The 43718-nt window shown below is 67.6% G+C and carries 41 protein-coding genes and 2 pseudogenes; 21 read left to right on the top strand and 22 right to left on the bottom strand.

The window, feature by feature from the left end; translation table 11 throughout:
* The 4 genes from Q0672_RS09665 to Q0672_RS09650 form a co-directional block, all read left to right on the top strand.
* A partial coding sequence (locus Q0672_RS09665) for a hypothetical protein (protein ID WP_298621776.1) occupies positions 1-1071 on the top strand: 1071 nt, incomplete at its 5' end.
* Between the two features lie 154 nt (positions 1072-1225).
* On the top strand, positions 1226-1813 hold the full coding sequence (locus Q0672_RS09660) for a hypothetical protein (protein ID WP_298621775.1): 588 nt from the start codon (positions 1226-1228) through the stop codon (positions 1811-1813).
* A 176-nt stretch (positions 1814-1989) separates the two neighbouring features.
* On the top strand, positions 1990-3279 hold the full coding sequence (locus Q0672_RS09655) for a sensor histidine kinase (protein ID WP_298621774.1): 1290 nt from the start codon (positions 1990-1992) through the stop codon (positions 3277-3279).
* Between the two features lie 210 nt (positions 3280-3489).
* On the top strand, positions 3490-3870 hold the full coding sequence (locus tag Q0672_RS09650; RefSeq protein ID WP_298621773.1) for a c-type cytochrome: 381 nt from the start codon (positions 3490-3492) through the stop codon (positions 3868-3870).
* Positions 3871-3943: 73 nt separating this feature from the next.
* On the opposite strand, the gene Q0672_RS09645 is transcribed toward Q0672_RS09650, so the two are convergent.
* The 10 genes from Q0672_RS09645 to Q0672_RS09600 form a co-directional block, all read right to left on the bottom strand.
* Positions 3944-4882, bottom strand: coding sequence for a DMT family transporter (locus tag Q0672_RS09645; protein ID WP_298621772.1), 939 nt, complete (start codon positions 4880-4882; stop codon positions 3944-3946).
* 169 nt (positions 4883-5051) lie between these two features.
* The gene (locus Q0672_RS09640) at positions 5052-5600 is read right to left on the bottom strand and encodes a rhodanese-like domain-containing protein (protein ID WP_153159785.1); all 549 of its coding nucleotides are present in this window, start codon (positions 5598-5600) and stop codon (positions 5052-5054) included.
* Between the two features lie 63 nt (positions 5601-5663).
* Entirely contained in the window at positions 5664-5987 is a 324-nt protein-coding gene (locus Q0672_RS09635; RefSeq protein ID WP_298621771.1) for a cyd operon YbgE family protein, read from the bottom strand.
* A gap of 11 nt (positions 5988-5998) precedes the next feature.
* On the bottom strand, positions 5999-6424 hold the full coding sequence (locus Q0672_RS09630; RefSeq protein WP_153159783.1) for a group II truncated hemoglobin: 426 nt from the start codon (positions 6422-6424) through the stop codon (positions 5999-6001).
* A complete protein-coding gene (gene cydX, locus Q0672_RS09625) occupies positions 6414-6539 on the bottom strand; it encodes a cytochrome bd-I oxidase subunit CydX (RefSeq protein ID WP_153159782.1) in 126 nt (41 codons plus the stop codon). The genes Q0672_RS09630 and cydX overlap by 11 nt, the downstream gene beginning before the upstream one ends.
* A gap of 12 nt (positions 6540-6551) precedes the next feature.
* A complete protein-coding gene (gene cydB, locus Q0672_RS09620) occupies positions 6552-7691 on the bottom strand; it encodes a cytochrome d ubiquinol oxidase subunit II (protein ID WP_298621770.1) in 1140 nt (379 codons plus the stop codon).
* Between the two features lie 17 nt (positions 7692-7708).
* Positions 7709-9262 carry a cytochrome ubiquinol oxidase subunit I gene (locus Q0672_RS09615; protein WP_298621769.1) on the bottom strand — a complete coding sequence of 518 codons (1554 nt, stop codon included), beginning with the start codon at positions 9260-9262 and terminating at the stop codon, positions 7709-7711.
* The gene (cydP, locus tag Q0672_RS09610; RefSeq protein ID WP_194271107.1) at positions 9252-9428 is read right to left on the bottom strand and encodes a cytochrome oxidase putative small subunit CydP; all 177 of its coding nucleotides are present in this window, start codon (positions 9426-9428) and stop codon (positions 9252-9254) included. Before cydP ends, Q0672_RS09615 begins: the two co-directional genes overlap by 11 nt.
* A 396-nt stretch (positions 9429-9824) precedes the next feature.
* Positions 9825-10211, bottom strand: coding sequence for a hypothetical protein (locus Q0672_RS09605; protein WP_298621768.1), 387 nt, complete (start codon positions 10209-10211; stop codon positions 9825-9827).
* A 72-nt stretch (positions 10212-10283) separates the two neighbouring features.
* The gene (locus tag Q0672_RS09600; RefSeq protein WP_298621767.1) at positions 10284-12125 is read right to left on the bottom strand and encodes a sigma-54-dependent Fis family transcriptional regulator; all 1842 of its coding nucleotides are present in this window, start codon (positions 12123-12125) and stop codon (positions 10284-10286) included.
* A 298-nt stretch (positions 12126-12423) separates the two neighbouring features.
* Here Q0672_RS09600 and Q0672_RS09595 point away from each other — a divergent pair, with 298 nt between their 5' ends.
* A complete protein-coding gene (locus Q0672_RS09595; protein ID WP_153159777.1) occupies positions 12424-12738 on the top strand; it encodes a c-type cytochrome in 315 nt (104 codons plus the stop codon).
* A gap of 75 nt (positions 12739-12813) precedes the next feature.
* Here the strand turns inward: Q0672_RS09595 and Q0672_RS09590 are convergent, their stop codons facing one another.
* From Q0672_RS09590 to pedF, 3 genes are read right to left on the bottom strand one after another with little or no spacing between them, the layout of a single operon-like run.
* Complete coding sequence (locus tag Q0672_RS09590) at positions 12814-13770, bottom strand: beta-propeller fold lactonase family protein (RefSeq protein ID WP_298621766.1); 957 nt, start codon at positions 13768-13770, stop codon at positions 12814-12816.
* Positions 13751-14596: an ABC transporter substrate-binding protein gene (locus tag Q0672_RS09585; protein WP_298621765.1), complete on the bottom strand. Its 846-nt coding sequence runs from the start codon at positions 14594-14596 to the stop codon at positions 13751-13753. Before Q0672_RS09585 ends, Q0672_RS09590 begins: the two co-directional genes overlap by 20 nt.
* Complete coding sequence (gene pedF, locus Q0672_RS09580; RefSeq protein ID WP_228111754.1) at positions 14586-14966, bottom strand: cytochrome c-550 PedF; 381 nt, start codon at positions 14964-14966, stop codon at positions 14586-14588. The genes Q0672_RS09585 and pedF overlap by 11 nt, the downstream gene beginning before the upstream one ends.
* Positions 14967-15341: 375 nt before the next feature.
* On the opposite strand from pedF, the gene Q0672_RS09575 reads away from it, so the two are divergent.
* The gene (locus Q0672_RS09575; RefSeq protein WP_298621764.1) at positions 15342-17375 is read left to right on the top strand and encodes a sigma-54-dependent Fis family transcriptional regulator; all 2034 of its coding nucleotides are present in this window, start codon (positions 15342-15344) and stop codon (positions 17373-17375) included.
* 109 nt (positions 17376-17484) lie between these two features.
* Here the strand turns inward: Q0672_RS09575 and Q0672_RS09570 are convergent, their stop codons facing one another.
* Positions 17485-18507 (bottom strand): helix-turn-helix domain-containing protein, encoded by a 1023-nt coding sequence (locus Q0672_RS09570; protein ID WP_298621763.1) that lies wholly within the window; start codon positions 18505-18507, stop codon positions 17485-17487.
* A gap of 353 nt (positions 18508-18860) precedes the next feature.
* Here Q0672_RS09570 and Q0672_RS09565 point away from each other — a divergent pair, with 353 nt between their 5' ends.
* The 12 genes from Q0672_RS09565 (at position 18861) to Q0672_RS09510 (ending at position 31468) form a co-directional block, all read left to right on the top strand.
* Positions 18861-20003, top strand: coding sequence for an amine dehydrogenase large subunit (locus Q0672_RS09565; RefSeq protein WP_298621762.1), 1143 nt, complete (start codon positions 18861-18863; stop codon positions 20001-20003).
* Positions 20003-20629, top strand: coding sequence for a MauE/DoxX family redox-associated membrane protein (locus Q0672_RS09560; RefSeq protein ID WP_153159772.1), 627 nt, complete (start codon positions 20003-20005; stop codon positions 20627-20629). The genes Q0672_RS09565 and Q0672_RS09560 overlap by 1 nt, the downstream gene beginning before the upstream one ends.
* A gap of 2 nt (positions 20630-20631) precedes the next feature.
* On the top strand, positions 20632-21228 hold the full coding sequence (gene mauD, locus Q0672_RS09555; protein WP_153159771.1) for a methylamine dehydrogenase accessory protein MauD: 597 nt from the start codon (positions 20632-20634) through the stop codon (positions 21226-21228).
* A 28-nt stretch (positions 21229-21256) separates the two neighbouring features.
* Positions 21257-21784 carry a methylamine dehydrogenase light chain gene (locus Q0672_RS09550; RefSeq protein WP_298621761.1) on the top strand — a complete coding sequence of 176 codons (528 nt, stop codon included), beginning with the start codon at positions 21257-21259 and terminating at the stop codon, positions 21782-21784.
* Positions 21785-21797: 13 nt separating this feature from the next.
* Positions 21798-22274, top strand: a complete 477-nt coding sequence (locus Q0672_RS09545; protein WP_298621760.1) for a cytochrome c — start codon at positions 21798-21800, stop codon at positions 22272-22274.
* The gene (locus Q0672_RS09540) at positions 22271-22717 is read left to right on the top strand and encodes a cytochrome c (RefSeq protein ID WP_298621759.1); all 447 of its coding nucleotides are present in this window, start codon (positions 22271-22273) and stop codon (positions 22715-22717) included. Before Q0672_RS09545 ends, Q0672_RS09540 begins: the two co-directional genes overlap by 4 nt.
* A gap of 35 nt (positions 22718-22752) precedes the next feature.
* Positions 22753-24141 (top strand): DUF1329 domain-containing protein, encoded by a 1389-nt coding sequence (locus Q0672_RS09535; protein WP_298621758.1) that lies wholly within the window; start codon positions 22753-22755, stop codon positions 24139-24141.
* A gap of 30 nt (positions 24142-24171) precedes the next feature.
* Positions 24172-25950: a DUF1302 domain-containing protein gene (locus Q0672_RS09530; RefSeq protein ID WP_298621757.1), complete on the top strand. Its 1779-nt coding sequence runs from the start codon at positions 24172-24174 to the stop codon at positions 25948-25950.
* Between the two features lie 58 nt (positions 25951-26008).
* The gene (locus tag Q0672_RS09525) at positions 26009-28372 is read left to right on the top strand and encodes an efflux RND transporter permease subunit (RefSeq protein WP_298621756.1); all 2364 of its coding nucleotides are present in this window, start codon (positions 26009-26011) and stop codon (positions 28370-28372) included.
* An 11-nt stretch (positions 28373-28383) separates the two neighbouring features.
* A complete protein-coding gene (locus Q0672_RS09520) occupies positions 28384-29346 on the top strand; it encodes a YCF48-related protein (RefSeq protein ID WP_298621755.1) in 963 nt (320 codons plus the stop codon).
* A 16-nt stretch (positions 29347-29362) separates the two neighbouring features.
* Positions 29363-29842 carry a TerB family tellurite resistance protein gene (locus Q0672_RS09515; RefSeq protein ID WP_298621754.1) on the top strand — a complete coding sequence of 160 codons (480 nt, stop codon included), beginning with the start codon at positions 29363-29365 and terminating at the stop codon, positions 29840-29842.
* Between the two features lie 123 nt (positions 29843-29965).
* The gene (locus Q0672_RS09510) at positions 29966-31468 is read left to right on the top strand and encodes an aldehyde dehydrogenase family protein (protein WP_298621753.1); all 1503 of its coding nucleotides are present in this window, start codon (positions 29966-29968) and stop codon (positions 31466-31468) included.
* A gap of 61 nt (positions 31469-31529) precedes the next feature.
* On the opposite strand, the pseudogene Q0672_RS09505 reads toward Q0672_RS09510, so the two are convergent.
* Positions 31530-32414: pseudogene (locus Q0672_RS09505) on the bottom strand (sorbosone dehydrogenase family protein); the annotation flags it as partial.
* Between the two features lie 265 nt (positions 32415-32679).
* Positions 32680-34143: an aminoacyl-histidine dipeptidase gene (locus Q0672_RS09500; protein WP_298621752.1), complete on the bottom strand. Its 1464-nt coding sequence runs from the start codon at positions 34141-34143 to the stop codon at positions 32680-32682.
* Between the two features lie 151 nt (positions 34144-34294).
* Between Q0672_RS09500 and Q0672_RS09495 the strand changes: the two genes are divergently transcribed.
* From Q0672_RS09495 to Q0672_RS09485, 3 genes are all read left to right on the top strand, one after another.
* Positions 34295-34873 carry a transglutaminase family protein gene (locus Q0672_RS09495; protein ID WP_298621751.1) on the top strand — a complete coding sequence of 193 codons (579 nt, stop codon included), beginning with the start codon at positions 34295-34297 and terminating at the stop codon, positions 34871-34873.
* Positions 34874-34943: 70 nt separating this feature from the next.
* Positions 34944-36908 (top strand): helicase-related protein, encoded by a 1965-nt coding sequence (locus Q0672_RS09490; RefSeq protein WP_298621750.1) that lies wholly within the window; start codon positions 34944-34946, stop codon positions 36906-36908.
* A gap of 14 nt (positions 36909-36922) precedes the next feature.
* The gene (locus tag Q0672_RS09485; RefSeq protein WP_298621749.1) at positions 36923-37138 is read left to right on the top strand and encodes a DUF3820 family protein; all 216 of its coding nucleotides are present in this window, start codon (positions 36923-36925) and stop codon (positions 37136-37138) included.
* 15 nt (positions 37139-37153) lie between these two features.
* Here the strand turns inward: Q0672_RS09485 and Q0672_RS09480 are convergent, their stop codons facing one another.
* From Q0672_RS09480 to Q0672_RS09455, 6 genes and pseudogenes are all read right to left on the bottom strand, one after another.
* Positions 37154-40264: a DEAD/DEAH box helicase family protein gene (locus tag Q0672_RS09480; RefSeq protein ID WP_298621748.1), complete on the bottom strand. Its 3111-nt coding sequence runs from the start codon at positions 40262-40264 to the stop codon at positions 37154-37156.
* A complete protein-coding gene (locus tag Q0672_RS09475) occupies positions 40261-40944 on the bottom strand; it encodes a hypothetical protein (RefSeq protein WP_298621747.1) in 684 nt (227 codons plus the stop codon). Before Q0672_RS09475 ends, Q0672_RS09480 begins: the two co-directional genes overlap by 4 nt.
* Positions 40931-41479 (bottom strand): hypothetical protein, encoded by a 549-nt coding sequence (locus Q0672_RS09470; RefSeq protein WP_298621746.1) that lies wholly within the window; start codon positions 41477-41479, stop codon positions 40931-40933. The genes Q0672_RS09475 and Q0672_RS09470 overlap by 14 nt, the downstream gene beginning before the upstream one ends.
* A 329-nt stretch (positions 41480-41808) precedes the next feature.
* Positions 41809-42072, bottom strand: coding sequence for a hypothetical protein (locus Q0672_RS09465; protein WP_298621745.1), 264 nt, complete (start codon positions 42070-42072; stop codon positions 41809-41811).
* 14 nt (positions 42073-42086) lie between these two features.
* Complete coding sequence (locus Q0672_RS09460; RefSeq protein ID WP_298621744.1) at positions 42087-43424, bottom strand: restriction endonuclease subunit S; 1338 nt, start codon at positions 43422-43424, stop codon at positions 42087-42089.
* Positions 43421-43718: pseudogene (locus tag Q0672_RS09455) on the bottom strand (SAM-dependent DNA methyltransferase); the annotation flags it as partial. The gene Q0672_RS09460 and the pseudogene Q0672_RS09455, both read right to left, overlap by 4 nt.

Raw genomic sequence — 43718 nt, 5'->3', positions numbered from 1 at the left:
GGGACATGGCAGCAAAACACCCTATCGGGGTGTCCGAAAATACTTGACCACTACACTCAGGCAGCGGTGTTCGTGGATATGGACTACGCGCAGTCGGTGCTTTGGCGGCACGTGCTTTACAACGTGGATGAAGAGGCGCACCACGTTTACCTCAAGCGCTATGCCCAGATTGATCCGCGCCTGCCGGTGATGATGAAATCCCCCGAGATGCAGTGGATTTCCGATCGGGAGGCGCTGTCGGACGAGATCCGGCTGGGGAGCCCCGTCTATCGGGAATACCTGCTGCCCTGCGGCCTGCAGGAATGCCTGATGGCCAAGCTGGCCGTGGAGAACGCCCGGCATGGCAACGTGGTGCTGCTGCGGGTGGGCGTGGAGGAGGCTTTCAGCCAGGAACAGCGAGCGATCCTGGCCCTGCTGTTGCCACACCTCGATCGGGCCATCCGAATCTCGCGGCGGCTGGCGGCGTTTGCCCGGGCGCTGGCCTTCGGCAGCCGGGGTGTCGAGGCAAGCCCCGAGCCGGTGGCGGCGATTGCCGGGAATGGCCGCCTGAGCGAGGCCAATCCGGCCTTCGACGCCTTGCTTGCGGCGGGCGGCGTCTTTCGCCTGGGAGCGGATCAGGTGCTGCGCTGCGTGTCCTCCGAGGCCCAGTCGCGATTCAAGCGCGCCTTTTCGGATGCCCTGGAACTCGCCAAGGGCAACCTGCACCGGCCGGGGGCGAGCCCGCCCGTCCTGGCGCTGGATCGCGAGCACGGCCCGCCGCTGCTGGTGACGGTCGCGCCGTTGATGCAGGTGGGCGGGCGGCCGTGGTTCGAGCAGCTGGGTGTGCTCGTCAAGGTGACCGATCCCCTCGCGCCGCCCAGCGAGGCGGTGCTGCAGCAGGGCTTCGGGCTCACCGTGGCCGAGGCGCGGCTGGCCTGCGCGCTGCTGGGTGGGGGCGCGCTGGCAAATGTCGCCTCCCGGGTCGGCGTGTCCACCAACACCGCCAAGACGCAGCTTCAGGGCATCTTCCAGAAGACCCGCACGACCCGTCAGGCCGAACTGGTGGCCCTGCTGCGAAGCATCCAGCATTGATGGGCCCGGTCGCCGATGTGCCCGCCGGTGTGCGGAAAGTCACGTTTCCGTTGAGATGCGCCGCCACCCAATTTGGGTTGTTCTTCGTGAATCGCTACGACAGCTCCGGTACGCTTTCGTCTTCCCCTCATCCGACACCGGAGTTCATCTCATCATGAGCATTCGCATGACCCCGAAATTCGCCCTTCCCCTGCTGCTCACCTTTGCCTCCAGCGTTGCCGGCGCCGTCTGCGTGCCGGTGATCGGCACGGCCAGGCTGCTGCCCGACGCGGCCTGCACGATCCGGACGGTGGCCCAGCCGGGAACGCCGGCGTCGCTGTTCGGTGGTGACTGCTTCAGCGTCCAGCTGTCCCTGGCCGGCTTCCCGGCGGCGACGGGCTATGCGGGCAATACCATCGAGCCGATGGCCAGCCTGGTGCCCGGTGCGCCGGTCACGGTGGCGCCGGTGGCGGTGCCGGCCGCGGGTTCGCCGCTGCCGCGCCAGATCGTCCAGACCGCCCGCACCACCATGTGGCTGGGCCACGGGGCCCGCCGTACCGCGATCTACACCACCGACGTGGTGGTGATCCAGCCCCAGCTGTCGGCCACCGGCCAGGTCGTGCCCAAGCTGATGACCGAGCAGATCCTGATCTCCGGCTCCGACGGCAAGGGCGCCTTTGCCAATGTCAGCGGCCACCTCAACGTGATGGGCACCACCGTTGGCGCACCGTCCGCCGTCACCGGCCAGATCTGCATGCCGTGATTGCCGCCGTGGCTGCCCGTTGACGGGCCGCACGGGTTTCGCCGGAACCGCCGTCTTCCAGCCGGAAGCGGCGGTTTCTTCATTCTGGCCGCGCGGACGGCGTTGTGCGCTCATGCCGGCGGGCTGGCACATGCCTTGCTCTGATTACTCCCAAAGGAATATAAGGGGAGACACCCATGGATCTACGCTGGCGACTGTTCGGCTATGTGCTCGGATTCGCCCTCGCGCTGCTGCTGGCAGCGGCGGCGTGGGTTGGACTGGCGCTGCGCGAGGATGTGGCCGAGGAAATGGCTGCCTCGACGCGCCTGGTGAACACCATGCTGGCGGTGAGTGCCGCGCCGGAATCCCGCGCGGGCGACCTGGAAGCCCTGCTGGCAGGTGGTCAGTTACGACACGTTGCGCTCCATGTGGAGCGTTCAAATTTGGAGCAGGGTCTGGCGCCCGCCCGTGGCGGGTTGATGGAACCGCTGGTGGACTACCTGCTCGACGGCCGCGAGATCCATGAGCGGCGCATTCCCTTGGGCGACGGCACGCTGGTGATCCGCGCCGATGCCCGGGCCGAAATCCACGAAATCCTGCGTGACGGCGCCCGCATCATGGCGACCTTGCTGGTGTTCTCCCTGGCGATGGCGGTGGTGGCCTGGCTGGCAGCCCATCGGGCGCTCAAGCCGGTGCGTGAGCTGGAAGACGGCCTCGCCCGGGTGGGCCGCGACGAAGGCCGGGTGAGCCTGCCGGCCTTCCGGCTGAAGGAGTTTGCCAGCATCGCCAGCGCCATCGAGCGCATGTCCGGCGAGCTTTCCGAAACCCGCCAGGCCCGCCAGCAGCTTGCCCGCCAGCTGCTTGAGCTGCAGGAAAACGAGCGCCGCGAGCTGGCCCGGGAACTCCACGACGAGCTCGGCCAGTCTCTCACGGCAGTCAATGTCTCCGCCGCCTACATTGAACGCCACGCCGGCCGGGCGTCGCCGGATGATCTGGCCGACAGCGCGCGGGACATCCGCAACGAATCCACCCGCATGCTCGCCCAGGTGCGCAACCTGCTGTCCCAGCTGCGCCCCCATGGCCTCGAAGGCCTGCAGATGATGGACGCCCTGAACGATCTGGTGAGCGGCTGGCGCGGCCGGGCGCCGCAGATCGGTATCGAGGCGGCCTTCCCCGAATCGCTCCCGGCGCTGCCGCCGGCGGCCGGGCTGGCCCTGTATCGCACGGTGCAGGAGGCGCTCACCAACGTGCTGCGCCACAGCGTGGCCAGCCAGGTGCGGCTGACCCTGCGCGAGGTGGGCAAGGCGGTGGAGCTGACGGTGGCCGACAATGGCGTGGGCAAGGCCAGCGAGATCGTCCGGCGCTCCCGCGGCGGGCTGCTCGGCATGCGCGAGCGGGCCGAGATGGCGGGGGGCTCGTGCTGGTTCGACGAGGCCCCGGGCGGCGGGCTGCAGGTGCGCCTGTGCCTGCCCCTGGCCCAGGTCTGAGGGCTCGCCATGCGGGCCGAAGCGGTCACCCGCAGGCGCTGCCCAGGCCAGCAGACGATTCACAAGCAGGCGTTCCCGATCCGGCGGAAACTGGGCGGGAACACGGATTTAACGCAGATGCACCTGACGGTGCGGTGGGGGCAGGCCAGTCGGTCGCCCCTGCCGGGCTCGCTCGGGGTGTCTTTCGATTTTTAGCCAAGGAGAAGAAACATGATTGCCTTACGTAACACCGTCGTTCCGGTGATGCTGGCCCTGGTCGCCACGACCGCTGCGGCAGCCACTGACGATGACATGAAGGCCCTCGCCGTGAAGAGCGGCTGCCTGACCTGTCACTCCATCGAGTCCGGCACCCCCGGCCCCAACGGCATGGCCCCCATCGGCCCGGCCTGGCAGGATGTCGCCAAGATGTACAAGGGCAAGCCGGGCGCCGACGTCTTCCTGACCCGCGTGGTGCTGGAAGGCTCCAACCCCTACGGCAGCCACTGGAAGGACAAGGTCAGCGGCCTGGCGATGCCCCCCAACAAGGTGGCCATCAAGGAAACCGACGCCAAGAAACTGGTGAAGTGGATCCTGACCCTGGCGCCCAAGTAATCCGCCAGCGCCAGGCGCAAGCAACAAGACCCCGGACGTCCCCCCGCCGGGGTCTTGCTGTTTCTGGGGCGACCTACTTGCCGGCCCGCGCCGCCGTCGATCGCGACGACACCGCGATGCCGGCCACGATCAGCCCGAAGGCGACGCCGTGGAAGGGCTGCGGGCCTTCGCCGATCACCGCGGCCGAGAGCACTGCCGCAAACAGTGGCGTGAGGTTGTAGAAGATCGACGCCATCGCCGGCCCCGCCTCGGCCACTGCCAGGCCCCACAGGCGGTAGGCGATGATCGACGGGCCGATGGCCACGAACAGGATGGTCGCCACCAGCTGCCACGACCACTGGGTCGGGGCCGAGGGCGCGATCATGTCGCCCACCACCGCGGTCGCCACCGCGCCGCTCACCCCGAAGATTGCCTGGGCCACCAGAAACTGCGCCCAGTTCCAGTTGGGCCGCGCCGCGCCCAGCATGTGGGCGGGCGGCTTGGCGAGCATCCAGCTGTAGAGCGACCAGCCGATGATCGCCACCAGCATCAGCAGGTCGCCCTGCACGAAATGGATGTCGGCCAGCGCCGCCGGGTTGCCCCGGGACATCACCAGCGCCACGCCCGCCAGCGACAGCAGCGCGCCGATGAGCTGCAGCCGGGTGGGGCGAACCTTGTAACCCACCGCGCCCACCACCATCGCCCACACCGGGGAGCTGGAAGCGATCAGCGTGACGTTGAGGGGCGTGCTGGTGCGCAGGGCCATGTATTGCAGCGCGTTGTAGGCGCCCACCCCGATCACCCCCAGCACCAGCAGGTAGCGCCAGCGTTCAACGATCTGCGCCCGCGCCGCCGGGGTGCCGATGGCCGCCCAGCCCAGGGGCAGCAGCAGCGCGAAAGCCACCACCCAGCGCAGGGCGTTGAGGAGCAGCGGGTCGATGCTGCCGATGGCCATGCGGCCGACCACCGCGTTGGTGGCCCACATGGCGGGCGGGGTGGCGAGCATCAGGACGAGACGGGGGGTGAGCTGCATTGCAAATCCCTGGAGTAAACGGCGTGCCGCCCGGCGCTGGGCCGGGCTGGATGCGCAAGTTTAGGGATATGGTTGCAGTGGCGGAAGACGCCCGCGCGGGATTCACTGTTCAGCAGGCTGAACAATCGGGGCGCCGGGGACGATGGATGCGTGACGCCCCGGCATGGCCTCAGTGCTTGTCGAGACGGTACATCTTGGCCGGGTTCATCTTCGTGCTCCAGGGCAGGCCACTGTTCTGCCAGCCATTGACCACCCGCAGTCCGGCCTGGGGGCCCTCCTTGAGGGGCGTGCCCTGGAAACCGTCGATCACGTAACGGGCATTGGGAAAGCCGTTGCTGCGCAGGAAGCTCGCGCTCGGCTCGCCCCGTTCGCTCCCAGAACGACACAAGGTGATCACTTCGGCATCCATGCCGAGGCCCCGTCGTTCAAGTTCGGCCTTGATCTGGCTGACGAATTCCGGGTTCTGCACCAGCTTGTAGACGCCGCGTTTCGCATCCCAGGCGGTGCGGTCCACCATCAGGAAGGGGATGTTCACGTGCACTGCGTCGGTGAAGCCGACGAACATGATCTCGACGGGATCGCGCACGTCCACGAAGAGCAGGTTCTGGTTGGGCTGTTGTACGCGGGCGTGGACTTCCGCGGCCGGAACGGCAATGTCCACGGCCTGGGCCGACAGGGCCAGCAGGCTGAGGGAGGTGGCGATGAACAGGTGTTTCATGGGGTGTTTCCTAAGGTGGTGAAGGGGCCACGGGCTTGCCGGAACCGGCTGGTGTCATGGGCGTCATGCGAAAAATCTCATGGCTGCGGCGGCAATCAGGCACAGCAGGCACGTCCAGCCAGAGAACAGCCAGCGCCAGATCCGGCCCACGGGCACGAAGCCGACGCCACGCACCATGCCGGCGGTCATCGCGATCAGCAGCGCAAAGGCCATCCCGTGGTCGGCCTGCCCTTGCGGACCGGCCATCAGGAAGGGGTTCAGCGAGCCGCCCAGCATGATCAGGATGGCAACGGCCAGGCAGGGCAGGTGCATCCGTGGCGAAGGTGTCTCGGGCAGTGTGGCCGGCATTTCGTGGGTTACAGGAGGTGTGCCAGTGTTCATCAGCATGGTCAGCGCGTTCAGGCCGTGCTGCAGCTGCAGCCGGTGTGCGCCTGGGGGGCGCTGGAGTCTGCCCGGTTGCGCAGGTGATCGGCCATGGCCTGGAAGCGGGCCAGCAGCCACGCGTGCAGCCCGGGCTCGTCCACCACCTCGTCGAGGGCCTTGCGGAACGCCGCCATCCAGGCGTCGCGGGCGGCGCTGTCGATGGGGAAGGCCATGTGCCGGCGCCGCATGAAAGGTTCGCCGTAAAGGGGGCGGAATCGGTCCGGCCCGCCCAGCCAGCCGCTCAGGAAGGCGGCGAGGCGCTGTTTGACCTCGCTCATGTCGGGGTGGTGGAGGCGCATCGCCGCCTCGGCTTCGGGCAGCTCGGCCATCCAGTGGTAGATGCGCTCCACGAGCCGGTCGATGCCCGCCTCGCCCAGCTGGTCGTAGGGGCTAGCGTTCATCGTGCGAACCTCGGGATGTGGCTTGGCGGCTGGCCTCGTGCTCGGCCCACAGTGCGTTGAGAATGGCCAGGAAGACGGCAAAGCCGACGCCCAGGACCCAGGTGAAATACCACATGCGATTGACTCCTCAGTAAGCCGAATGGCTGTTTTCCCGGACGTAGGCGGGGGTGACCTTGCCGCCCATCACGCGGTAGGCCCAGCTGGTGTAGAGCACGATGAGCGGCATGAAGATCAGCGTGGCCCACAGCATGATGTTGAGGGTGAGCTGGCTGGAGACGCTGTCCCACACCGTCAGGCTGGCGTTGGGGTCGAGGGAGGACGGCATCACGAAGGGGAACAGGGCCGCGCCGGCCGTACCGATGATGCCGGCGATCGCCAGTGCCGAGGCCCAGAAGGCGGCCAGGGTGCGGCCGCGGCGGGCGAGCATCTGGGCCGCCAGCACACCGGCGATGCCCGCCAGGGGCAGCGCGGCGGTGGCGGGCTGGGCGCGGTAGTTGGCGAACCAGGCGCCGGCTTCGCGGATCACGGTCTTGCCCAGCGGATTGGGCAGCGCCGCGCCGTCGACTGCCGACTGGATGACGTAGCCGGGGATCGCCAGCCACAGCCACAGGCCCGCTGCGGCAAAGCTCAGGATCGTCAGCCCGCCGAAGAAGCCGGCTGCCCGCAGGGCCCGCCACTGGATTTCGCCCTGGGTGCGGTGGGCCAGGTAGATGGCCCCGTGGAAGGTGATCATCGCCGTCGACACGACGCCGGTGAGGAGGGCAAACGGGTTGAGCAAGGCCCAGAAGCTGCCGGAGTAGGTGGATACCAGGTGATCGTCGAAGCTGAAGGGCACGCCCTGGAAGAGGTTGCCGAAGGCGACTCCGAAGATCAGCGGCGGCACGGCGCCACCGACGAACAGGCCCCAGTCCCAGGTGCTGCGCCAGCGGGGGTCGTGGATCTTGCTGCGGTAGTCGAAGCCCACCGGGCGGAAGAACAGCGCCCATAGCACCGCCAGCATGGCCCAGTACAGCCCCGAGAAGGCGGTGGCATAGACCAGCGGCCAGGCGGCGAAGATGGCGCCGCCGGCGGTGATGAACCACACCTGGTTGCCGTCCCAGTGCGGGCCGATGGTGTTGATGACGACGCGCCGTTCGGTGTCGTTCCGGCCGACGAAGGGCAGCAGCGTGCCGACACCCATGTCGTGGCCGTCCATGATGGCGAAGCCGATCAGCAGGACGCCGACGAGCAGCCACCAGATCAGTTTGAGGGTTTCATAGTCGAGCATTTGGAATCGTCCTCGGTTCAGGCGTGGGCTTCGTTGGCGTAGCGACCGGTGCCGAGACTGCCCGGCCCTTGCCTGGCGAACTTGATCATCAGGAACATCTCGACGATCAGCAGCACGGTGTAGAAGCCGACGAAGCCGGCGAGGGAGCCATAGAGGCTCTCCACGCTCAGGGTCGATACGGAAAGGTGGGTGGGCAGCACGCCGTAGATGGTCCAGGGCTGGCGGCCATATTCGGCCACGAACCAGCCCACCTCGCAGGCGATCCACGGCATCGGCAGGCAATACAGCGCTGCCCGCAGCAGGCCGCGCCGGTCTGCAAAGTCGCCCTTCACCGAATGCCACAGGGAGAGCCCGAAGAGCAGCAGCATCGCAAAGCCCAGGGCCACCATCAGGCGGAAGCTCCAGAACATCGGGGCGACGCGGGGAACCGTGTCATTCACGGCCTTGTCGATGATGGCCGGCGTCACGTCGTCCAGGCGGGTGACGTATTTCTTGAGGAGCAGGCCGAAGCCCAGGTCGGCCTTGTGCTGCTCGAACTTGCGGCGGGCGGCTTCATCATTCTGATTGCGGCGCAGGGCGTCGAGGGCCGTCACTGCCTCGATGCCGGAGACGATGCGTTCCCGGTTCTTCGCCTTGATCTCCTTGATGCCGGGAATCTGCTTGTCCAGGGAGCGGGTGCCGATGAGGCCCATCACCCACGGAATCTCGATGGCGAAGTCGTTCTTCATCTCGGCCTCGTTGGGGATGGCGATCAGATTGAAGGCGGCTGGTGCAGGCTCGGTCTCCCACATCGCCTCCATGGCCGCCAGCTTGGTCTGCTGGGCTTCGCCGACGGTGTAGCCCGATTCGTCGCCGAGGACGATCACCGAGCATACGGAAGCGAATCCGAAGGCGGCGGCGATGCCGAAGCTGCGTTTGGCGAACTCCACGTCGCGCCCGCGCAGCAGATACCAGGACGAGATCGACAGCACGAACATGGCGCCGGTGACGTAGCCGGCCGACACCGTGTGCACGAACTTGGCCTGGGCGTCCGGGTTGAAGACCACCGCCCAGAAGTCGGTCATCTCCATGCGCATCGTCACGTAGCTGAACTCGGCGCCCACCGGGTTCTGCATCCACCCGTTGGCGATCAGGATCCACAATGCCGAGAGGTTGGTGCCGACCGCCATCAGAATGGTGACGAGCAGGTGCTCCTTGCGCGCCAGCCTGTCCCAGCCGAAGAAGAACAGCCCGATCATCGTGGACTCGAGAAAGAAGGCCATCAGCCCCTCGATGGCGAGCGGTGCGCCGAAGATGTCGCCGACGTAGTGGGAGTAATAGGCCCAGTTGGTGCCGAACTGGAATTCGAGGGTGATCCCGGTGGTGACGCCGAGGGCGAAGTTGATCCCGAAGAGCTTGCCCCAGAAGCGGGTCATGTCCTTGTAGAGGGGATTGGCGGTCATCACATAGACCGATTCCATGATGACCAGCAGCCACACCATGCCGATGGTGAGGGGGACGAACAGAAAGTGGTAAAGGGCGGTGGCGGCAAACTGCAGCCGCGATAGATCGACCAGTTGTTCACTGACCACGAGGTGCTCCTTGGACGACGGGGTTGGGGGCGAGCTGCCTCGACATGTCCTGCGCGTCCACCTCGAGCCTGGCATCGCGCACGAAGCACCACCACAGCGCCACGAGGGCGAGCAGCTTGACGACGATGAGCCAGCCGAGATGCCTGGCGGTGGGGTGAAGCGACATGTCTGGCAGCGTTTGTTGTTGATGGGGGTTACCCAATCAATTCCCGTGCCATTTCGCAATTTTTGATTAAATGTTTTTAAATCAATGGATTGTGATTGCTTCTGGTGCGGCAATCGGACGCAGGCTGACTGCCAGGATGGGCTGCCGTGGCGTTGGTTGGCAGCGTTTCTGGCAGCGTTTCTGGCAGTGTTCGGGCGGTTCGGACGAGTCCCGGCGGGCGCGGGTAGGGATGAAATGGGGACGTGCTGCCGACCACCTGAGCACGGCGTCTTGTCGCGGTGGCGTGGTGGCAGCGCGCCTGGCAGTGCTGGCAGTGGAGTTGCAGGTCTGTCAGGGCGCGGGCGCGCCTTGGCCGTGGGGGGCCGGGATGCCCGGCGGGGTGTCAGGGGCGGTGGGTCAGTTCCAGCCGAAGGGCACGCGAATTTCCTCGAAGTCGCCATCCGCCAGCTTGTCCTCGGCATTGAAGACGAGCTGCAGGATCACGTCGGTGTGGCCGCCCAGCCAGTTCTTCGAGACCGGGATCTTGCCGAAGATGCACGGCCCGCCGCTGGGGCGCAGGCGCGACGTCATGGTGTTGGCCCGGGCCAGGGATTCGCATTCGCTGCGGTTGTACACCGAGAGGGTGGCGTTGCGGGCCTTGAGGCTCTGGATGGCGTCGGCGAGGGGATAGCCAGGCCGGAACTGCTGCTGCAGTTCGGGGACGAGGGGCGAAGGCGGTTCCTCGCAGCCGGCAAGGGCGAGGGTGGCGAGGAGAGGGGCGGCGATGGCGCGGAACCTGGACATGGCAGACAAGGCTGAAAAAGGACGCCCGCGAGTATCCCACGGCCCGGCGCGGTCGGGCAGCTGCGGGCAGGGTCAGCCGCGCCGCAGCTTGCGGTAGAGGGTGGTGCGGGTGATGCCCAGCTCCCGCGCGGCGGCGGAGATGTTGCCGGCGTGGCGGGCCACCGTCTCTTCCACCAGCCGGGTTTCGGCGGCCCGCAGGCTTTGCGTGGTGGGCCGCGTCTCGCTGGCGTCGATCAGGTCGTGGGGCAGGTGGTCGGGGGTGATGGTGGCTTCGTCCGGCCCCAGCATCGCGGTGGCGAGGCGCAGCACGTTCTTCAGCTCGCGGATGTTGCCGGGCCACTGGTGGCGGCGGATCACGTCCAGCGTGGCGGCCGCCAGGCGCAGGGGGCGGTCGGGGGATTCGTCGCGCAGGATGCGGCGGGCGAGAGCCTCGATGTCGCTGCGCTCGCGCAGGGTGGGCAGCGCGAGGCTCATGGCCGACAGGCGGAAATACAGGTCGGGACGGAACTCGCCGGTCTCGCACAGGGTTTTGAGCGGCCGGTGGCTGGCGCACACCAGCGCCAGGTCGATGGCCTCCTCGGGGCCGCCGCCCAGGGGCGTGACCCGGCGGGTCTCGAGCACCCGCAGCAGCACGGCCTGCAGGCGCAGCGGCATGTCGCCGATTTCGTCGAGGAACAGGGTGCCGCCGTGGGCTTCGCGCAGCTTGCCGCGGGCGCCTTCGCCCCGGGCGCCGGTGTAGGCGCCGGCCCGGTAGCCGAAGAGTTCGGCCTCGATCAGGTTGGCGGGGATGGCCGCACAGTTGATGGCCACGAAGGGGCCGTCGCGGCGCGGGCTGCTGTGGTGGAAGGCCTGAGCGAAGACTTCCTTGCCGGTGCCGGTTTCGCCCTGGATGAGCAGCGGGATGTCGAGCCCGACGATGCGCCGGGCGCGGCGCACCGCCGAGGCGACGGTTTGGTCGCCCAGGTCGAGGTCTTCGAGGGTTACGCCGCGGCGGGCGGCGGGCGTGCCGGGTGCGCTGGCGGCCACCGGGCGCAGGGCCTGGAGCCGGCCGGCCTGGACCCGGGCGGCGAATTCGCGGCCGCCGTGGGCGCACAGCAGGGTGGGGCGCAGGCTGCTCGACAGGGCGTGGTCGAGGAGGGTGGTCCAGCGGGTCTCGAAGATCCGCGAAAAGGCCGGGCGCTCCTTGCGGCTGTCGCCGATGCCCAGCAGGGTTTCGCCGCGCCGGTTGCAGGCGAGCATCTCGCCGGCCTCGTTGAACACCGCCAGCCCTTCGAGGGGCGAGGCCAGCGCTTCGGCCTGGGGATGGAAGCGGATCGTCACCGCGGCTTCGGGGATGCTCTCGATCAGGCGGTTCTCGATGATCTCGGCGGTGGTCTGGATCAGCGCCTGGGCGTGGATCTGGCTGAGCTGGGCCGAAGTGGAGATGTCGAGGATGCCCAGCACGCCGCCGGCCGGGCCGTGGATCGGGGTGGCGACGCAGGTGAGGAAGCGGTTGCGCTCAAGGAAGTGGTCGGTGCCGATCACCGCCATCGGGCGCTGTTCGGCCAGCGCGGTGCCGATGGCGTTGGTGCCCATGGTGCATTCGGCCCACGACACGCCGGGCTGCAGCGCGACCCGCGCGGCGCGTTCGGCGAAATCGGCATCGCCCACTGCGCGCAGGATCATCCCGGCGTCGTCGGCCAGCAGGATGGTGGAGGACGAGCGGGCGATCTGCTGGTGCAGGTGCTCCATGATCGGCTGGGCGTAGGCCACCAGCCGCGCGTTGCCTTCGAGCCGGTCGGCCAGGCTGGCCCGGGGGAGGATGCCGTCGGGCAGATGTTCGTTGTTGCGCAGGCCGTTGGCGGCGCAGCGCTCCCAGGAGCGCCGGATGGCTTCCACTGCGGGGATTGGCGAGGTGGGATCGGCTTTTTTCACGGGTGAGACCGTGCAGGAAACATGCCAGAGGATTGGCCCGGTCTACCGCCCCCTAAAGGCCGGCCGTGGGCGGAAAAGTGTTCCGTGGTGCGTGTCGGGATGGAGCAGGTGTGCAGCCGCGGAGCAGCGCCGCTGCCCGCTCGCATCCTGCCCGGATCGGGCAAGTGCTTGTTGGGAAAGGGATTGGCCTTCAGTTTGGGGTGGGTGGCATCGGCGCACGAAATTTGCAATGGTGGCGGGGCGGGTGGTCTGCAGGCCGCCGCCAAGACCAATCACAAGTCCGATCCAAGGAGGAGCTATGAAATTCATTCCGATGATGTGCGCGATTGCGCTGGGTGTGGCCGCGGCCGCGCCGGCGATGGCGTCCGAGGAGATCATCAAGAAGGCCCGCTGTACCGCCTGCCATGCAGTCGATCAGAAGCGCGTCGGCCCGTCTTACAAGGACGTGGCAGCCAAGTACAAGGGGCAGGGCGACGCAGTGGCGGTGCTGAGCGCCAAGGTGCGTCACGGTGGTTCCGGTGTGTGGGGCCAGATTCCGATGACCCCGAACGGCCCGGACAAGATCAGTGATGCTGATCTGAAGGCCGCGATCGAGTGGATCCTGAAGCTCTGATGTGGGGCGTGCACACCTGCTCCAAAGTGGAGCAGGTGTGTCGGGATGGTTCAGTTTGTGTCGCGACGCCCTGTGTCAGGGCTGCACGACGACGCCCCACGGCAGCTCGCCGACGGGGATTTCACTGATGGTGGTGAGACGTTCGGTGTCGATCACCGAGACGCTGTTGGAGCGGCCGTTGGCCACGTAGAGCTTGCGGCCATCGGGGGTGAGGGCCATGTTCCAGGGCCGCTTGCCCACCGGCAGGGTGGCTTCGACCTGATTGTCGGCGGTGCGGATCACGCTCACCGTGCCGTCCTTGCCGTTGGAAACATAAACACGTTGGCCGTCCGGCGCCACGGCCACACCGTTCGAGAAGGTGCCCGCCTTGATCGTGGCGATCACCTTGCGCTTGCCCATGTCGATGGCGTAGACCGTGCTCACCAGCTCGCAGGCCACGTAGGCGCGGCTGCCGTCCGGGGTGAAGCCGATGCCGCGGGGGCGGGCGCCCACCGGGATCTGCGCCACCTGACGGCGGGCCTTCACATCCACCAGATCGACCTGTTCGGCGTCCTCGGCGCTCACCAGCAGCCAGCGGCCATCCGGGCTGAACACCGCGTGTTCCGGGTTCTTGCCGCGCACGCGGATGTCGGCGAGCTTGCGCCCGGTGGCGGCATCGAGCACCACCACGCTGTTGGATTCTTCCACCGCCACCGCCACCCGCTTGCGGTCGGCGGAGACGCTGACGCCTTCGGGCGATTCACCCAGGCGGATGTGCCGGGTGGGTTCCTCGGCGCTGATATCGACGATCACCAGGCCATCCGACGGCGCCTCGCTGATGAACAGGCGCTTGCCGTCGCTGGCGATGCCGCGGGGGCGGGCGCCGCCGGGCAGGGTGCGCACGACGGTGTCGGTGGCGGTGTCGATCACCGACACCGTGCCGGATTTTTCGTTGGGGACGTAGGCGAAGGGCGCGGCAAGCGCCGCTGCGGGAAGCAGGGCGCAGCCGGCCAGCAGGGTGCGGATCATCGAATCAGAGCGTGGGCTGGACATAGGTGATGCCGTGACGGGCGAAGATGGACGCGACGGTACCATTCTTCTGCAGCACGCGCAGCGCCTCGCCAACGGTGTCGGCCAGGGCTGTCTCCTCGGCCTTGACGGCCATGCCGATGGGCCAGCTGTTGATCTTGAGTTCCGGCATCTGAACCACTTCGAGGGTGAAGCGGTTGTCCTTGCCCCGCGCCTGCTCGATCTCCGAGCGGGGGCCCATCACGGCGGCCAGGTCGCCGGCCTTCAGCTTCTCGACGGCGGCAGCCACGCTGTTGAAATGCACCACATTCTCGCGCAGGCGGCCGTTGAGCACGCCCAGCAGGAAGGCATCGGCCAGCGAGCGGCCTTCGACGCCGATCTTCTCGCGGGTGAAGACTTCCAGCGCGGTCGCGGCCGAGCCGCGGATCGAGCCGATGCGCTGGATGCGGGCAACCGCAATGGTTTCCAGGTGGTAGGGCCCGAAGATCTTGACCTTCTCGTTCTTGCCCTGGAGGTAGGAATCCACCGGCACGTGCATCATCACGTCCGACGGCTGCTGGCCCAGGTAATGGCCCTTCCAGACCATGTTCCGCAGGTCGTCGTCCATGTCCTCGTCGGCGTTGTAGCCGACCACCTGGGTGGCGATGCCGAGCTGCTTGCCCAGCGCCTGGGCAAGCTCCACGTCGATCCCGTTGCCCTTGTCGGACCAGGGCACGAAGCCGTTGTAAACGGCAACCCGAAGGCTGCCGCGCTGGCGGATCTCGGCCAGACCGTCGGCCTGGGCCGGCAGGCTGGCTGCCAGGGCGGCGGCCCCGGCGGCAAGCAGGAATCGACGGCGATCAGTCTTCACGGACGGTCTCCAGCCAGGCGCGGATGGTCCACATGGCTTCCTGGGACAGGATGCCTTCGAACGGGGGCATGTACACGCGGCCGTCGCGGGTCGCGCCGTGGCGGATGCGCTGCAGGAAGATCTCGTCACCTTCCTGGCCGGCCGGCAGGTAACGCAGATCCGGCGCGATGCCGCCGGACACGGCGCCCAGGCCGTGGCAGCGGGCACAGTTCTGGTTGAAGGCCGAGTCGCCGATGCGGATCGCTTCCTTGTTGCCCAGATACGGGTTCTTGGTGAGCCACTCCTTGCCAACCTGCTTGAGGGAGGAGGTGTCCACCGCCTGGGGCGTCACGTCGCCGTGGGCAATGACGGCACCGGCCGCCAGGGCCAGGACGGCGGTGGAGAGAGCACGGAGAGGGCGGGAGAAGAAGTTGCGAGCAGTCACCTGGGTCACCTTTGGTCTGGATTGGAATGCGTCGAGCGATGGGGCGCGGGGCGCAACAGGCATCGCCGTGGTGGGCATCATTCAGCAAGGGGCGTGCCACTTGTCACGGCTTCTGCGGGGGTGTCTCGGCTTTCCGGCGCTGGAGGCGGGTTTCTTAGTTTTTCTTATGGGTGAATAAACTGGAACGGAGTTTGCTCATGGGTATCCGCCGTGGAGCAGTCACATTGCTGAAATATGATTCGGCTGCTACATTTTGGAGCACTCACCATAAACCGGGTTAAAACCCGGAACACAATCCGTTATAGCGGAGGAGACGAACACATGCAGGTACCTTTCAATACCGAGGCTCGTTCGATGAGCCTTCAGGAGGCGCGTTCCCTGTATTTCGATCGGGGCGAGGTGCCGGAAGCCTTGCTCGACCGGAACGTGTTGCGCTCCTGGGAGCGCTGCCGGCAGGCGGGGCTCGATCCGGCCTTCAAGGGCACCCGCGATCCGGACATGCGCGCCGTGACCGAAGCCCGCGAACGCAACCGCACCCTGCTGTCCCATGCCCAGCCTGTGCTGGAGCATCTCTTCGAGCAGATCCGCAACTCCCACAGCATGGTGATCCTGGCCGACGCCCAGGGCATGCTGATCCAGAGCTACGGCGATCCGGACTTCCTCAGCCGCGCCGAACAGGTCGCCCTGCGCCCCGGCGCCAGCTGGAACGAATTCGATCGCGGAACAAACGCAGTCGGGACTGCACTTGCCGAGCGCAATGCCGTTAATGTCTTCGGCTCCGAACATTTCTTCGAGAGCAACGCCTTTCTAACCTGTAGTGCCGCGCCCATCCTGGACGCGCAGGGGCGTCTGATCGGGGCGCTGGACATCTCCAGCGACTACCGGGCTTATCAACGCCACTCGCTGGGTCTCGTAAAAATGTCGTCCCGCATCATCGAGAAACGTATCTTCGAAGCCGAGTTCGCCCACCAGGGCCTGCTCAGCTTCCACTCCCGCCCGGACCACGTGGGCAGCCTCTGCGAGGCCCTGCTGGCCATCGGCCCGGATGGCGATCTGCTGGGCGCCGATCAGGCTGCCCTCGACCTCCTCGGCATGCGCCGCGAAGATCTGCCCCGCCGCCACTACACCATGCTGTTCGACGTTCCCCTGGGCACCCTGGTCGACCGCGCCCGGCGTGACCCGTCGTCGCTGATCGCCATCAACGGCCGCAACGGCGAGCGCTTCTATGGCCGGTTGCGCGGCAACCTCACCGCCTTGGCCACCTCCGGCCCGGTGCTGCTGGATGCCCGTGGCGAGCGCGTGGGCAAGGCGCCCAAGGTGGTCGAGAACATCCGCCCGACCGCCCGTCCCGGCCTGACCCTCAAGTCGCTGTCCACTGGCGACGAGCGCCTGCAGGCCGCCATCGACAAGGCCACCCGCGTACTCGGCCGCGACATCCCGATCCTGATCCAGGGCGAATCCGGCGCCGGCAAGGAGATGTTCGCCAAGGCCTTCCACAACAGCGGCCCCCGCGGCCAGGGCCCCTTCGTGGCGCTCAACTGTGCGGCGATCCCCGAAACCCTGATCGAATCCGAGCTCTTCGGCTACTCCGGCGGCGCCTTCACCGGCGCCCGCAAGGAAGGCGCGGTCGGCAAGATCCAGCAGGCCCACGGCGGCACGCTCTTCCTCGATGAAATCGGCGACATGCCCCTGTCGCTCCAGGCCCGCCTGCTGCGCGTGCTCCAGGAACGCTGCGTGACCCCGCTCGGCACCAACAAGAGCATTCCGGTGGACATCACCCTGGTCTGCGCCACCCACCGCCGGCTGAAGGAAGAAGTGGCCCGCGGCGGCTTCCGCGAAGACTTGTACTACCGCCTCAACGGCCTGTGCATCAACCTGCCGTCGCTGCGCGAGCGCAGCGACATCGGCAGCCTGATCGACAAGCTGCTCCGCGAAGAGGCCGGCCCCGACCGCCCGGTCACTGTCTCCAGCAGGGTGATGGATGCCTTCCTGAATTACCGCTGGCCGGGCAACATCCGCCAGCTCGGCAACGTCATCAAGGTGGGCATCGCGCTCCTCGACGACGACGAGGACGTGATCGAGACCTGGCACCTGCCCGACGACGTGTTCGAGGAAATCGGCGCCCTGGCTTCCTCCAGCCCGGCCACGCCCGAACCCGTCGCCGCCCGTGTCGCCGAGACCATGGCCTGTGCCGACGCCGTGCCCACCAGCGCAGCCGCCTTCGGCCGGCTCGAGGAGATCGAGCGCGACATGATCCAGCGCACCCTCGAAGCCGAAAACGGCAACATCTCCGCCGCCGCCCGCCGGCTGGGGATCAGCCGCAACACGCTGTACCGCAAACTCGGCCGGTTCTGACCCGTCCGGCGACTGCCGGCTAGCCTTTGCTCCAAAGCAGAAAGCCCTCAAATCGAGGGCTTTCTGCTTTATTTGCGCCGGACGGCGCAGGGCGCGTTGCCGATGTCGGTCAGGAGTCTGTCGTCAAGCTTGCATCCGGCACGCCCAGCCGGCGGCGGAGGGTTTCGGAGGGCAGCTCGCCGAATATCGCCTTGTAGTCGGCGGCGAAGTGGGAGAGGTGCAGGAAGCCCCACTGCAGCGCCACGTCGGTGACCGATTCGCGGCCGTCCCCGTTACGCAGGGCGCGGCGCACGCCGTTGAGGCGCATGGCCCGCAGGAAGCTCACCGGATTTACGTCGAGCACGTCCTGGAAGCTGTATTGCAGCGTGCGGCGTGACACGTTGAGTTCGGCGCACAGGTCGGCCACGGTGATGGGCTCGTTCACGTGGTGGCGCATGTATTCCCGGGCGCGATCGACGATCTGGCGGCGGGCCTGGCTGGTGGATGGCGGACGAAGCGCATCGACGCCGTTGCCGATTACGGCTAGCAGGCTGTCGAAGATGGCGTGCTCCATCGCCTTGCGCATGGCGGCGTGTCCAAGAATGTGCGGGGTGTTGCGGGCCGTGTCGAGCACGGTGAGGAGCAGGGCGCTGAGCTCCTGCATCTTCTCGGCGCTGCTGGGGATGATCCGCCGCTTGCCGAGTTCGGCTTCGATGTCGCGGCCTTCGGTGCGCAGGGCGTAATTGTTGAAGACCTCCTTGTTGGTGGTGATGGCCACCACGTCGAGCTGCCGCGGGGTGCGGAAATCGAGCTCGTCGCCGCCATGCAAGGTGAGCATCGTGTCCCGGTCGAAAGACTCGCCGCAGTACCAGCCCTGGCCTTCGAGGTTCAGCGGAATCCCGAATGTCCGCGAGCCTTTCCAGGAAGATCCGGCCTCGTGAACCATCTGGTTCGTACGCTCACGGAATACCTGCACATTGCCGAACCAGGCCTCTTCGATCTCGCCGTTGAAACGGCCCGGCGAGAGCTGTTCGTAGGTCTGGATCCACTGTTGCAGGCTGCATGCGTGCTCGTGGGCGTCTTCGGTGCGGGTGGTGGCAAATGCGCTGAGCGGGCTGGGTTCGGTGTCGCTCCTCCTCGGTTGCAAGTCCATGGCTGTGCTCTCTGTTTTGGTGTGGTTTAGGGCGGTCTTACGACTCTTAAAATCAAAGTAATACCAATTGCCCCAAATCCGCAAGGGTCTTGTAGCTCTTGTTGTGCGCCGCACAACGATGGTGCAGTGCACACAAAAATCCCCTTTTTGGACAGGCACTTGCACCAAATTGGAATTGCCGATATTGGATAGCGCCCTTTTTGGGTAGCCCCCACTATGCCTCCAACCGCAGCCCGGAACGCCATGTCCGGAACGCGGGAAGCCCGCCCCGGGAGTGCCCCAGGCGGGACGACTGACAGGTGCCCCCGACAGAGAGACGACGGTTCGGGCACCGCAGCAAGAAGGAGGAAAACGTGCTTCGAAAATCGTTAGCGGGGAGCTTGCTGCTGCTGGGCCTGTGTGCCGGCGCCAGCGCCGAACTGGCTCCGGAAGTGATAACCACCGGCAAGCTGCCGCCGGCCAATCCGTATCGCATCTATCTGTCGGACGTTTCCATCGGCCACATCGTGGATGGACGCCTGCACGTGGTGGATGGCACCTCGTTGCGCTACGAAGGGGTGATCGCCACGGGCTACGCCGGCCAGGCGATCCTGTCGGCTGATCGCAAGGAAATCTTCGTTGCGACCACCTACTACACGCGCCTCAACCACGGCACCCGCACCGACGTGGTGGACGTGCACGACGCCCAGACCCTCGCCAAGACCGGCGAGATCGCCATCCCGCCGCGCCATGCCCAGTCGCTCAACTACAAGGGCACGATCCGGCCGTCGAGCGACGGGCGCTGGCTGTTCGTGCAGTTCGCCACCCCGGCCACCTCGGTGGGGGTGATCGACCTGAAGGAGCGCCGGATGGTGGCCGAGGTGGCGACGCCCGGCTGCTGGAGCATCCTGCCGGCGGCCAGCACCGGCGGGCGCTTCTCCACCGTCTGCGGCGACGGCACGCTGCTCACCGTCAGCCTCGACGCCGCCGGCCAGGTGGCGAACCAGAAGCGCAGCGCGAAGTTCTTCGACGCCGACAAGGACCCGATCTTCATCCACGGCGAGCAGGACGGCGACAGCTACCGCTTCGTGTCCTTCCTGGGCGACGTCTACACCGCCCACGTGGGCGGCGAGGTGGCGAGCTTCGACGCGCCTTGGTCGATCCTCTCCGCCGCCGACCGCAAGCAGGGCTGGCGCCCCGGCGGCTACCAGCTGATCGCCCAGCACAACGCCAGCGGCCGGCTGTTCGTGGGGATGCACGACAAGGGCTTTGAGGGCAGCCACAAGACGCCGGCCAAGGAGATCTGGACCGTCGATCTGGCCAGCAAGAAGCGCGTCGCCCGCACCCCTGGCAACAACGCCATCGCGCTGGCCGTGAGCCAGGGCGACGGTGCCCGCCTGTTTGCCTACGACGGCGTGAAGGCCGCCATTGCGGTGTTCGACGCGAAGGGCAAGCTCGCCCTCGCCAAGCGCATGGAAGGCATCGGCGAGACGCCCACCCAGATGGAGCTGCACTGATGGACGCCCTGGCTCTTGACCCCGTGCTGGCCCGCGCCTGCGGGGCGGCGATCGCGGTGGTGCTGCTCACCGGGGCGTGGCAGAAGCTGCGCGACCTGGCGGTGTTCGAGGCATCGGTCGACCTGTACCGGCTGCTGCCCGAGGCCCTGGTGCCGCTCTTCGCCCGGGCCTTCCCGGTGCTGGAGGCGGTGGCCGGCGTCGCCCTGCTGCTGGATGCCACCCGCAGCGTCGGGCTGGTGCTGTCGGTGGCGGTGCTCGGCCTTGCCACCGCCGGCGTCGTCGCCAACCTGCTGCGCGGCCACACCGACATCGACTGCGGCTGCGGCGGAGCAGGGGGGCACACCACCCTCAGCTGGGCGCTCCCCGCCCGCAACACCCTGCTGATGATCCTCGCCGTGCTCGGCGGACAGGACGGCGGCAGCCGTGACCTGATGTGGATCGACTACCTCACCGTCGCCGGCGGCACCCTCGCCCTGTTCGGCCTCTATGCCACTGCCAACCAGCTGATGGCCAACCACCCCCGCCTGATTCAACTTAGCGCCCCCAAGGCCGGGCCCAGCCCGGCCCGCCCCCCGAGGGGGGCAAGAAAACTTGGGGCGGCCCTGCGTTTTCTTGAGAGGAACTGATCATGACCGAAGCCCTGATGATTTCGAACGTGCTGCTGTGGATCGCCGTTCTGGCCGCCCTCGTCGGACTGTTTGCCCTGGCCCGCCAGATCGGCGTGCTGTACGAGCGCGTGGCCCCGATGGGCGCGCTGATGATGGACACCGGCCCCAAGGTCGGCGAGGCCTCGCCGGTGTTCGACCTGCCGGCGCTGGTGGGCAACACCCGCGTCACCATCGGCCGCCCGGCCGACAAGAGCACGCTGCTGTTCTTCCTGTCGCCCACCTGCCCGGTGTGCAAGAAGCTGCTGCCCATCCTCCGCTCGGTCAATCGCACCGAACAGGACTGGCTGCGCGTGGTGCTCACCTCCGACGGCGAGCAGCCCGAGCACCTGGCCTTCTACGAGAAGGCCGACCTGAAGGAATTCCCCTACGTGCTGTCCAGCGAGCCCGGCATCGCCTACCGGGTGGCCAAGCTGCCCTACGCGGTGCTCCTCAACGAGCACGGCCGGGTGGTGGCCAAGGGCCTGGTGAATTCCCGCGAGCAGCTCGAGAGCCTCTTCACCGCCAAGGAAATGGGCGTCGCCTCGGTGCAGGACTTCATCGACCACCAGCACGCCTGACCGCCCCCAACCCCAAGGAGAGACAACCATGAAATGGCTCGATGACCTGTTCGAGCGGAAGACCCGCAAGGTGGCGCAGCAGAGCTCCCGCCGCGGCGCGCTGATCCGCATCGGCAAGCTGATGGTCGGCACCGCCTTCGTGCTGCCGGTGCTGCCCTTCGACCGCACCGCCCAGGCCGCCGCCGGCGCGGCCCGCAAGGCCGCCAACGCCAAGCCCGGCGACCAGGACTGCGAATACTGGCGCTACTGCGCCCAGGACGGCTACCTGTGCTCGTGCTGCGGCGGCACCGCCTCCACCTGCCCGCCGGGCACCGAGGCCTCCAAGGTCGCCTGGATCGGCACCTGCCGCAACCCGGACGACGGCAAGGACTACCTCATCAGCTACAACGACTGCTGCGGCAAGACCGCCTGCGGACGCTGCCTGTGCAACACCAACGAGCGGGAACGGCCGGCCTACCGGATGGGCGTGCATAACGACATCAACTGGTGCATGTCCAACGACTCGACGATGTTCCACTGCACGCTCGCGGCGGTGGTCGGCGTGGCCGAAGGCTGAGGTGAGGCACGCCATGCGCACCCTGCTCGCCAGCCTTCTTTGTGCAGCGGCATTGCCCGCGGCGGCCACCGACGGCGCCGCGGTCTTCGCCACCCACTGCGTGATGTGCCACCAGCCGGGCGGCACCGGCCTGCCGGGGATCGCCCCGCCGCTGGCCGGCACCCTGGGCGAACGCCTGCAGGTGGCCGGCCGCGGCTACCTGCCCCGGGTGGTCACCCACGGCATGGTCGGCCCGATCACCGTGCAGGGCACGCGCTACACCGGCTCCATGCCGTCCTTCGCCCAGCTGCCGGACGCCGATCTGGCGGCGGTGCTCAACCACGTGGTCGGCAGCTTCAACGCCGGCACGCTGCCCGACACCCACCAGCCCTACACCGCGGCCGACCTGGCCGAGGCCCGGGCCGAGCAGCTCGCGCCCCATCAGGTGCGCAAGCTGCGCGACGGGGCTGCGGGTGCGGGCGGCAGCGCTGGCAAGGGGAGCGGGTCATGAAGGCGGCCCGGCTCGCTCTGGCTGTCGCCCTTGCGGGCGGTGGGCTGGCCGCCGGGCCGGCCGTGGCCGACGCCGACCACACGGCGCGGATGCAGTACATCCTGCACTGCGCCGGCTGCCACCAGGCCGACGGCCACGGCGCGCCGGATTCCGGCGTGCCCGACATGCGCGGCCAGCTCGGCCACTTCCTTAAGCTGCCCGAGGGCCGCGCCTTTCTTGTGAAGGTGCCGGGCACCTCGAATTCCGCCCTCTCCAACCGGGAGGTCACCCGGCTCCTCAACTGGATGGTGCGCAGCTTCTCGGCGCCCACCCTGCCGGCCGACTTCGTGCCCTACACCGAGGCCGAGGTCACCGCCTTGCGCAGCGCCCCGCTGGACAACGTGGCCGGAGAGCGGGCGGCCATCGTCACCCGGCTCGCCGGGCAGGGCATCACGATCCGCTAGCCATCGATTCAAACCTTCGACAGGGAGTTCTCATCATGCACAAACAAGCCAACACCCCCTTCAGGCCGCGTGTCGTGGGGGCTGCCCTCGCGCTGGCCTTTACCGCCACGTTGTCGATCAACGCCTCGGCGGCGGTCTCCGAGCAGGAAGCCGCCCGCCTGGGCAAGGATCTCACCCCCGTCGGCGCCGAGAAGGCCGCCAGCAAGGATGGCGCCGTCCCCGCCTGGGATGGCGGCATGACCAAGGTGCCCGCCGGCTGGAAGCCCGGCCGCCTCGACCCCTACAAGGACGACAAGCCGCTGTACTCGGTGGACGCGTCCAACCTCGACAAGTACGCCGACAAGGTGCCCCCGGGCCAGGCCGCCCTCATCAAGGCCTACAAGGGCTACAAGCTGGATGTGTACCCCAGCCACCGCAGCTGCCCGGCGCCGGACATCGTGGCCGAGCGCACGAAGAAGAACGCCACCTACGCCAGGATCGGCGACGACGGCTGGCGGCTCGAGCAGGCCTACGGCGCCGGCGTGCCCTTCCCGATCCCCAAGAGCGGCGTCGAGGTGCTGTGGAACTACAAGACCCGCTACACCGGCCTTGGCCGCCGCGCCCAGATCTCGGCGCTGATGCCCGACAAGGACGGCTCCATCGTCGAGACCAAGCAGTGGTTCTTCGAGATGTACCCCTTCAACGATCCCAAGACCACCACCCTCAAGGACGTGGAAGGCATCGACTCGAAGCTGCTCTACGACGTGCTCTCGCCACCGTCCCGTGCGGGTGAGGGCTACCTGATCCACGCCTACCTCGACAAGCCCCAGGACGCCTGGATCTACTTCCCCGGCCAGCGCCGCGTGCGCCGCTCGCCCACTTTCGCCTACGACAACCCCATCGCCGGCTTCGACAACCTGTACTTCGTCGACCAGATCAACATGTTCACCGGCGCGCCGGACCGCTACGACTTCAAGCTGGTGGGCAAGAAGGAGATGATCGTCCCGTACAACTCCTACAAGCTCATCGACAAGAAGAACAAGTTCAAGGACATGCTCGGGCCCGAGTACGTCAAGCGCGACTTCATGCGCTACGAGACCCACCGCGTGTGGGTGGTCGAGGCCGCGGTGAAGGGCGACAAGCGCCACAGCTTCGCCAAGCGCGTGTTCTACATCGACGAGGATTCGTGGGCGCTGCTCCACGTGGATATGTACGACGCCAAGGGCAACCTGTGGCGCGTGCAGGAAGGCAGCCTGTGGGCCGCGCCTGAAGTGGGGGCCTGCATGTCCTACGAATACCAGATGTACGACCTCGTGGCCCGTCGCTACGTGACCGACAACTGGACCGCCGAAGGCGAGGTGCTCGACCTCACCGCCGGCAAGGAAGGCCGGGTCAACGCCGCCACCTTCAGCCAGGACGAACTGCGTCGCCGCGGCGAACGCTGATCTGCGCCCCTCACTCAGGAGATTCCCATCATGCACATTCAGGCGATCTCGCATCGCCGGGCCGGGCTTCGCCTGGCGCCGGTGACCCTCGCGGTGGCAGCGGCCGTGGCCGGCTGGTCCGCCCCCTCCCAGGCGGTGCGTTTCGGCAGCGAGGAAGGGCTGTCGGGCAGCTTCGATTCGGTGGTGTCCTTTGGCATGACCCGGCGCATGTCGGGCATCGACTGCCGCACCGTCGGCAACGACAGCGGCGGCTGCAACAACGGCACTAACAACGAGCTGCAGGCCCGCCAGGGGGCCAACGGCTACGCCAACGCCGACTTCAACTTCACCAACTTCGACGACGGCAACCTCAACTACAAGAAGGGCGACATCGTGTCGGCGGTGCTCAAGGGCACCCACGACCTGTCGCTCAAGGCGCCGGAAGGCTGGAGCGCCCTCGGCCGGGTGTATTGGTTCCACGACTTCCGCTCCGACCAGACCCGCCGTACCGAGCTCACCGAATCGTCGGTCACCGCCAAGGCCACGCTGCTCGACGCGTGGATCGCCAAGGAAGTGCGCTACGGCGACCAGCGGGGCAAGATCAAGCTGGGCAATCAGGTGATCTCGTGGGGCGAGGACATCTTCATCCTCGGCGGGGTGAACCAGATCAACGCCCTTGATCTGCAGAAATTCCACGTGCCCGGCACCCAGCTCAAGGAGATCTTCGTGCCGGCGCCGATGGTGTCGTGGTCAGGCGGCATCACCGACAAGCTCGGGCTGGAGGCCTACTACCAGTTTGCCTGGAACAGCTTCAAGTTCGATCCGGCCGGCACCTTCTTCTCCACCGCCGACGTGATCGGCAAGGGCAACCGGGTGGCCTACATGCCCACCTCGATCTGCAACGACTTCGGCCTGCCCACGCCCTGCGGCGACCGCTCCGGCCTTACCGATCAGCAGATGATCAACAACGGCACCGCGCTGCCTTACCTGGGCCAGCAGAAGCCCGGCTGGGGCGGGCAGTTCGGGGTGAATCTGCGCTACAACGCCGAGGAGATCGACACCGAGTTCGCCTTCACCTACCAGCGCTACCACGACAAGCTGCCCTTCCTGGGCTTCACCGGCACCAATGCCGGCGCGGTAACGGGCTACTTCCTCGCCTACGGCCAGGAAAAGGACCTGTTCGCCATCTCCGGCAACACCAAGGTGGGCGACGTGGCGGTGGGCATGGAGTTGTCGTTCCGTCCGCGGGACAGCGTCGGCGTCGACCCGACGGTGCCCTTCGGCCAGGTGTTCGGCGGCGCCTTCAACAAGAACAGCGTGTATGACGTGGGCCGCCACCCGGGCTACGTGGAAGAGAAGAAGTGGCAGTACCACGTCACCGCCTTCTACACCTTCTCCCGCAACGATCCGCTGGGCGGGCTGGCCACCGCGCTGGGCGCCACCGACGGCTTCATCCTCTCCGAGGCCGCCGTCGCCCACTACCCGGATCTCGACCGCTCGGGCTACACGCCGTACTTCCTGCCCAACTATGCGCTGCCGGATCGCACCTCCTGGGGCTACGTGGCCGAGATCGGCTTCAACTACCCCAACGTGATGGGCAGCGGCATCACCCTCACGCCCCAGCTCGACTTCGCCCATGACGTGAAGGGCACCAGCCCCAACGCCATCCCCTTCGTGGAAGGGCGCAAGGCGGCCACCCTGTCGCTGTTCGCCAACTATCGGGACCGCTGGAAAGGCGCCCTGCAGTACGTGAATTTCTCGGGCGGCGGTGCCAACAACCTGATGCGCGACCGGGATTTCCTGGCCGCCAGCGTCTCCTACTCGTTCTGACCCGCAAGGCCGGGGCGTGGCGACGCACCGCGCTCCGGCCCAGACAGGAAACCCCAACATGATCGAGAAACTGGTCATCGGCCTGCAGCGTTTCTTCTTCGGACACCGGCTGCTGACCCTGGGCGTGCTGCTGGCCTTCACCGCCCTGATGGGGGTGTTTGCCGCACAGCTCAGGATGTCGGCCGGCTTCGACAAGCAGCTGCCGCAGGACCACGAATACATCCAGACCTTCAACCAGTACCGGGATGTCCTCTTCGGCGCCAACCGCATCATCGTGGTGGTCGAATCGAAGAAGGGCGACATCTGGAACGAGAAGGCCCTCACCAAACTCTACGACGTCACCCAGGCGCTGTTCTTCATGCCCGGCGTGGATCGGCGCACCGTCACGTCCCTCTGGACGCCCAACACCCGCGCGGTGCAGATCACCGAGGAAGGCATGAAGGCCGAGGACGTGATCGGCGGCGACGTGACGGTGAAATCCCTCACCCCGGACAACATCGCCGGCATCCGCGAGCGCACCATCATCGGCGGCTTCATGGGCAGCCTGGTGGCCAACGACGGCTCCGGCGCGATGGTGGTGGCCGAGCTGGCCGACCCGGACCCGGCCACCGGCAAGCGCCTCGACTACTTCGATTTCAGCCGCAAGCTCGAGGCTGAGGTGCGGGACAAGTTTGCCGACGCCGACACCAACATCCGCATCATCGGCTTCGCCAAGCAGATGGGCGACATCTCGGAAGGCGCCACCAGCGTCGTCGAGTTCTTCGCGCTGGCCTTCCTGCTCACCGCCGGCGCGGTGTATTGGTACACCCGCTCGTGGGTGCTCACCTTCCTGCCGCTGGCGAGCTCGCTGGTGTCGGTGGTGTGGCAGTTCGGCACCATCACGCTGCTGGGCTTCGGGCTCGATCCGCTGGCGGTGCTGGTGCCTTTCCTGGTGTTCGCCATCGGCGTCTCCCACGGCATCCAGCAGGTCAATTACATCGCCAAGGAAGTCATCAACGGTGCCGACGGCTTCACCGCCGCCACCCGCAGCTTCACCGGCCTGCTGGTGCCGGGCACGCTGGCGCTGATCACCGCCTTCGTGGGTTTTGCGACGCTGGTGCTGGTGCCCATCCCGATGATCCGCGAGCTGGCGATCACCGCGTCGGTGGGCGTGGCCTACAAGATCGTCACCAACCTCATCATGCTGCCGGTGCTGGCGAGCTTCTTCAGCTTCGACGGCCGCTTCGTGGCCCGGGCGAGCAAGGTGGAAGGCATGCGCAACCGGCTGATGGCGGCCCTCGGCGTACATATCGCCAGCCCGCGCAACGCCTTCATCGGCACCGTGGTGTGCCTGGTGCTGCTGGTGGTGGCGGTTTGGCAGAGCCAGGGCCGCCATGTGGGCCACGTGCTGCCCGGCGCGCCGGAACTCCACATCGACTCCCGCTACAACCAGGACGTGGAAGCCGTGGTGAGCCGCTTCGGGCTCGGCCTCGACATGCTCACGGTGGTGGTCGAGACGCCCAAGGATGGCTGCTATCGCCACGACGTGATGGCCTACGTGGATCGCCTGACGTGGTACCTCACCAACGTGCCCGGCGTGCTGTCGGCGCAGTCGCTGCCCACGCTCACCAAGCTGGCGGCGTCCGGGGTGAATGAGGGCAACCCCAAGTGGGCCTCGCTGCCGCAAGAGGAACTCACCCTCGGCGAAGCCGTGCGCCAGGTGCCGGAAGGCCTGCGCCTCTACAACGCCGACTGCACGCTGCTGCCGGTGAACCTCTACCTCGCTGACCACAAGGCCAGCACCATCAAGGAGGTGGTGGCCGCGGTGAAAGCCTACCGCGACGCTAACCCCTTTGCCGGCGTCACGGTGCGCCTCGCCAGCGGCAACGCCGGCGTGCAGGCCGCCACCAACGAGGTGGTTGAACACTCCGAGCTGCCGATGATGCTCTATGTGTACGCCACCATCCTGGTGCTGGTGTTCCTGGTGTATCGCGACTGGCGGGCGATGATCGCCTGCTGCGTGCCGCTCACCCTGGCCACGTTCCTGGGCTACTGGTTCATGAAGGAGCTTTCCATCGGCCTCACCGTGGCGACCCTGCCGGTGATGGTGCTGGCGGTGGGCATCGGCGTGGATTACGCCTTCTACATCTACAACCGCCTGCAGATGCACCTCTCCCACGGTGAGGACATCGTCACTGCCTTCAAGCAGGCCCTGCGCGAGGTGGGCGTGGCGACGGTATTCACCGCCGTCACCCTGTCGGTGGGGGTGGCCACCTGGTCGTTCTCGGCGCTCAAGTTCCAGGCCGACATGGGGATGCTGCTGACCTTCATGTTCATGGTGAACATGATCATGGCGATCACCCTGCTGCCGGCCCTGGCCGTGATGATCGACGTCCTGATCCCCCGCCGCGGGCCGGTCCGGGCGCCGCTGATGATGCACTGACGGAGACGCCCATGAAACTCAAGACAACGATGACCCTGCTGCTCGCCGCCGGGCTTGCCGCTGGCGCGGTGCTGGTGACCGCCGCCGAAAGCCGCCCGGCCGGCGAAACCCCTGCCATGAAGGCCCGCCTCGCCAGCCGGGCCGGGCTGGTGGCCGTCACCCGCGCCGGCGCCTCGCTGGTGGCGGTGGGCGACTTCGGCACCGTGGTGCGATCGACCGACGGCGGCGAGACCTGGCAGCAGGCCGCCAGCGTGCCGGTGAGTGGCCTGCTCACCGCGGTGAGCTTTGCCGACGCGAAGAACGGCTGGGCGGTGGGCCACGGCGGGGTGATCCTCGCCACCACCGACGGCGGCGACAACTGGACGCTCCAGCAGGTGGTGGACGGCAAGCCGGTGCTGCTGGGCGTGCATTTCACCGACGCCACCCACGGCTACGTGGTCGGCGCCTACGGCACGGCGCTCGCCACCGCCGACGGCGGCCGCAGCTGGCAGCCGATGAAGGTGGGCGAGGGGCGCGACGCCGATCTGCACCTGAACCACCTCTTCGCCGCGCCGGACGGCGCGCTGATCGCCGCCGGCGAGAGCGGTTCGGCCTTCCGCTCCCGCGATGGGGGCGGGCACTGGGAACGCCTCAACACCGGCGTCACCGGATCCCTGTGGGGCGGGCTCGCCCGACGTGACGGCCACCTGCTGCTGCTGGGCATGAGCGGCCGGGTGCTGGAAAGCGCCGACGGCGGTAGCCACTGGCAGGTGCTCGACACCGGCACCACCCAGGCCCTCACCGGCGGTGTCGAGCGGGACGACGGCAGCCTGCTGCTGGTGGGCACCGGCGGGGCGGTGGTCACGTCCCGCGACGGCAAGCTCGTCACCCACATCCGCGACGACCGCCAGAACCTCGCCGCCGTCGCCACCGCCGGCAAGGCCGTGGTGCTGCTCGGCCAGAACGGGCTCCTGCGCGAAGCCGCAGGCCAATGACTTCGGAGACCCAACCATGCTGGAAAGACTGATCGGCCTGCTACGCGGCGAACTGCTGGCGGAGGCCGTCGAGCGCGGCCCCTTCGAGCGCCGCCTGATCGCCGTGGCGGCCCTGCTGCTGGAAACCATGTACGTGGATCGCGTCGCCTCCGAGGCCGAGCACCAGGCCGTCAAGCGCCTGCTGATGGAGCACTTCCACCTGCCCCGGGAGCGCGTCGATGAGCTCATCGCGGTGGCCGAGGTGCGCTACGCCGAGTCGCTGGACGACTGGGAGTTTGCCGAGGCGGTGCGCGTCGGCTTCGGCCCCGAGGAGCGCCAGGAGATCCTCACCATGCTGTGGGAGGTGGCTTACGCCGACGGCCTGGAAAAGCTCGAAGGCCGGCTGATGAGCCGCCTCGCCCGCCAGCTTGAGCTCGACGAGGACGCCGTGGCCCTGGCCCGCGCCGCCGCCAGCGCCCGCTCCGGCGTGCTGCGCGGCGAGCCCGGCGACGCCTGATCGCCCACCCCAAGGAAACCCCATCCCAACCCCGGCAATCCGCCGCGATTGCCGCTTCCCATGTCGGGCTCCGGCCCGGCAGGCCCCGTTTCGCCCACAAAAACCAACGAAGGAGACAAGCCCATGAACAACTTCCACGGAATCGAGCTCGCAGCCGGCACCGCCGCCTTCCTCGCCCGACCCCGCCGCATGCTGATCGGCGCCGAATGGCAGGAGGCCGCCAGCGGCGAGACCCTGCCGGTGATCGACCCGGCCAGCGGCGAGGCCTTCTGCCGCGTGCCCGCCGGCGACGCGGCCGACATCGACCGCGCCGTCGCCGCCGCCCGCCATGCCTTCGAGGCCGGCGAATGGTCGCGGATGCGCCCGGTGGATCGCGAACGCCTGCTGCTGCGCCTGGCCGATCTGGTCGAGGCCCACGCCCAGGAGCTGGCCGAGCTGGAAGCCATCGACAACGGCAAGCCGGTGACCATGGCGCGCCATGTGGACGTGGCCCTGTCGGTGGATTTCCTGCGCTACATGGCCGGCTGGGCCACCAAGATCGAAGGCTCGACCATGGACGTGTCGGTGCCGCTGGTGCGTGAGCGGGAGTTCTTCGGCTTCACCCGCCGCGAACCGGTGGGCGTGGTTGGGGCGATCATCCCGTGGAACTTCCCGCTGCTGATGGCCGCCTGGAAGCTCGGCCCGGCGCTGGCCGCCGGCTGCACGATGGTGCTCAAGCCCGCCGAGGAGACGCCCCTGTCGGCGCTGCGCCTCGCCGAGCTGGTGTTGGAGGCTGGCTACCCGGCGGGCGTGCTCAACGTTGTCACCGGCGTCGGCCACACCGCGGGTGCGGCGCTGGCGAGCCACAAGGGCATCGAGAAGGTGGCCTTCACCGGCTCGACGGAGGTGGGCAAGCTGGTGGGCAAGGCGGCCCTCGACAACATGACCCGGGTGTCGCTGGAGCTGGGCGGCAAGAGCCCGGTGATCGTCCTCGACGACGCCGATCCCGCCCAGGCCGCGGCCGGCGCCGCGCAGGCGATCTTCTTCAACCAGGGCCAGGTGTGCACCGCCGGCTCGCGCCTGTTCGTCCATCGCAGCCGCTTCGACTCGGTGGTGGAGCAGCTCGCCGGCATCGCCGACGCCATGAAGATCGGCCCCGGCATCGACCCCTCCACCCAGATCGGGCCGCTGGTTTCAAACATCCAGCGCCAGCGCGTGATGGGCTACATCGAGAGCGGGCTGGGCGAGGGCGCCCGGGCGGCGGCCGGCGGTTCGGCGGGTGCGGGCGCGGGCTACTTCGTGAAGCCCACGGTGCTGGTGGACGCCCGCGACGACATGCGCGTGGTGCGCGAGGAGATCTTCGGCCCGGTGGTGGTGGCCATGCCCTATGAGGATCTGGACGAGGTGGCCCGCCGCGCCAACGACACGCCCTACGGCCTCGCCGCCAGCATCTGGTCGAACGACCTGTCGCGGGTGCATCGCCTGATCCCGAAGATCAAGGCCGGCACCGTGTGGGTCAACTGCCACAACATCCTCGACAACGCGATGCCCTTCGGCGGCTACAAGCAGTCCGGCATCGGCCGCGAGATGGGCCGGGCGGTGCTCGACATGTACACCGAATCCAAGTCGGTGGTGATGATGCTGTAAGCGGTGCCGGGCGCTGCGGCGCCCGGTTTCTGCGGGGGCTCAGCATCAGCAGGGTGCCATTGCGGTCTTCGGTCACCCACAGCCGGCCGCGGGCGTCGGCCTTGATGTCGGTAGGCGCGCCCATGGGGTGGCTGGCGCTGCGTTCCCAGCCTTCCGCCAGCACCTCGAAATCGCGGGCCGGCTGCCCGGATTTGTCGAAGCGGTACGCGACGATCCGGTGGCCGAGCGTGCGGTAGCCGTGGAGGGCGACGACCAGGCTGCCGCGCCACGCAGCGGGAGCGGCCGGGCTGTCGTAGAAAGTCATGCCCAGCGGCGCGCCGTGGGCTGGCAGCAGGCGCTCGGGCCTGGCGTAGCGGCTGCAGTCGCCGCTGCCGAAGGCCGGGTCGAAGGCGTCGAGGCCGGTGCAGTAGGGCCAGCCGTAATGCTGGCCGGCGCGCACGCGGTTGAGCTCTTCCGCCGGCTGGGTGTCGGAAACGATATTGCCCGGCAGCACGTCGCGGCTGTTCTCGCCCTGCCAGAGGCTGCCGTCGGGCCCGAAGGCGAGGGCCATCGAATTGCGCAGGCCGCGGGCGAAGAGTTTCACCGTCCAGCGGCCGTTATCAAGCTTGTAGCGCCAGATCGCCGAGCCGGCGTCGGGCCGCTCGGCCTCGGGGCAGGGCTTGCCGGGAGGGCCGTCCTCACAGTGGTCGGAGGTGCTGCCGATGTTCACGTAGATCGCGCCGTCCGGGCCGAACACGAACTGCGTGAGCGGGTGGCGCCCGGTGGCGGGCAGGTTGATGACCACCGGCTCCAGCACCGGCGGCGAACGATCGAGGCGGACCCGGGAGATGCGGCTTGCCTCGCCGATGTACACCGCGCCGTCGGGGCCCGTCTGCAGCCCGTGAGGGCGATCCAGCTTGGTGAGGATCGGCTTTACATCGAAGCCACCCGGGCGGGGGGTGAGCATCAGCAGCCGCCCGGCGCCCGCATCCCAGCGGCCCAGGTCGGCCACCAGCACGCGGCCGTCGGCCAGCGGCAGCACGCCCCGGGGAAAGCCCAGCTTCGTCGCCGCCAGCCCCACGCAGAAACCCTTGGCAACCTTCAGCGACACGGCGGGCAGGCCGGCACATTCGCCTTTTGTCTCGTAGCCATCCCCTCGCTTGGCCGCTTGGGCCGACGGGCTCAGGGCCAGTGCGACGAGGAGGGCAAGGACGTGGCGGCGCATGTCGGGCTCAGGCGGCGATGTCGGCCAGGATGGCGGTGAGCAGCTGCCACACCTTGCCGACCGCCTCGATCTCGACCCGCTCGCCCGGGGCGTGGGCGCCGCGGATGGTCGGGCCGAAGGAGACGGTGTCCATGCCCGGATACTTGGCGCCGATGATCCCGCACTCCAGCCCGGCATGGACCACCTTCACCACTGACTCGCCGCCGAAATCCCGGGCATAGACCCGCTGGCAGCGGGCCAGCAGCGGCGACGCCGGATTGGGCGCCCAGCCCGGATAGTGGCCGGATTTGCTGGCGGCGGTGCCCGAGAGCGCAAACAGGCTGACGATCTCGTCGGCCAGCGCGTCGCTGCCGCTGTCGATCAGCGAGCGCACCATGAAATTGCAGCTGCCGCCATCCGGCCCGACGCTCGCCATGCCCAGGTTGTTGGAGGTCTCCACCACGCCCGGCACCGCCAGGCTCTGCCGGCGCACCCCGTGGGGCGCGGCGTGCAGGCTGGCGAGCCAAACCGACTGCTCGGCCGGGTTGAGCACCGCGTCGGCGCTGGCGGGGGCGTGGGCGAGGCTGACGCCTGCATCGACGCCGGCGAGCTCCTGGCGCAGGGTGGTTTGCCAACGGGCCAGGGCCTCGCCCAGCGCATCGCCGCGGCCGGCCGGCAGCGCGACGGTGGCGCGGGCCTCCCGGGGCAAGGCGTTGCGGGCGGTGCCGCCCTCAAGGCTGGCGAGGCGCAGCGGAAACTGGCTTTCCAGATCCCGCAGCGCCCGCACCAGCAGCTTGATGGCGTTGCCGCGCTCTTCGTGGATGTTGACGCCGGAATGCCCGCCGCGCAGGCCGGTCAGGGCGATCTGCCAGGCCTCATGGCCGGCGGGCAGGGCGTCCGGCGTGCCGGGGCGGGCGACGTTCACGTCCAGCCCGCCGGCGCAGCCCAGGTAGAACTCGCCCCAGTCCTCGGTATCGATGTTGAGCATCAGCCGGCCCTGCAGCACGCCGGGTTCCAGCCCCTGGGCGCCGCCCATGCCGGCCTCTTCATCCACCGTCAGCAGGGCTTCGAGGGGGCCGTGGACGAGGCGGCTGTCATCCAGCACCGCCAGGATCAGCGCCACGCCGATGCCATTGTCGGCGCCCAGCGTGGTGCCCTCAGCCACCAGCCAGCCGTCCTTCAGCACCGGGCGGATCGGGTCGCGGGTGAAGTCGTGGTCGGTGTCGGCGTTCTTCTGGCAGACCATGTCGAGATGGGCCTGCAGCACCACGCCGGGGGCGGCCTCGTGGCCGGGGCTGGCGGGCTTCTTGAGGATCAGGTTGCCGGCGCCATCCACCCGCGCGTCGAGCCCGCGGGCGACGGCCCAAGCGTACAGGTGGTCGCGCAGGGCGTCCTCGGCCTTGGAGGGGCGGGGGATGGCGCACAGGGTGGCAAAGTGGCGCCACACGGCGGCGGGCTGGAGATCGGCGAAGACGGCGGGCAGGGCGGACATGGCGGCGGAATGGAGTTGGATGCGTGAAGCGGAAGCGCCAAGCATCGGAGGGATGCGGCGGTGCGTCAAGGGGCAGCGTGGCGTTCGACAGCCGCCCGCCGCCCACGTAAGCTCGCACTCCCACATGCCGACACCTTGCCCGGACAGCATCATGCAGCCCTATCTCGCCGCCAGCACCTACATCGATTTCGACCACCCGGACGTGGCCGCCCAGGCACGCCGGCTTGCCGAGGGCGCAGCGTCGACCCATGAGGTGGTGCGTCGCTGCTTCGAGTTCGTCCGCGACGAGATCCGCCACAGCGTCGATTTCATGCAGAACCCGGTCACCTGCAAGGCGTCCGACGCGCTGCGCCACCGCACTGGCTACTGCTACGCCAAGAGCCACCTGCTGGCCGCGCTGCTCCGGGCCAATGGCGTGCCCACCGGGCTGTGCTACCAGCGCCTGTCGGTGGGTGACACCGGCGCGCCCTACTGCCTGCACGGGCTCAATGCCGTGTGGCTGGACGACCTCGGCTGGTACCGCATCGACGCCCGCGGCAACAAGCCCGGGGTGGATGCGCAGTTTGAGCCGCCCGTGGAGCGCCTGGCCTTTGCGATCCGCGAGCCGGCCGAGCGGGATCTGCCCGAGATCTGGGCCGAGCCGCTGCCCTGCGTGGTGCAGGTGCTGGAAACCGAGCCCGACGTGGCCGCCGTGCTGCGCAACCTGCCGGACGTGCCGTTGATCGGCTGATCGTCCGCTGCTTTTTCGTACGACTTTTCCGGGCTGGTCCGCTGAGGCCGGCCCCGTGTTTTTTCGACTGATGATGACGAACACCGAACTCCCCCAACCCGCCCCCGCGATGGACTTGCGCTTCATCGTCACCACCAGCAGCAACCGCGTGTGGCTCGCCGCCAGCCGCCGGGTGCGCGCCGGGGGGGAGGAATTCCGGCTGGTGGGCTATTTGCCCGAGAGCTGCCTGGGCCAGGCTGGCCATTGGCGGCGGCGCCCGCTTGCCGGGCGCCAGACGCTGGAGCAGGCCATGCTCGCCGCCCAGGGCGCGCACCTGGAGGCCGCGCTCAACGCTGCCGTTGCCGAGATCGACGCCTTTCTGGAAGCCTGCGCCACCGAAGGGCTGGAGCCCAACCTGCGCGGCCTGCGGGACGACTGGTCGGCGGGCAGGCTGGATTTCTCCACGCTGCCCAAGACCCTCGCCCAGACCCTCGCCGAGCTCCGCGCCCGGCGCCGCCAGCGGGATCTGGCCGGCCAGATCGGGCGTTCGGTGCGCCTGTCGGACTACCCGGACACCTTTGCCGCCCGCCGCCGCCCGCGCAAGCTGATCGCCGTGCTGGGGCCGACCAACTCCGGCAAGACCCACGATGCCTTCGAGCGCCTCGCCACCGCCCGCGCCGGCGTGTATCTCGGCCCGCTACGCCTGTTGGCGCTGGAGGCCTTCACGCGGCTCAACGAGGAATTCGGGGTGAGCGCATCGCTCGTCACCGGCGAGGAGCGCCGGATGGTCGAGGGCAGCCGGGTGACCGCCTCGACCATCGAGATGCTCGACCCCTCCGCCGAGCTGGAGGTGGCGGTGATTGACGAGATTCAGATGCTCAGCGACCCGGACCGCGGCTGGGCGTGGACCCAGGCGGTGGTCGGCGCCAACGCCGCCGAGGTGTGGCTGGTGGGCGCGCTGTCGGCGGAGCCGGCGGTGGTGGCGCTGGCCGAGCGCCTGGGCCTGCCCCTGGAAATCCGCCGCAAGCAGCGCAAGCACCCGCTGGTGGTGGGCGAGGCGCTGTCCCACAACCCGGCCGGTGCGCTGCGGCGGGCGCGGCCGGGGGACGCCTTCATCGTCTTCTCGCGGCGCGACGCCCTCAACCTGCGGGATGACTTTCTGGCCTTGGGCAAGTCGGTGGCGTGCATCTACGGCGCCCTGTCGCCCGAGGTGCGTGAGCGCGAGGCGCACCGCTTTGCCGGCGGCGACGCCGACATTCTGGTGGCCACCGACGCCATCGGGATGGGCCTCAACCTGCCCATCGAGCGGGTGGTGTTCACCGCCATCCAGAAGTACGACGGCACGACGCGGGATACGCTTTCGCCGTCGCTGCTCCAGCAGATCGGCGGGCGGGCCGGGCGCTTCGGCCATCAGGAGGAGGCGGGCGTGGTGGCCGGTCTCACCCCGGCCGAACACAAGGTCGTCGCCGCGCTGATGAAGGCGCCCCAGCCGCCGCTGGAAACCCGTGGCTTCCAGATCACCGCCGGCAGCGCCTATCTCGAGCAGATCGCCGAGATGGCAGGCGACACCCGGCTGGAGGCGCTGCTGTCGCTGTTCCAGCTCCACGCCGATTGCGGCGACGGCTTCTTCGTGCCGCACATCCCCGAAGAGCAGCTCGCCCGCGCCGCCCAGCTGGACCGGATGAAGAACCTCACGCTCCACGAGAAGCACGTCTTCTCGATGGCACCGATGGCGTCCCAGAACGAAACCATCGACGGCGTGTGGCGCGACTGGGCCTACACCGCCAACAAGGGCAAGGCCATCGAGCTGGATTTCCTGCCCCGCGTGCCCCAGCGCGCGTCGCTCGAAGAGGCCGAGACCACCGTGCGCCTGATCGCCGCCTACCGCTGGTTTGCCTACCGCCTGCCCGAGCGCTTCATCGACCAGGAAATGGCCGACGCCTGCCTGGCACCGTGGATTTCGGTGGTGGACGGCCACCTGCGCAGCCGCTACCGGCAGGGCGTGGGCGGCGGCCGCAAGGGCGTGCCCAGCTGGTACTGGCCGGTGCGGCACTGATCGGAGGCGGTGCGATGAACCCGGAACTTCTCGAACTGCTGGTCACCCGCACGATGCCCTACGGCAAGTTCAAGGGCCGCCTGCTGGCCGATCTGCCCGGGCATTACCTGGCGTGGTTCGCCCGGGAGGGCTTCCCGTCCGGGCAGCTGGGCCAGCTGCTGGCGCTGATGCACGAGCTGGATCACAACAACCTGCGGGCGCTCCTCGACCCGCTGCGCCGGCCGGGCTGAAGCCAGCCCCGGCGGTCAGGCGGGCGGCCGCATCCCCTGCGCCCGTGTCCGCAGCGCCTCGTACAGCTGGGCTGGCCCCAGCAGGGTTTCCTTCAGCCCTTCCCGCACCCGCTCCGATCCGAGTGCCTGAGCGCTCATCGTGTTGTGGGCTTCCAGCGCATCCATGATGGCGCTCATCAGGGCACTGGCGAGGTCGGGGGAGTTGGCAAACTGCTCCTTGCTGTTGTTGGCGGCCTGCCGGACGAGGGTTTCGTTTTCCAGCAGCTTGCCTTTGAGCACGCCGTTTACGTACACCAGTTGGTCGTCGTCCGACAGCTCGCCCTCGAAGAGCCCGTTCACCTTCTGGATGATCTCCTCCAGCAGGCCCTTTTCCTTCTCCTGCACCGCGCCGCTGCCGGTGTCGGTCATCGGTGCCAGCCGGGGCGCCTCGCCGGCCTTGAGGTTCAGTGTCTGCTGGCCCTTGTTCTTCAGGGTGTGGTGGGTCAGCACCACTTTCGAGAGGTCCACCGTGTCCCGCTCGCGGCCGAAGTCGAGGAGGGGAATCAGCCGCTTGTAGAAGAGAAAGCGCTTCTCGATATCCGTGTTGCCGTAGTCGAAGATCTGCGACAGAAAGGCGTACAGCCGGCAGAAGGCGCCCATGTCGCCCTTGAACAGCACCAGCACATCCATCGCGTCCCGGGCGGCCTGGGCGGCGTCCTTGTCGTGGCTGGCTTCGGCGGCGGCCCGCTGGGCCTGCAGGGCCTTGTAGCGTTTCAGCAGGCGGTCGGCCACCGGGGCGAGGGCGGCGCTCAGCTGGGCCTGGGTGCCTTTCGGGTCGGTCTCAATGTGGGCCACCCGGTCCACCTCGAAGCTGTCGTAAAAGCCGGCGCCGTCGAGCTTGGCGCGCAGGTCGAAGACCAGGTGCGGGTCGGTATTGGCCTCCAGCCGGGCGGTTTCGTAGTAGGTCTTGAAGGCGGTCAGCACGTCCTCGGCGTCGTTCACAAAATCGAGGATGTAGGTGGTGTCCTTGCCCGGGTGGGCGCGGTTGAGGCGCGACAGCGTCTGCACCGCCTGGATGCCGCCCAGCCGCTTGTCCACGTACATGCCGCACAGCAGCGGCTGGTCGAAGCCGGTCTGGAACTTGTTGGCCACCAGCAGCAGGTGATGGTTCGGGTCGGCGAAGGCTTCGCGGATGTCGCGTCCCTTGAGCCCGGGGTTCAGCGCTTTGGTGGTTTCGGCGACCGGTTCGGGGTAGCTCTCCGGGTCGTCGATCTCGCCCGAGAACGCCACCAGCACGCCAAGCTGATAGTTGCGTTTGAGGATGTAGCCGGTGATGGCCTTCTGCCAGCGCACCGCCTCCTTGCGGCTGGCGACCACGATCATCGCCTTGGCCTTGCCGGCCAGGAGCGGCTGCACGTTCTCGCGGAAGTGCTCCACCACCACCTGCACCTTCTGGCTGATGTTGTAGGGGTGCAGGCGCACCCACTGCATGATGCCTTTCAACGCCTCGGATTTCTCCACCTCTGTCTCGTCGTACTCCTTGCCGTTGTTGGCGAGCCTGAAGGCGAGCTTGTAGGTGGTGTAGTTCTTCAGCACGTCGAGGATGAAGCCTTCCTCGATCGCCTGGCGCATCGAATACACATGGAAAGGCTGCGGCAGGCCGTCGGCGTCCTTGCGGCCGAAGAGCTCCAGCGTCTTCGGCTTGGGCGTTGCAGTGAAGGCGATGTAGGTGAGGCCCTTGTCCTGGGCCGCCTTGGCGGACATCTGGGCGGCCAGCAGCGCCTCGGTGTCGATCTCGCCGCCGTCCTGAAGCTCGGCCAGCTCGTCGGCCGACAGCACCTGCTTGAGCTTGGCCGCTGCCTCGCCAGTCTGGGAGCTGTGGGCCTCGTCGGCGATCACCGCGAAGCGCTTGCCCTCGGTGGCGGCGAGCTCCTGCACCGCCTTCAGGGCGAAGGGGAAGGTCTGGATCGTGCACACGATGATCTTCTTGCCGTCCTTCAGCGCCTGGGAGAGCTGGGCGCTCTTGCTGCCGTGCTCGTCGGTGATGGTCGCCACCACGCCGGTAGTGCGCTGGAAGTCGAAGATCGCCTCCTGCAACTGGGCATCCAGCACGTTGCGGTCGGACACCACCAGCACGCTGTCGAACACCTTGCGATGCGCGGCGTCGTGCAGGTCGGCCAGAAAGTGGGCGGTCCACGCGATCGAGTTGGTCTTGCCCGAGCCGGCGGAATGCTGGATCAGGTAGCGATCGCCAGCTCCATGCTCCAGCACGTCGCCCACCAGCCTGCGGGTTGCGTCCAGCTGGTGAAAGCGGGGAAAAATGACGCTCGTGAGCTGCTTCTTGTCGTTGCGCTTGCCGATCAGGTAGCGGCCGAGGATCTCCAGCCAGCTGTCCCGCTGCCACACGTCCTGCCACAGGTAGTGGGTGGCAAATCCGAAGGGGTTGGGCGGGTTGCCGGCGCCGCCGGCGTTGCCCCGGTTGAAGGGCAGAAAGCGCGTCGCCGTGCCGGCCAGCCGGGTGCTCATCATCACCTCCGACTGGCTCACCGCAAAATGCACCAGCGCCCCGCCGGGGAAGGCCAGCAGCGGCTCCGCCAGCCCGCCCCTGGGGGCCGGGTCACGGTCGAAGCGGTACTGGTCCACCGCATCGCCCACGCTCTGGGTGAAGTCGGATTTCAGCTCGGCGGTGGCCACCGCGATGCCGTTCACAAACAGCACCAGATCCACCGCGTCCTTCGGGTTGTTGAGCGCGTGATGCACTTGCCGCACCACCCGCAGCCGGTTGGCCGCGTAGGCCTGCTGGATCGCCGGGTTGAGGCCCAGCGCCGGCCTGAACTGCACCAGCGAGAGCGGCTTCTTCAGCCCCACCAGCTCCACCCCGCGCCGCAGCACCTCCAGCGTGCCGTGCTCGTTGAGGCACCTGCGCACCCGCTCGGCCAGCACCTTGGGCAGCGCCGCGCCGTGGGTCTTGGCCAGCGCCTGCCAGTTCTCGGGCTGGGTCGCCTCCACCCAGGCCAGCAGATCGGGCAGGAAGAGGGCGTTTGGGCGGTCGTAGTGGGCGGCGTCGCCCTCGGCGTACAGCCAGCCGTGGCGGGCCAGGTGATCGCAGATGGCGGATTCGAAGTGGATTTCCTGGTGCAGGTTCATGGGCTCATGGCTTTCAGTCGCCCCAGGACAACGCCGACGCGCTCCGGCTCGGCCAACAGGCCCGGCAGCACGTTCACGAAGTCCGGGCTTGCTAGCAAAGGACCAAATGCCGCAGCGACGGCCTGCCGGACGTCGGCAGGCGCGGCGGCCAACTCAGCGGCAAGCGCCTCGCGCCCATCTACGATGTTGAGCACATCCTCAAGGTCATGGCTGCTCAGGAAGTCGCCGCCACCGCGGCCGGCAAAGGCCTCCAGCTTGGTTGCGACAAACGCCACGGCGCTCACCAGCCGAATCGTCACGCCATTGCCCAGGTCCACGGGCACGGCCGTTTCGACTGCATAGGGATACCAACGGTTCGAGAAGCCCAGCACATCCGGCTGCACCGGCATCAGGTCGAAGAGCACACCCGATGCCTTGTGCACCCAGCGACAAATCACGTCGCTGCTGACGTCGCGCGCAAACCCACGCGTGGCAACCAATGCCTCGATTCGATGTAACAAGGCCCGGTTTGCACTTACCACCGCATCCACGTCGCGGGTGGCACGGACGCTGTCGGCCAACGGGTCCGTCACCAGCAGGCCGGCCACGGCGCCGCCGATGAACACCACCTGTTCCCGCAAGTCGCCCAGCGCCTCGGCGACTTGGCGAAGATGGGGCAAGTTCGGGTCATTGGTTCGCATCGGCACTTCCCGGGCCGAGCTGATTGAGCTCGGCTTCCATCAACTGCGCTGCCAGGGCACGCTCGCGCGCACGTCCGGTCCGCAAAGCGTCCAGCAGGGCCAGCAGGCGATGCAGCGCAGGGTCGGCGAGAGCGGCCTGAGGGGCGGTCTTGTAGAGCGGCGAGAGCGTGGGCCCCTTCGCGGAGCCGGTCGGATGGGCCCAGACGGGCGCATCCCCCGGGGCCACCGTCAACCGGCCGGCGAGCGGTTCCGTGCCGATAGACGTCGGTACCCCGCGTTTGACCGGCCCCTGAGTGGCCGGCCAGACGTAACGCACCCCGTGCAGCATGAACTCCAGCAGGTTCGGCCTGACCGGCGACCATTCGCCGCGCGCCGGCGCGACCGCCAGGCCGGAGGCCACGGCGCGCTTTACGCTCGCGTGGGTCTCCGACGCGCTCATGGCAAGGGCTTTGCCCAGGGCGGCATAGGTCCAGCGCTGCGACGGGTTCGCAGCGGCCTTCAGCAGCACCAGCAGGTCTTGAGGTTTGAGGTCCATCGTTCGCTGTATTCGAAATTCGCGAATTACGAATACTTGCCGATCTTGATGCGATTGGCAAGCTGAAACTGGTCACGTAACCAATCGTACGGGGCCCGCGCAACGCCAGATCAAAGCCCAGGCATCTGAAATAACGCCCGTGCTCGCCCTTCGACCTGCGCCGTGTTCCAGCGCCATGACTTGCCGTCCTCGTGGAGCACGAACTGCTCGAACCCGTAGCCCATGTGCCGGGGCCGCTGTTGCAGCAGCGGCGCCGGTCGGTGCAAGGCTTCAGTGCCGAGGGCTGCCTGCCGCAGGCCCGCAGCGGAAACCCGATGGCCGGCGCTCGGTTAGTTCAGGAGCGCGTCGTGGCCCTTGCCGGCACGCATCTGCACGTGGTGAAAGTTGTTGCCGCCCACGCCGCCCCCACGAAACATGCGGCCGGCCGTCTGCGATCCGACGTCGCGCCTGTCGGACGGACTCGGGGCCGCGAGCGACGAACGCGCCGGGGCGGCGACATCCAGCCAGGAGTCCGGGCGGCATTTCGGCGCATGGAAGGTGGATTCAATGACTGGCAAGTCGAAGACAGGAGCCAGATGGAAAATCAGAAACATGGGCGCGCGATGGCTTACGCGGCTTCGTGTCGGACGTCGATCTGGCCGGTGACGGCAGCGGAGATCAGGGCGGCGCGGCGTTCCTTGAGGAGGGCGATGGCGCGCTCGGATTCGAGTTTCAGCGAATCGAGCTTGGCGGTTTCGGTGTCGAGGAAAGAGATGATGGCGGTTTGTTCGTGCCTTGGGGGGACGACAACACTCAATTCCCGGATGGTGGATTGCCCGATATTAAGCATTGAACTGCTGGCTCCCGTTGCAGCAAGCTCAATCTGACCGCGAACCTGCGGAGTACCGAGATACGAAGCTAGAAACTGAGGCGAGCAGGCGTCGGTGCGCAAGCGTAGCCGGTACAGTTTGTCGCACAGCATCAACCTGGGGTAGCTCCGCAAAGCGACTGCGGCGCTACCGACAAGCTCGCGGGTGTTGGCGCGCGAAATTAACAAGTCTCCGGATGCCAAGCCCAGTTCCGGAAGGGGCTCTAACTCGCGCGGCAATGTCTTGTTCTCCTCAGGTCGGAAAATCCCACCATTCACGCAGCCGACTTTAAGGACACCCCATTCGTCCTCGGACTGCACTGGGAAGCCTTCACACTGAGGGCTCCAGCCTTGCTCCAGGCTTGCTACGAGATGCTTGATGCGCAGAAGAACCCAATGCTCGGGCACCTCCCCCAGCCACGCCACGCCGGAATCCTTCATCGGCGCATCCGGGTTCAGGCCCTTGGTGACGGCATGGGAAATGGTGGCCTGGCGCTTTTCGGCGAGCAGCCGCAGGAGCGTCTCCTGCTCGGCAATCAGCGCGTCGATCTTCTCGGTCTCGTGGTCGAGAAACTTAAGTATTAGCTTCTGTTCCGGTAGCGGCGGAATGCCAACATGAATAGATTTAAGATTATCCCAATTGATTGATGCTCGGTGTTCTAGGATTCCATTTCCAAAGGACTGTGCATACGTCTGGAACTCCTTATTTTCAAATATCCTGAAAGCGTATCTTGGTTCGACACGATGAAGCCTTGGACGAAGGACAATGTAGACAGGGCTACATACACCATCGTAGGGTGACAAACCGTATGACCCAATACCATAGTTCATGCTGTTGATGACGAAATCGCCCCGGCACACCAGCTTGCATTTACTGAGGTCGTCCGGCTTTTTGTTACCAACGTCTCCTTTTTCCTCGTAAGGGATGACGCCCACGTTCGAAATAAGGGACAGGTAATACTGATTCTCTGCCCCTTCATTCTTGGCTGTTTGTTCGTCCACGAAAGCGCGGCAAGGGATTACGTCCCAATGTTCAGGAACGTGAGCCAACCACTGGCCGCCTGAACTCTTGTACTTCGGATAACAGGGCAGGCTCATTCCGCCAGCCCTTCCAGCATCGCCATGATCCGGGCGGTGACGCCCTTCAGCTCCTCGTCGATCTCGTGCAGGCTGCGCGGCGCCTCGAAGACGTAGAAGTGGCGGTTGAACGGGATCTCGTAGCCGACCTTGGATTTCTCGTGGTCGATCCAGGCATCCGGCGCGTGGGGCAGGACTTCACGCTGGAAGTAGGCATCGATGTCCTCGGTGAGCGGCACGTTCTCGGTATCGCGCAGGCTGCTGTCGGGCTGGGGCTTGCCCTTCTGCTTGCCGCGCTCGCCGAGCACGATGTTG

Origin of the sequence: uncultured Zoogloea sp., assembly GCF_937894855.1 — a bacterium.
GTDB lineage: Bacteria > Pseudomonadota > Gammaproteobacteria > Burkholderiales > Rhodocyclaceae > Zoogloea > Zoogloea oryzae.
This window is presented reverse-complemented; position numbering and strand designations above follow the sequence as displayed.

Excerpts from the sequence above, each read along its gene's own strand:
- Q0672_RS09545 (WP_298621760.1), top strand. The coding sequence starts at position 21,798 with ATGCGCACCCTGCTCGCCAGCCTTCTTTGTGCAGCGGCATTGCCCGCG.
- Q0672_RS09645 (WP_298621772.1), bottom strand. The coding sequence starts at position 4,882 with ATGCAGCTCACCCCCCGTCTCGTCCTGATGCTCGCCACCCCGCCCGCC.
- Q0672_RS09560 (WP_153159772.1), top strand. The coding sequence starts at position 20,003 with ATGGACGCCCTGGCTCTTGACCCCGTGCTGGCCCGCGCCTGCGGGGCG.
- Q0672_RS09475 (WP_298621747.1), bottom strand. The coding sequence starts at position 40,944 with ATGCGAACCAATGACCCGAACTTGCCCCATCTTCGCCAAGTCGCCGAG.
- Q0672_RS09635 (WP_298621771.1), bottom strand. The coding sequence starts at position 5,987 with ATGCTGATGAACACTGGCACACCTCCTGTAACCCACGAAATGCCGGCC.
- Q0672_RS09640 (WP_153159785.1), bottom strand. The coding sequence starts at position 5,600 with ATGAAACACCTGTTCATCGCCACCTCCCTCAGCCTGCTGGCCCTGTCG.
- Q0672_RS09590 (WP_298621766.1), bottom strand. The coding sequence starts at position 13,770 with ATGTCCAGCCCACGCTCTGATTCGATGATCCGCACCCTGCTGGCCGGC.
- Q0672_RS09515 (WP_298621754.1), top strand. The coding sequence starts at position 29,363 with ATGCTGGAAAGACTGATCGGCCTGCTACGCGGCGAACTGCTGGCGGAG.
- mauD (WP_153159771.1), top strand. The coding sequence starts at position 20,632 with ATGACCGAAGCCCTGATGATTTCGAACGTGCTGCTGTGGATCGCCGTT.
- Q0672_RS09485 (WP_298621749.1), top strand. The coding sequence starts at position 36,923 with ATGAACCCGGAACTTCTCGAACTGCTGGTCACCCGCACGATGCCCTAC.
- Q0672_RS09655 (WP_298621774.1), top strand. The coding sequence starts at position 1,990 with ATGGATCTACGCTGGCGACTGTTCGGCTATGTGCTCGGATTCGCCCTC.
- Q0672_RS09605 (WP_298621768.1), bottom strand. The coding sequence starts at position 10,211 with ATGTCCAGGTTCCGCGCCATCGCCGCCCCTCTCCTCGCCACCCTCGCC.
- Q0672_RS09460 (WP_298621744.1), bottom strand. The coding sequence starts at position 43,424 with ATGAGCCTGCCCTGTTATCCGAAGTACAAGAGTTCAGGCGGCCAGTGG.
- Q0672_RS09490 (WP_298621750.1), top strand. The coding sequence starts at position 34,944 with ATGATGACGAACACCGAACTCCCCCAACCCGCCCCCGCGATGGACTTG.
- Q0672_RS09510 (WP_298621753.1), top strand. The coding sequence starts at position 29,966 with ATGAACAACTTCCACGGAATCGAGCTCGCAGCCGGCACCGCCGCCTTC.
- Q0672_RS09465 (WP_298621745.1), bottom strand. The coding sequence starts at position 42,072 with ATGTTTCTGATTTTCCATCTGGCTCCTGTCTTCGACTTGCCAGTCATT.
- Q0672_RS09525 (WP_298621756.1), top strand. The coding sequence starts at position 26,009 with ATGATCGAGAAACTGGTCATCGGCCTGCAGCGTTTCTTCTTCGGACAC.
- Q0672_RS09495 (WP_298621751.1), top strand. The coding sequence starts at position 34,295 with ATGCAGCCCTATCTCGCCGCCAGCACCTACATCGATTTCGACCACCCG.
- Q0672_RS09530 (WP_298621757.1), top strand. The coding sequence starts at position 24,172 with ATGCACATTCAGGCGATCTCGCATCGCCGGGCCGGGCTTCGCCTGGCG.
- Q0672_RS09570 (WP_298621763.1), bottom strand. The coding sequence starts at position 18,507 with ATGGACTTGCAACCGAGGAGGAGCGACACCGAACCCAGCCCGCTCAGC.
- Q0672_RS09550 (WP_298621761.1), top strand. The coding sequence starts at position 21,257 with ATGAAATGGCTCGATGACCTGTTCGAGCGGAAGACCCGCAAGGTGGCG.
- Q0672_RS09470 (WP_298621746.1), bottom strand. The coding sequence starts at position 41,479 with ATGGACCTCAAACCTCAAGACCTGCTGGTGCTGCTGAAGGCCGCTGCG.
- Q0672_RS09650 (WP_298621773.1), top strand. The coding sequence starts at position 3,490 with ATGATTGCCTTACGTAACACCGTCGTTCCGGTGATGCTGGCCCTGGTC.
- cydB (WP_298621770.1), bottom strand. The coding sequence starts at position 7,691 with ATGCTCGACTATGAAACCCTCAAACTGATCTGGTGGCTGCTCGTCGGC.
- Q0672_RS09575 (WP_298621764.1), top strand. The coding sequence starts at position 15,342 with ATGCAGGTACCTTTCAATACCGAGGCTCGTTCGATGAGCCTTCAGGAG.
- Q0672_RS09535 (WP_298621758.1), top strand. The coding sequence starts at position 22,753 with ATGCACAAACAAGCCAACACCCCCTTCAGGCCGCGTGTCGTGGGGGCT.
- Q0672_RS09520 (WP_298621755.1), top strand. The coding sequence starts at position 28,384 with ATGAAACTCAAGACAACGATGACCCTGCTGCTCGCCGCCGGGCTTGCC.
- Q0672_RS09480 (WP_298621748.1), bottom strand. The coding sequence starts at position 40,264 with ATGAACCTGCACCAGGAAATCCACTTCGAATCCGCCATCTGCGATCAC.
- Q0672_RS09500 (WP_298621752.1), bottom strand. The coding sequence starts at position 34,143 with ATGTCCGCCCTGCCCGCCGTCTTCGCCGATCTCCAGCCCGCCGCCGTG.
- Q0672_RS09540 (WP_298621759.1), top strand. The coding sequence starts at position 22,271 with ATGAAGGCGGCCCGGCTCGCTCTGGCTGTCGCCCTTGCGGGCGGTGGG.
- cydX (WP_153159782.1), bottom strand. The coding sequence starts at position 6,539 with ATGTGGTATTTCACCTGGGTCCTGGGCGTCGGCTTTGCCGTCTTCCTG.
- cydP (WP_194271107.1), bottom strand. The coding sequence starts at position 9,428 with ATGTCGCTTCACCCCACCGCCAGGCATCTCGGCTGGCTCATCGTCGTC.
- Q0672_RS09630 (WP_153159783.1), bottom strand. The coding sequence starts at position 6,424 with ATGAACGCTAGCCCCTACGACCAGCTGGGCGAGGCGGGCATCGACCGG.
- Q0672_RS09660 (WP_298621775.1), top strand. The coding sequence starts at position 1,226 with ATGAGCATTCGCATGACCCCGAAATTCGCCCTTCCCCTGCTGCTCACC.
- Q0672_RS09595 (WP_153159777.1), top strand. The coding sequence starts at position 12,424 with ATGAAATTCATTCCGATGATGTGCGCGATTGCGCTGGGTGTGGCCGCG.